This is a genomic window from Pseudarthrobacter humi (assembly GCF_024294965.1).
GTDB lineage: Bacteria > Actinomycetota > Actinomycetes > Actinomycetales > Micrococcaceae > Arthrobacter > Arthrobacter humi.
The window spans coordinates 55,455-111,687 of sequence record NZ_JANCLV010000009.1 but is presented as its reverse complement, the minus strand read 5'-3'; the positions used below and the strand labels follow the sequence as shown (position 1 = coordinate 111,687).

At 65.6% G+C, this 56,233-nt stretch carries 52 protein-coding genes, 2 tRNA genes and 1 riboswitch (1 of these 55 running past the window's edge); of the genes, 10 read left to right on the top strand and 44 right to left on the bottom strand.

The genetic code is table 11. The features are described 5' to 3' along the window. Positions 1 to 99, bottom strand: the beginning of a protein-coding gene (locus NFC73_RS14015; RefSeq protein ID WP_254751152.1) for a hypothetical protein. The gene continues 393 nt to the left of window position 1, outside the view; only the first 99 of its 492 coding nucleotides appear in the window; its start codon is at positions 97 to 99; the stop codon falls past the left edge of the window. Positions 100 to 516: 417 nt separating this feature from the next. On the opposite strand from NFC73_RS14015, the gene NFC73_RS14010 reads away from it, so the two are divergent. Genes NFC73_RS14010 through NFC73_RS14000 form a run of 3 tightly spaced genes read left to right on the top strand, consistent with a single transcriptional unit; the run spans position 517 to position 2,555 of the window. Beyond that, positions 517 to 1,209, top strand: coding sequence for an MSMEG_4193 family putative phosphomutase (locus NFC73_RS14010; RefSeq protein WP_254751150.1), 693 nt, complete (start codon positions 517 to 519; stop codon positions 1,207 to 1,209). Positions 1,210 to 1,233: 24 nt separating this feature from the next. Continuing rightward, positions 1,234 to 1,788: a DUF3090 domain-containing protein gene (locus tag NFC73_RS14005; RefSeq protein ID WP_254751148.1), complete on the top strand. Its 555-nt coding sequence runs from the start codon at positions 1,234 to 1,236 to the stop codon at positions 1,786 to 1,788. After that, positions 1,788 to 2,555, top strand: a complete 768-nt coding sequence (locus tag NFC73_RS14000) for an SCO1664 family protein (protein ID WP_254751146.1) — start codon at positions 1,788 to 1,790, stop codon at positions 2,553 to 2,555. The genes NFC73_RS14005 and NFC73_RS14000 overlap by 1 nt, the downstream gene beginning before the upstream one ends. Positions 2,556 to 2,566: 11 nt before the next feature. On the opposite strand, the gene NFC73_RS13995 is transcribed toward NFC73_RS14000, so the two are convergent. Genes NFC73_RS13995 through NFC73_RS13985 form a run of 3 tightly spaced genes read right to left on the bottom strand, consistent with a single transcriptional unit; the run spans position 2,567 to position 3,827 of the window. After that, the gene (locus tag NFC73_RS13995; protein WP_254751144.1) at positions 2,567 to 2,989 is read right to left on the bottom strand and encodes a DUF4352 domain-containing protein; all 423 of its coding nucleotides are present in this window, start codon (positions 2,987 to 2,989) and stop codon (positions 2,567 to 2,569) included. Continuing rightward, on the bottom strand, positions 2,986 to 3,270 hold the full coding sequence (locus NFC73_RS13990) for a hypothetical protein (RefSeq protein WP_254751142.1): 285 nt from the start codon (positions 3,268 to 3,270) through the stop codon (positions 2,986 to 2,988). Before NFC73_RS13990 ends, NFC73_RS13995 begins: the two co-directional genes overlap by 4 nt. Before the next feature lie 44 nt (positions 3,271 to 3,314). Further along, a complete protein-coding gene (locus NFC73_RS13985) occupies positions 3,315 to 3,827 on the bottom strand; it encodes an Rv1352/Rv1906c domain-containing protein (protein ID WP_254751140.1) in 513 nt (170 codons plus the stop codon). 234 nt (positions 3,828 to 4,061) lie between these two features. Here NFC73_RS13985 and NFC73_RS13980 point away from each other — a divergent pair, with 234 nt between their 5' ends. After that, on the top strand, positions 4,062 to 5,597 hold the full coding sequence (locus tag NFC73_RS13980) for an HNH endonuclease signature motif containing protein (protein WP_254751138.1): 1,536 nt from the start codon (positions 4,062 to 4,064) through the stop codon (positions 5,595 to 5,597). A 170-nt stretch (positions 5,598 to 5,767) separates the two neighbouring features. Here the strand turns inward: NFC73_RS13980 and nrdF are convergent, their stop codons facing one another. The 7 genes from nrdF to NFC73_RS13945 form a co-directional block, all read right to left on the bottom strand. Next, complete coding sequence (gene nrdF, locus NFC73_RS13975; protein WP_024368367.1) at positions 5,768 to 6,742, bottom strand: class 1b ribonucleoside-diphosphate reductase subunit beta; 975 nt, start codon at positions 6,740 to 6,742, stop codon at positions 5,768 to 5,770. A gap of 91 nt (positions 6,743 to 6,833) precedes the next feature. Further along, positions 6,834 to 8,954, bottom strand: coding sequence for a class 1b ribonucleoside-diphosphate reductase subunit alpha (nrdE, locus tag NFC73_RS13970; RefSeq protein WP_254751235.1), 2,121 nt, complete (start codon positions 8,952 to 8,954; stop codon positions 6,834 to 6,836). 65 nt (positions 8,955 to 9,019) lie between these two features. Further along, the gene (nrdI, locus tag NFC73_RS13965; RefSeq protein WP_200950610.1) at positions 9,020 to 9,493 is read right to left on the bottom strand and encodes a class Ib ribonucleoside-diphosphate reductase assembly flavoprotein NrdI; all 474 of its coding nucleotides are present in this window, start codon (positions 9,491 to 9,493) and stop codon (positions 9,020 to 9,022) included. Positions 9,494 to 9,550: 57 nt separating this feature from the next. Further along, a complete protein-coding gene (nrdH, locus tag NFC73_RS13960) occupies positions 9,551 to 9,796 on the bottom strand; it encodes a glutaredoxin-like protein NrdH (RefSeq protein ID WP_013601222.1) in 246 nt (81 codons plus the stop codon). A 353-nt stretch (positions 9,797 to 10,149) separates the two neighbouring features. Further along, complete coding sequence (locus NFC73_RS13955) at positions 10,150 to 11,523, bottom strand: class I SAM-dependent methyltransferase (protein ID WP_254751136.1); 1,374 nt, start codon at positions 11,521 to 11,523, stop codon at positions 10,150 to 10,152. Further along, positions 11,520 to 12,251, bottom strand: coding sequence for a DUF1365 domain-containing protein (locus tag NFC73_RS13950; RefSeq protein WP_254751134.1), 732 nt, complete (start codon positions 12,249 to 12,251; stop codon positions 11,520 to 11,522). Before NFC73_RS13950 ends, NFC73_RS13955 begins: the two co-directional genes overlap by 4 nt. Beyond that, positions 12,248 to 13,624, bottom strand: coding sequence for an NAD(P)/FAD-dependent oxidoreductase (locus NFC73_RS13945; protein ID WP_254751132.1), 1,377 nt, complete (start codon positions 13,622 to 13,624; stop codon positions 12,248 to 12,250). Before NFC73_RS13945 ends, NFC73_RS13950 begins: the two co-directional genes overlap by 4 nt. A 186-nt stretch (positions 13,625 to 13,810) precedes the next feature. Here NFC73_RS13945 and NFC73_RS13940 point away from each other — a divergent pair, with 186 nt between their 5' ends. After that, entirely contained in the window at positions 13,811 to 14,728 is a 918-nt protein-coding gene (locus NFC73_RS13940; protein ID WP_141140796.1) for a LysR family transcriptional regulator, read from the top strand. A gap of 45 nt (positions 14,729 to 14,773) precedes the next feature. Next, positions 14,774 to 15,280, top strand: coding sequence for a DUF2004 domain-containing protein (locus NFC73_RS13935; RefSeq protein WP_104060889.1), 507 nt, complete (start codon positions 14,774 to 14,776; stop codon positions 15,278 to 15,280). A 68-nt stretch (positions 15,281 to 15,348) separates the two neighbouring features. Here NFC73_RS13935 and metE read toward each other — a convergent pair whose 3' ends face one another. The 8 genes from metE to NFC73_RS13895 form a co-directional block, all read right to left on the bottom strand. Next, positions 15,349 to 17,682, bottom strand: coding sequence for a 5-methyltetrahydropteroyltriglutamate--homocysteine S-methyltransferase (gene metE / locus NFC73_RS13930; RefSeq protein ID WP_254751130.1), 2,334 nt, complete (start codon positions 17,680 to 17,682; stop codon positions 15,349 to 15,351). A gap of 56 nt (positions 17,683 to 17,738) precedes the next feature. Next, positions 17,739 to 18,704, bottom strand: a complete 966-nt coding sequence (locus tag NFC73_RS13925) for a methylenetetrahydrofolate reductase (protein ID WP_254751128.1) — start codon at positions 18,702 to 18,704, stop codon at positions 17,739 to 17,741. 375 nt (positions 18,705 to 19,079) lie between these two features. After that, complete coding sequence (locus NFC73_RS13920) at positions 19,080 to 19,907, bottom strand: hypothetical protein (protein ID WP_254751126.1); 828 nt, start codon at positions 19,905 to 19,907, stop codon at positions 19,080 to 19,082. Further along, positions 19,904 to 20,935, bottom strand: coding sequence for a VWA domain-containing protein (locus tag NFC73_RS13915; protein WP_254751124.1), 1,032 nt, complete (start codon positions 20,933 to 20,935; stop codon positions 19,904 to 19,906). The genes NFC73_RS13920 and NFC73_RS13915 overlap by 4 nt, the downstream gene beginning before the upstream one ends. Then, a complete protein-coding gene (locus tag NFC73_RS13910; protein WP_254751122.1) occupies positions 20,932 to 21,975 on the bottom strand; it encodes a vWA domain-containing protein in 1,044 nt (347 codons plus the stop codon). The genes NFC73_RS13915 and NFC73_RS13910 overlap by 4 nt, the downstream gene beginning before the upstream one ends. Then, positions 21,966 to 22,436 carry a hypothetical protein gene (locus NFC73_RS13905; RefSeq protein WP_254751120.1) on the bottom strand — a complete coding sequence of 157 codons (471 nt, stop codon included), beginning with the start codon at positions 22,434 to 22,436 and terminating at the stop codon, positions 21,966 to 21,968. Before NFC73_RS13905 ends, NFC73_RS13910 begins: the two co-directional genes overlap by 10 nt. Continuing rightward, entirely contained in the window at positions 22,426 to 23,310 is an 885-nt protein-coding gene (locus tag NFC73_RS13900; RefSeq protein WP_254751118.1) for a DUF58 domain-containing protein, read from the bottom strand. The genes NFC73_RS13905 and NFC73_RS13900 overlap by 11 nt, the downstream gene beginning before the upstream one ends. 7 nt (positions 23,311 to 23,317) lie before the next feature. Then, entirely contained in the window at positions 23,318 to 24,325 is a 1,008-nt protein-coding gene (locus NFC73_RS13895) for an AAA family ATPase (RefSeq protein WP_254751116.1), read from the bottom strand. Positions 24,326 to 24,480: 155 nt separating this feature from the next. On the opposite strand from NFC73_RS13895, the gene NFC73_RS13890 reads away from it, so the two are divergent. Then, positions 24,481 to 24,684: a hypothetical protein gene (locus NFC73_RS13890; protein ID WP_056341538.1), complete on the top strand. Its 204-nt coding sequence runs from the start codon at positions 24,481 to 24,483 to the stop codon at positions 24,682 to 24,684. 23 nt (positions 24,685 to 24,707) lie between these two features. Here the strand turns inward: NFC73_RS13890 and NFC73_RS13885 are convergent, their stop codons facing one another. The 7 genes from NFC73_RS13885 to NFC73_RS13855 all read right to left on the bottom strand — a co-directional run bounded on the left by NFC73_RS13885 (position 24,708) and on the right by NFC73_RS13855 (position 31,995). Continuing rightward, on the bottom strand, positions 24,708 to 25,592 hold the full coding sequence (locus NFC73_RS13885; RefSeq protein ID WP_254751114.1) for a carbohydrate ABC transporter permease: 885 nt from the start codon (positions 25,590 to 25,592) through the stop codon (positions 24,708 to 24,710). Continuing rightward, complete coding sequence (locus NFC73_RS13880) at positions 25,589 to 26,506, bottom strand: carbohydrate ABC transporter permease (protein ID WP_254751112.1); 918 nt, start codon at positions 26,504 to 26,506, stop codon at positions 25,589 to 25,591. The genes NFC73_RS13885 and NFC73_RS13880 overlap by 4 nt, the downstream gene beginning before the upstream one ends. Positions 26,507 to 26,509: 3 nt before the next feature. Beyond that, positions 26,510 to 27,859 (bottom strand): extracellular solute-binding protein, encoded by a 1,350-nt coding sequence (locus tag NFC73_RS13875; RefSeq protein WP_254751110.1) that lies wholly within the window; start codon positions 27,857 to 27,859, stop codon positions 26,510 to 26,512. A gap of 120 nt (positions 27,860 to 27,979) precedes the next feature. Continuing rightward, positions 27,980 to 29,182 carry an ROK family transcriptional regulator gene (locus NFC73_RS13870; RefSeq protein ID WP_254751108.1) on the bottom strand — a complete coding sequence of 401 codons (1,203 nt, stop codon included), beginning with the start codon at positions 29,180 to 29,182 and terminating at the stop codon, positions 27,980 to 27,982. 183 nt (positions 29,183 to 29,365) lie between these two features. Beyond that, on the bottom strand, positions 29,366 to 30,526 hold the full coding sequence (locus tag NFC73_RS13865) for a class I SAM-dependent methyltransferase (protein ID WP_254751106.1): 1,161 nt from the start codon (positions 30,524 to 30,526) through the stop codon (positions 29,366 to 29,368). 17 nt (positions 30,527 to 30,543) lie between these two features. Then, positions 30,544 to 31,623 carry an FAD-dependent oxidoreductase gene (locus NFC73_RS13860; RefSeq protein WP_254751104.1) on the bottom strand — a complete coding sequence of 360 codons (1,080 nt, stop codon included), beginning with the start codon at positions 31,621 to 31,623 and terminating at the stop codon, positions 30,544 to 30,546. An 18-nt stretch (positions 31,624 to 31,641) separates the two neighbouring features. Beyond that, positions 31,642 to 31,995: a zinc ribbon domain-containing protein YjdM gene (locus tag NFC73_RS13855; protein WP_254751102.1), complete on the bottom strand. Its 354-nt coding sequence runs from the start codon at positions 31,993 to 31,995 to the stop codon at positions 31,642 to 31,644. Between the two features lie 84 nt (positions 31,996 to 32,079). Between NFC73_RS13855 and NFC73_RS13850 the strand changes: the two genes are divergently transcribed. Further along, a complete protein-coding gene (locus tag NFC73_RS13850) occupies positions 32,080 to 33,396 on the top strand; it encodes an SAM-dependent methyltransferase (RefSeq protein WP_254751100.1) in 1,317 nt (438 codons plus the stop codon). A gap of 98 nt (positions 33,397 to 33,494) precedes the next feature. Here the strand turns inward: NFC73_RS13850 and NFC73_RS13845 are convergent. The 13 genes from NFC73_RS13845 to NFC73_RS13785 form a co-directional block, all read right to left on the bottom strand. After that, positions 33,495 to 33,570, bottom strand: a tRNA-Ala gene (locus tag NFC73_RS13845). Positions 33,571 to 33,712: 142 nt separating this feature from the next. Continuing rightward, a tRNA-Ala gene (locus NFC73_RS13840) sits at positions 33,713 to 33,785 on the bottom strand. 100 nt (positions 33,786 to 33,885) lie between these two features. Continuing rightward, positions 33,886 to 34,287, bottom strand: coding sequence for a ribosome silencing factor (rsfS, locus tag NFC73_RS13835; protein WP_254751098.1), 402 nt, complete (start codon positions 34,285 to 34,287; stop codon positions 33,886 to 33,888). A 47-nt stretch (positions 34,288 to 34,334) separates the two neighbouring features. Continuing rightward, positions 34,335 to 35,633: a hypothetical protein gene (locus NFC73_RS13830; RefSeq protein WP_254751096.1), complete on the bottom strand. Its 1,299-nt coding sequence runs from the start codon at positions 35,631 to 35,633 to the stop codon at positions 34,335 to 34,337. 7 nt (positions 35,634 to 35,640) lie between these two features. Beyond that, positions 35,641 to 36,372 (bottom strand): nicotinate-nucleotide adenylyltransferase, encoded by a 732-nt coding sequence (gene nadD, locus NFC73_RS13825; RefSeq protein WP_256548927.1) that lies wholly within the window; start codon positions 36,370 to 36,372, stop codon positions 35,641 to 35,643. After that, positions 36,311 to 36,541 (bottom strand): hypothetical protein, encoded by a 231-nt coding sequence (locus NFC73_RS13820; RefSeq protein WP_254751094.1) that lies wholly within the window; start codon positions 36,539 to 36,541, stop codon positions 36,311 to 36,313. Before NFC73_RS13820 ends, nadD begins: the two co-directional genes overlap by 62 nt. Before the next feature lie 75 nt (positions 36,542 to 36,616). After that, the gene (locus NFC73_RS13815; RefSeq protein WP_254751092.1) at positions 36,617 to 37,969 is read right to left on the bottom strand and encodes a glutamate-5-semialdehyde dehydrogenase; all 1,353 of its coding nucleotides are present in this window, start codon (positions 37,967 to 37,969) and stop codon (positions 36,617 to 36,619) included. 26 nt (positions 37,970 to 37,995) lie between these two features. After that, positions 37,996 to 39,144, bottom strand: a complete 1,149-nt coding sequence (proB, locus tag NFC73_RS13810) for a glutamate 5-kinase (protein ID WP_254751090.1) — start codon at positions 39,142 to 39,144, stop codon at positions 37,996 to 37,998. Positions 39,145 to 39,154: 10 nt separating this feature from the next. After that, positions 39,155 to 40,744 (bottom strand): GTPase ObgE, encoded by a 1,590-nt coding sequence (gene obgE, locus NFC73_RS13805; protein ID WP_252599523.1) that lies wholly within the window; start codon positions 40,742 to 40,744, stop codon positions 39,155 to 39,157. 118 nt (positions 40,745 to 40,862) lie between these two features. After that, entirely contained in the window at positions 40,863 to 41,126 is a 264-nt protein-coding gene (gene rpmA, locus NFC73_RS13800) for a 50S ribosomal protein L27 (RefSeq protein WP_056340543.1), read from the bottom strand. Positions 41,127 to 41,187: 61 nt separating this feature from the next. Next, positions 41,188 to 41,496 carry a 50S ribosomal protein L21 gene (gene rplU, locus NFC73_RS13795; protein ID WP_018773353.1) on the bottom strand — a complete coding sequence of 103 codons (309 nt, stop codon included), beginning with the start codon at positions 41,494 to 41,496 and terminating at the stop codon, positions 41,188 to 41,190. A gap of 272 nt (positions 41,497 to 41,768) precedes the next feature. Then, entirely contained in the window at positions 41,769 to 43,337 is a 1,569-nt protein-coding gene (thiD, locus tag NFC73_RS13790) for a bifunctional hydroxymethylpyrimidine kinase/phosphomethylpyrimidine kinase (RefSeq protein WP_254751088.1), read from the bottom strand. Beyond that, positions 43,320 to 43,417, bottom strand: a riboswitch (TPP riboswitch). Its footprint overlaps the gene before it by 18 nt. Positions 43,418 to 43,518: 101 nt before the next feature. Next, the gene (locus tag NFC73_RS13785) at positions 43,519 to 46,821 is read right to left on the bottom strand and encodes an Rne/Rng family ribonuclease (protein ID WP_254751086.1); all 3,303 of its coding nucleotides are present in this window, start codon (positions 46,819 to 46,821) and stop codon (positions 43,519 to 43,521) included. A 454-nt stretch (positions 46,822 to 47,275) separates the two neighbouring features. Between NFC73_RS13785 and NFC73_RS13780 the strand changes: the two genes are divergently transcribed. Further along, a complete protein-coding gene (locus NFC73_RS13780; protein WP_254751084.1) occupies positions 47,276 to 47,950 on the top strand; it encodes a vitamin K epoxide reductase family protein in 675 nt (224 codons plus the stop codon). Between the two features lie 110 nt (positions 47,951 to 48,060). On the opposite strand, the gene ndk is transcribed toward NFC73_RS13780, so the two are convergent. Next, positions 48,061 to 48,480, bottom strand: coding sequence for a nucleoside-diphosphate kinase (ndk, locus tag NFC73_RS13775; RefSeq protein ID WP_254751082.1), 420 nt, complete (start codon positions 48,478 to 48,480; stop codon positions 48,061 to 48,063). A 188-nt stretch (positions 48,481 to 48,668) separates the two neighbouring features. Between ndk and NFC73_RS13770 the strand changes: the two genes are divergently transcribed. After that, complete coding sequence (locus tag NFC73_RS13770) at positions 48,669 to 49,427, top strand: nuclear transport factor 2 family protein (protein WP_254751080.1); 759 nt, start codon at positions 48,669 to 48,671, stop codon at positions 49,425 to 49,427. Here the strand turns inward: NFC73_RS13770 and NFC73_RS13765 are convergent. The 4 genes from NFC73_RS13765 to NFC73_RS13750 all read right to left on the bottom strand — a co-directional run bounded on the left by NFC73_RS13765 (position 49,424) and on the right by NFC73_RS13750 (position 56,066). After that, complete coding sequence (locus NFC73_RS13765) at positions 49,424 to 49,873, bottom strand: DUF4233 domain-containing protein (RefSeq protein ID WP_254751078.1); 450 nt, start codon at positions 49,871 to 49,873, stop codon at positions 49,424 to 49,426. The two genes, NFC73_RS13770 and NFC73_RS13765, sit on opposite strands and share 4 nt — an antisense overlap. A 2-nt stretch (positions 49,874 to 49,875) precedes the next feature. Further along, positions 49,876 to 51,234 carry a bifunctional folylpolyglutamate synthase/dihydrofolate synthase gene (locus tag NFC73_RS13760; RefSeq protein WP_254751076.1) on the bottom strand — a complete coding sequence of 453 codons (1,359 nt, stop codon included), beginning with the start codon at positions 51,232 to 51,234 and terminating at the stop codon, positions 49,876 to 49,878. Between the two features lie 3 nt (positions 51,235 to 51,237). Continuing rightward, positions 51,238 to 54,612 (bottom strand): isoleucine--tRNA ligase, encoded by a 3,375-nt coding sequence (ileS, locus tag NFC73_RS13755; RefSeq protein ID WP_254751074.1) that lies wholly within the window; start codon positions 54,610 to 54,612, stop codon positions 51,238 to 51,240. Positions 54,613 to 55,013: 401 nt separating this feature from the next. Further along, complete coding sequence (locus tag NFC73_RS13750) at positions 55,014 to 56,066, bottom strand: glycerophosphodiester phosphodiesterase (RefSeq protein ID WP_254751072.1); 1,053 nt, start codon at positions 56,064 to 56,066, stop codon at positions 55,014 to 55,016. Positions 56,067 to 56,233: the final 167 nt, after the last annotated feature.

Sequence of the window (56,233 nt, the reverse complement as noted above, 5' to 3'; positions counted from 1 at the left end):
TTCCTCCGTGTATGCGTACACGGTCCTGCTCCCAAAGGCGTACCCGTAGTTCATCACTCGGGGCACGTAGGGCAGTTTGAGATCCTTGTTTTTACTCACGATGGCACTAGCCTATCGACCCCACGATGCCGACATCTCACAACGTTGTGAGATCCCGATCTAACTGAGTTATTGCTCATCAGCATGGGACAGTGAGTTTCGGCGTTCCTGGCGCATCATCATGAGGTCCTTAGAACCTGGGGAGGACTGGTTCTACCAGCACACCACGAGGAAGTTCTTCCGCGGCCCGCAACTCCCGGATCCTCAGTCCAGACCACCGGAGCAGCCGGCACCTGCGCCGGCAGACAAGGTACCGGCAGACTGGCGAGAGCGCACACACCGGTGACCGTGGATCCCGAATTAGCCGCACCGACGCTGGGATTCGGTGAAGGATGAACGGCGTGCCTGGTTCCCGGCAACAGCAAATTTCCAAAGTGTGGGTAACACTGCCGTCGAGCGGATGGCTAGGCTGGGTGGATGGCGACAGTTATTCTCGTGCGGCACGGCCGCACCACTGCCAATGCCACTGGACTGCTGGCCGGTCGGGCCGCCGGTGTCAGCCTGGACCAGATCGGGCGCGAGCAGGCGGCTTTGACCGGAGAGCGGCTCGCGGCCGTGCCCGTAGTTGGGGTGGTGTCGAGCCCTCTTGAGCGTTGTCAGCAGACCGCCCAACTCATCCTTGATCGCCAGTCTGGCACTCCGCACGCGCCGTTGGAATCCGGTCTTACCGAGTGCGATTACGGCCAGTGGCAGGGCCGCACGCTCAGTGATCTCGCAACCGAAGATCTGTGGTCGGCTGTGCAATCGCAGCCGTCCGCCGTCATCTTTCCCGGCGGTGAATCCATGGCCGCGATGCAGGCTCGGGCCGTAGCAGCAATTCGACGCCACGATGCAGCCTTCGAAGCCGAGTACGGGCCAGGAGCCGTATGGGTGGCGGTGAGTCACGGTGACGTCATCAAATCAATCGTCGCCGACGCGTTAGGCATGCACCTCGACCTGTTTCAACGCATTAACGTGGGCCCTGCCTCCGTATCGATCGTGCGCTACGGAGCCAGTCGGCCGAGCGTCTACGCGATCAACACCGACGCAGGGGATCTGTCGTGGCTGTCGAACGGCATCCACTCTGGTGACGCGCCGGTGGGCGGTGGTGCAGGGCACAGGGCGCCATGAAGCTCATATGCCTAAAATGCTCATATGCCTACACGTGTTCATGAGTTTGCCTGGCCTGATCGGGTCGTCGTTGGCACCATTGGCCTTCCGGGGGCACGCACGTTCTACCTGCAGGTGCGGGCCGGGACTCAGATCGTAAGTATCGCCATGGAGAAGCAGCAGTCGGCCCTGCTCGCCGACAAAATCGACGAAATCCTGGACCACCTTCTCACCGTCGAGGGCAACCCCCACAGCGTTCCCACCAGCACCCCCATAGAACTTGTCGACAATGACCAGCTCGAGGCCGTTCAGGAGCAGTTTCGGACCGGCGCCATGAGTTTAGGTTGGGACCCGACGACGGCGCAGGTCGTGATAGAGGCCTACCCGATCACCGATGTCGACGCTGATGACAACGACGAGTCGCTTGAGGAGGACGACGCTGACGTGCCCGAAATGCTGCTGGTGCGGATGCCGGTTGGCACCGCCCGCGCGTTCGCCAAGCGCACGCGTGAGGTTGTGGGCGCCGGGCGTCCCGCGTGCCCGCTTTGCGGTTACCCCGTAGACGCCGACGGGCACGTCTGCACTCGGCCCGAGGTCTGATGCCGGCGCCCGACCTGTTTACGGCCGAGCTGACGCTCACCGGGCGCATTACGACGGCGTCGAACGCCACCTTCCTGGGCAGCATTGGGGACACTGCTGTCGTCTATAAGCCGATAGCCGGGGAGAAACCGCTGTGGGATTTTCCCGACGGCTGCCTCGCCCACCGGGAGGTTGCCGCCTACCTGGTTTCGGAGGTCCTCGGCTGGAACGTGGTGCCGCGCACCTGGTTGCGCGATGGTCCGTTCGGCGATGGGATGGTGCAACTGTGGCAGGAGACAGACCCCGACCAGAACGCGGTGGACCTCGTTGCGTCGGACGACGTCCCGGAGATCGGCTGGAAACACGTCCTCCAGGGTCAGGATGAGAACGGACGGATGGTCGCCCTCATACACGAGGACTCTCCGGCGCTCAGACGCATGGCGGTGTTCGACGTCGTCGTGAACAACGCCGACCGTAAAGGCGATCACATCCTTGCCATCACGGACGGACACCGGCACGGCGTGGACCACGGGCTTACCTTTCACCGTGACTACAAGCTACGTACGGTGCTGTGGGGGTGGCTGGGAGACGCTCTGACCGTCGAGGAACTTGAGGGCATCGATCGTGTCACCGAAGGACTGAACGGTGAGCTGGGCCGAGACCTCGCGGACCTGCTCAGCGCCGAAGAAATTGGGTCGGTCGCCGCGCGCTGCGCCCGGTTGCGCTTGGCGGGTCGGTTCCCGGCTCCGAGGGGTGAGATGTCGGCGGTGCCCTGGCCGCTGTTCTAAGGGAATCACGGCTACGGGCTTCGCTGACGCTGTCCTTGCCTAAGGGGCCTTCCGCGAATGGCTCGTTGTCTGAATCGCTTGCGAGCGCGGCCGGCAGCTTCCTGCAGCAGCGGATCGGTGATGATCACAGTCGCCGCGCCCGGAGCGATGTCGAAAGCGATGAACCCGCGGGACTTGTCCCCCGGCAGGACGTCACCGGAGCCCAGCTGGTTATCGGCTAACATGCTGAGGTCAGCCTTCCGCCCGCTGGCATCCTTGGCCGAGAAGTAGAACGGATTCGAGCTCGACTTTCCCGCCTCGGTCTCCCACAGCACATCCAGGAGCAGGTAGGTTCCATTCTTCGGCGGCGTCGCAAAGGCAGTCGTAGTCACCGTGTCGGTCCGCACCGCGGAGACGATCGTGATCCTGGCGACGTCGCCGTTGCGCATTTTCACGCTAAACGGTGCTCCCACTGAAGGAGCGGCACGAGCCGCCGGCGCGGCGGGGCTGCCGCCGGCGGCGCCGCGGCCTCGGCCGGAGCCGCGGAGGCAGCCGCCGAAGCGATGGGGCTGGTGTCCGCCACAGACTTGCTGCCGCTGGAGCACGAGCCCATGACGATTCCGAGCAGCAGGACGCCAGCCGGAATCACAAAGCGTTTCTTCTTGTAGAACGGGCGCTTGGCCGGGGGCGCAGCAACCGGAACGGACGGGACTGAATCAAAGTTCTGGTGAGACACGGTGGTGGTGCCTTTCGAGAGTGCGTTGGGTGATGCTGCAGGTGCTATTGCTTTTCCCATTTGCCGCAGCGGCTGGATTTGAAATCTTGGCCGGCGGACAGCGCAACGGAGGGCCGGCCGCCGCCGGGGAGGTCGTTGTCGATGATGTTGCTGCCGTTGCTGCCGGTGGCGTAGATGCCCCAGTAGCGGGAGGAGCCGACGTCGGCGGATGCCCGGTACGTGCCGGGTTCGATGTCGGAGCCCACGGTCCAGGTGCCGTCGCTGATGGTGTTGGCAGCCTTGGCCTTCTCGGCCCCGGTTACCGCCTCTTCCCTGGCCTTTACCGCGGCTTCGGCGGTCTTGACTGCAGCGCCGGCCTTGCCCACTTCGGTTTCCCGTGCGGAAACCTTGGATTCTGGGGCAACGATTCCGCCCTGGAGGCTGTCGTACTTACCCTTCACGGACGCATAGCTGGACTGTGCGGCGTCGCGCTCAATCTCGACCGTTGCCTTCTCGTCCGCCAGCGCCGCGTAGGCATCGCTGGTCTTCGGATCGGGAAGTGTGGTTCCGAAGGCCACCCCACCGGCGAGAAGTACGACGGCGGCTGTCGCCTGTAGGATGCGCTTCTTCCGGCTGGACTTCGCGGACTGAGCGGGTTGCTCCTCGGCTGCCTCGGGGCAGCCTGGCCATCAGGCCTTTGGGCCTGGCCGGCGTCGTCTGTGTTCAACATGTTCTCTAATGGCCTGGGATGTTGGCCCAGCAGCGAGATTACGCCCACGCAGAATGTCAGACCCCCTTTCCATAATGAGTACATGGCAAGCGAAGCGGTGGCAAAGGCGTTTGAGGCGATAGACGCCGCCGTTGCCATGCTTCGCGACGAGGTGGCTGAATCCGCTTGCGGGTCGCCCTCGGACTCCGACCCTCTGGCTGTCGTTGCTGATGGATGTTTGGACATCCTTGCCGGGATCGCACGGGCTGAGGCGCGGATCGCGGCATTGAAGGCGGAGGCAGCCGCTACATATGCGGACTCGGCGCGGTTGGCGGCCCCGCTGTACATTTCGGTCCAGGCGCAGGAAATGGCAATAGCGGCCGAAGTGGGCTGCGTGCTGGCCATCGGCGACCGGGCGGCAGGCGCGCTGCTGGAGCAGTCCTACGCCCTGTCAACGTCTCTGCCACGCACCCTTTCAGCCCTTCAGGCGGGAACGGTTTCGTGGCAGCACGCCAGGGTGATGGTGGACGAGACCGCCACCCTTGACCGCGACGCAGCCAAGGCACTGGAAGCCCACTTCCTCGATGCTGACGCGCCCAATCCTGCCTGCGGTTGCCCAGCCGGCGAGATGCCCGCCTACAGGTTCCGGCGGAAAGCCCGGACTTGGCGAGAACGCCACCACCCGGACAGCATCGAAAAACGCCACGTTAAGGGCGTCAAGGACAGGTGCCTGGAATTTACGCCGGAGCAGGACGGTATGGCGCGGGTGTCCGCCTACCTGCCTGCGGACCAGGCGGCCGCGATCTGGAACCGCATTACTGCCATCGCGCGGGGCCTGCAGGGTCCCCAGGAGGAACGGACGCTCACGCAGCTGAGGGCAGACGTCTTCGCCACGGCAACCCTGCGAAGCGACAGCGGCTGCACCCGCTGCAGCAACAGCATCGGCAGCAGCGGGACTGGGGCTAGGGCGGGGGCACCCGGTCTTGCCGATATCCCCACGCCCCGGGCGGAGGTCCTGATCACCGTTCCCATCTTTTCCCTGCTTGGGGTGACCGAGGAGCCGGCGATGCTCGACGGGTACGGACCCATCCCAGCCTCCATGGCACGGGATCTGGTGGCCAACGGAGCTGACTCGTTCCACCGGGTGCTCGTCGATCCGCGAAATGGGGCACCGTTGGAAATCGGCCGCACGAGTTACCGGGTCACGAAGGCCATGCGGAACTGGCTACGGATGCGCGACGGCAAATGCCCGTTCCCCGGCTGCAGCAACCAGTCCCTGGACAACGAGGCAGACCACCTCCTGGCCTGGCATCACGGCGGAACCACCGGGATCAGCAATTTGGGACAGCCATGTCGCCGGCACCACAGCCTCAAACACGCCAGCGGCTGGAAACCGACGCCGGCAACAAAGAACGAGCCGCCCGGCTGGGTTTCACCATCAGGGCGCAAATACAAAAGCGAACACCAGGAATGGGAACCACCCCACTGGCCGCCTTCACTGGGGCCGCAAGCCGGTGAGGGGCACCGCTCTGGGTCCTATCCATCTACGTCCACCGCCTCGCGCGGGACCGTGGATTATGTTCAGATGCCGCCATCGGCGGGAGAACACTGCCTTCGCGCGTACCTTGGTGCAAGATGAGCTGCCGGACGAACCTGCCGGGCCTCGACCGTCCCGTGGGTTCCGCTGCGCCACCGCCTGACCCGGCGCCGGATCCACGAGACCTCCCCCAACGTACAAGGGACGCCGCACAAGCGTGCGGCGTCCCTTGTTGTCATGTCCTGGAAATTGTCACGGCGGCGGGGGGGGTCCTAGAAGTCCCAGTCGTCATCCTCGGTGTTGACAGCCTTACCGATGACATACGAAGAACCGGACCCGGAGAAGAAGTCGTGGTTTTCATCAGCATTCGGTGACAGGGCCGAGAGGATGGCCGGGTTCACGTCGGTGACGGAAGCCGGGAACATGGCCTCGTAGCCCAGGTTCATCAATGCCTTGTTGGCGTTGTAGTGCAGGAACTTCTTGACGTCCTCGGCCAGGCCAACGGAGTCATAGAGGTCGTGCGTGTACTGGACCTCGTTCTCGTAGAGCTCGAAGAGCAGTTCGAACGTGTAGTCCTTGATCTCCTGCTTGCGCTCCTCGGACAGGCCCTCAAGGCCCTTCTGGAACTTGTAGCCGATGTAGTAGCCGTGGACGGCTTCGTCGCGGATGATCAGGCGGATCAGGTCAGCCGTGTTCGTCAGCTTGGCCCGTGAGGACCAGTACATCGGCAGGTAGAAGCCCGAGTAGAACAGGAAGGACTCCAGCAGCGTGGAGGCCACCTTGCGCTTCAGCGGATCGTCGCCCTGGTAGTAGTCCATGACGATCTGGGCCTTCTTCTGAAGGTTCACGTTCTCGGTGGACCAGCGGAAGGCCTCGTCGATCTCCTTGGTGGAGGCCAGCGTGGAGAAGATCGAGGAGTAGCTCTTGGCGTGCACGGACTCCATGAACGCAATGTTCGTGTAAACGGCTTCCTCGTGCGGGGTGATCGCGTCCGGAATCAAAGAAACGGCGCCGACGGTGCCCTGGATGGTGTCCAGCAGGGTCAGGCCCGTGAACACGCGCATGGTGAGCTGCTGTTCGTCCGGAGTCAGCGTGGCCCACGACTGCACGTCGTTGGAGAGTGGGATCTTCTCGGGCAGCCAGAAGTTGTTGACCAGGCGGTTCCAGACGTCTACGTCCTTGTCGTCCTGGATGCGGTTCCAGTTGATCGCTTCGACGTGGCTAAGCAGCTTGACCTTCTCGGTCATGTCATCCCCTAAAAGTTGGGTTGTTCTTTGAAGTTAAGCGTACGACGGCGGGCGGGCGCCCGCCGTCGTACTGTCCGGTTTTAGTTGAAGATTAAAGCATGCAGCTGACGCAGCCGTCCACCTCAGTTCCCTCCAGCGCGAGCTGGCGGAGACGGATGTAGTAAATGGTCTTGATGCCCTTCTTCCAGGCGTAGATCTGGGCCCGGTTGATGTCGCGCGTTGTGGCCGTGTCCTTGAAGAACAGCGTCAGGGACAGGCCCTGGTCCACGTGCTGGGTGGCTGCGGCGTAGGTGTCGATGACCTTCTCGTAGCCGAGCTCGTACGCGTCCTGGTAATACTCCAGGTTGTCGTTCGTCAGGTACGGCGCCGGGTAGTACACGCGGCCCAGCTTGCCTTCCTTGCGGATCTCGATCTTGGACGCCACCGGGTGGATCGAAGAGGTGGAGTTGTTGATGTAGGAGATGGAGCCCGTCGGCGGGACGGCCTGCAGGTTCTGGTTGTAGATGCCGTGCTCCATGACGGAGGCCTTCAGCGCGCGCCAGTCATCCTGGGTGGGGATGTGGATGTTCTTGAACAGCTCCGCAACCTTCCCGGTCTGCGGCACCCACTCCTGCTCCGTGTACTTGTCAAAGAACTCGCCCGAGGCGTACTTGGACTTCTCAAAGCCGCCGAAGGTCTGTCCGGTCTCGATGGCCAGCAGGTTGGAAGCGCGGACCGCGTGGTACACCACCGAGTAGAAGTAGATGTTGGTGAAGTCCAGGCCCTCTTCGGAACCGTAGTGGACCCGCTCGCGGGCCAGGTAGCCGTGCAGGTTCATCTGGCCCAGGCCGATGGCGTGGGACTGGTCGTTGCCGCGGGCGATGGACGGCACCGAGGTGATGTTGGACATGTCCGAGACCGCCGAGAGGGACCGGATGGCCGTCTCAATGGTCAGGCCGAAGTCCGGGCTGTCCATGGCCTTGGCGATGTTCAGCGAGCCCAGGTTGCAGGAAATGTCCTTGCCGGTCTGGTCGTAGGACAGGTCATCGTGGTACGTGGTGGGCTGCGAAACCTGGAGGATCTCCGAGCACAGGTTGGACATGATGATCTTGCCGTCGATCGGGTTTTCCCGGTTCACGGTGTCCTCGAACATGATGTACGGGTAGCCGGATTCGAACTGGATCTCGGCGAGGGTCTGGAAGAACTCGCGCGCCTTGATCTTGGTCTTCTTGATCCGGGAATCGTCCACCATCTCGTAGTACTTCTCAGTGACCGAGACGTCGGAGAACGGCATGCCGTAGACGCGCTCGACGTCGTACGGGGAGAACAGGTACATGTCCTCGTCCTTCTTGGCCAGCTCGAACGTGATGTCCGGGATGACAACGCCCAGCGAGAGGGTCTTGATGCGGATCTTCTCATCCGCGTTCTCGCGCTTGGTGTCCAGGAAGCGGTAGATGTCCGGGTGGTGCGCGTGCAGGTACACAGCACCCGCACCCTGGCGGGCACCGAGCTGGTTGGCGTAGGAGAAGCTGTCCTCGAGGAGCTTCATCACGGGGATGACGCCGGAGGACTGGTTCTCGATCTGCTTGATCGGGGCGCCCACTTCGCGGATGTTGGTCAGCGCGAACGCCACACCGCCGCCGCGCTTGGACAGCTGCAGCGCCGAGTTGATGGACCGGCCGATCGATTCCATGTTGTCTTCGATGCGGAGCAGGAAGCAGGAGACCAGCTCGCCGCGCTGCTTCTTGCCGGCGTTCAGGAATGTGGGCGTGGCCGGCTGGAAGCGGCCTTCGATGATCTCGTCCACCATCTGCAGGGCGAGCTTCTCGTCACCACGGGCCAGGTGCAGGGCCACCATGCAGACGCGGTCCTCGTAGCGCTCCAGAAAGCGGTTGCCGTCGAACGTCTTCAGCGTGTAGGACGTGTAGAACTTGAACGCGCCCAGGAAGGTCTCGAAGCGGAACTTCTTCTTGTACGCGCGGTTGTAGAGCTCGCGGATGAAGTTCATCGTGTACTGGTCGAGTGTTTCGCGCTCGTAGTACTGGTTCTTCACCAGGTAGTCGAGCTTCTCTTCCAGGTCATGGAAAAAGACGGTGTTGTTGTTCACGTGCTGCAGGAAGTACTGGTGTGCAGCCTCGCGGTCGGCCTCGAACTGGATCTCGCCGTTCGGACCGTACAGGTTCAGCATGGCGTTGAGCTCGTGATAGCCCAGGCCCTTATAGGCGGCCGGCATCTCGGGCTTCTCGACGGCGGCACTCCGCTTTTCGGCAGCGGCGGTGCCCTGGCCTTCGGCCCTGGTTACTTCTGTGTCTGCGACAGTCGTGTCCAAAACGTGTCCAATCCATTGTGTACGCGGGCGACGTCTTCTGGCGTGCCCATTAGTTCAAATCTGTAAAGCCGGGGGACGTTGCACTTGGCGGCAATAATGTCCGCGGCCATGCAGTAGTTGTCCCCGAAGTTTGTGTTGCCTGCACCGATAACCCCACGGATCAGTTGCCTGTTCTGCGGGTCGTTCAGAAAGCGGATCACCTGCTTGGGCACGGAACCCTCTCCCCCGGTGCCCCCGTACGTCGGCACTACCAGGACGTAAGGCCGGGTGGCGAGAAGGGGTGCATCCTTTGCATGGAGCGGGATCCGGGCCAGCTCACATCCGAGCTTCGCGACAAAGCGGCTGGTGTTCTCGGAGGTGGAGGAAAAGTAGATGAGCTGGCTCTGTGTGGTGACAGGCGCCAACGGGGCCACCTGGGCCCTGGCTACTGCCAGTGCTGACACGGGAGTCACCTCATGTGTGCGGATTGAAAGTTGCCGGCTGGCGAAAAGTGTAGGGCCTTAGGCCACGGAGGAAACGGCAGACAGTGCCAGTTCCTCGATCTTGTCCGGGCGGAAGCCTGACCAGTGGTCCTGGTCCGTGACTACAACAGGTGCCTGCATGTAGCCCAGCGCCTTCAGGCGCTCGAGGGCCTCGGCGTCCTGGGAGATGTCAACGCTCTGGTACGTGATGCCCTTTTTGTCCAGCGCACGGTAGGTTGCGTTGCACTGTACACACGCAGGTTTGGTGTAAACCGTAACGGTCATTGTCCCTGTCCCCTTTATCGAAATCTTCGCTCGTCTTTGTCCTGCCCAAGCTGTACGTCGATACTACATGTAGTGCAGACTGCTCTTCGGAACCCCAAGATGATGTATTACAAGTATGTCATTTAATGCACTTTTAATCCACAGGCAAGCGCCCTCAAAATGTCCGGAATCCCGCCGTTTTTGCGGACGAAATCCACACCCTGTGGAGTACTTAGCCACAATTAACCCCCAGCGTGTCGCGTGTTGGACGGCGTGTCGCGCCTAGTGGGCGGACCACTACATCTGGTGCCGGGCACGCAGAAGGGGCCCTGAAGAAACCTTCAGGGCCCCTGCGACGTGATGAACCTAACCAGCTACAGCTGAGCCTCCCGGCGGTCCAGGACAATCTGCTGCACGTCCAGGTAGCCGGACTGGAAACCCGCCCGTGAATAGCACAGGTAGAACAGCCACATCCGCTGGAACACGGCATCGAACCCCAGCCCGCCCACCTCCTGCGAGCGCGCGATGAACTGTTCCTCCCAGAGACGGAGGGTCGCGGCGTAATGATCGCCCAGGCCCATCCGCTCCCGCACCCGGAGTGTGGTGTGCTGCTGGGTCACACTTTCGATGGCCCGCACGGACGGCAGGAAGCCGCCGGGGAAGATGTACTTGTGCACCCAGGTGTACGCGTTGCGCGTGGCCAGCATGCGCCCGTGCGGCATGGTGATGGCCTGGATGGCCACCTTCCCGCCCGGGGCCAGCACTCGGTCGATGGTCTGGAAGTAGATGGGCCAGTACTCATAGCCAACCGCCTCGACCATTTCCACTGACACCACGGCATCGAACTCGCCTTCCACGGCGCGGTAGTCCTGCAGCGCCACGGTCACCTGGTCTGCGTAGCCGGCGGCTGCAATCCGTTCCTGCGCCAGCGCCCGCTGCTCACTGGAGAGCGTCACGCTGTAGACAGTGGCACCGCGGGCTGCTGCCCGGAGGGCCAGCTCACCCCAGCCGGTGCCGATCTCCAGCAGCCGCGTGCCAGACCCGACGCCGGCCTTGTCCAGCAGCCTGTCGATCTTGGCTTGCTGGGCTTCCGCCAAGGCGTCCCACGGGACCGAATCCAGTGCACCGTCGCTCAGCGGGAAGAGCGCCGAGGAGTAGCTCATGGTGGTGTCCAGGAAGTTGGAGAAGAGCTCGTTGGAGAGGTCGTAGTGCCGCGAGATGTTGCTGCGCGTGTTGTGCTCTTCGTTGCGTTCCTGCCGCGGCGTCCGCGGCAGGTACAGGGTCCGCAGCCTCTGCAGCGGTGCGGGGATCAGCGTGTCCACGGAAGCGGCGAAGACCTCCAGCACGCCGGCGAGGTCTGATGCTTCCCAGTCCCCCGCCATAAAGGACTCGCCCAGCCCGATCAGGCCGTTGTCACCGATCCGCACTTCGAACGCTGCAGGCCTGAGCATGGTCATCACCGGTGCGTCCGGGCCACCGGTGCCCAGCACCGAACCGTCCGGGTAGGCAACGCGCAGGGGCAGCCGGCGTACGGCCGCCTTGAACAACAGGCCGGCGGCCTTGCCCGCCACCAGCGCTTTAGTGCCCGACGGCGCGTGGGCAACACCGGGCCACACTTCCGCATCGATGGTGGCCGGCGACGCCGGTACCCCGGCAGCGGTACGTTCCGGCACCGGGTGCCGTGCGGCTGACTTCGCGGCGGAGACCTCCGCAGTCGCGGCTGTTCCGTTTTCATCGGTCATGGTCATTGGACTGCCTCCTGTGAGGGGTGATGTGGTTTTTTGATGACTGGCAGGCGTCGCGCCCAGAGTTTGATGCCCTGAATCCGGATCAGCGCCGATACCAGCAGCGGCGCGGCCGGGACGGCAACGGCCGCTGCCAGGATGTTCCTGACGGTGGCCGGGCGCCGGTCCCCGTCCATGGTCGCGGCGAACGGCCGCTGCCCTTCCCGCTCCAGGACGATGGAGACGGACAGCCGCTGCTCCGGGGCGGGCAGCTTCATCCGGTACTGCCCGTCAACGTCATTGAACGGTGAAACGTAGAAGGCCTTGGGCACGCTGGCCCGGCCGGAAGGATCCGTTTCCAGCAGGTAGCAGTGGCGTTCGCCGTAGGTGTTGTGGACCTCTGCGATGACACACTGCAGCTCCCCGGACATCCGGTAGCACCAGAAGAGGGTGAGCGGGTTGAAGACGTGGCCGAAAACCCGGGCGCTGGTCAGCATCCGGATGGCCCCGCCGTCGGGCTCTATCCCCCGGGTCCGCAGGAACCGTTCCACGTTGCTGCGGATGGTGGCGTCGGGATCACCGAGGTGGTCGGCGGCCCGGAAGACAGCCAGTGGCCGCATGAGCCGGGGCAGAACCGGGAGCCGGTCCACGTCCACAAACCAGCTGTAGCTCCGGTAGGTGAACGCATTCTTTAGCGGCGTCTGGCGCACGTGGGAAATGGACGTGCGGTAGATGGCTGCGGTTGCGCTCATGCGCCCTCCGAGGCAGAGAGCAATTCGGGCTCGGGTGCCTGAGCAGCGGGCGTATCCCAAGTTCGTCCCAGGCTCGCGGCGGCACGGACACCGGCCAGGGCGCCGTCCTCATGGAACCCCCAGCCCAGGTACGCGCCGGCGTAGGCGATGCGGTCATCACTCAGGGCTGCAATGCGCTGCTGTGCCCGCACAGATTCGGGGGTGTACTGGGGGTGTTCGTAGACCAAGTGTTCCAGGACCCGGCCCTCTGCGATGAGCTCGGACTCCCCCAGGCTCACCAGGTACGGCAGGCCATCGGCCGGCTCCAGTCGCTGGAGCCGGGTGAGGTCGTAACTGACCAGGACCTTGTCCGGGCGGGCTTCGCAGTCCGGGAGCCGGTAGTTCCAGGACGCCCTGGCATTGTCCGCGGCGGGCAGGACGGCCGGGTCCCGGTGGAAAACGGTGTGGTTGACGGAGTACGGCATCTGGCCCAGTGCTTCCTTTTCGGCCGGCGTGGCGTCCGCGAGGATGTTCAGGGCCTGGGCCGGGTGCGTGGCAATGACCACGGCTTCGAAATCCTCCACTCCGTGGTCGGTGTCCACTTCCACGCCGAGGGCGTGGCGCCGGATAGCGGTGACCGGACTGCCAAGCCTGATGTCCGGGAGCGTGGCGGCCAACTTCTCCACGTACTGCCCCGAACCGCCGGTGACCGTCCGCCACTGCGGCGAACCCTTGACGCCCAGCATGCCGTGGTGGCCCAAAAACGTGAAGAGGTAGCGCGCCGGATAGGACAGCGCCGTGGTGGGATCGCACGACCACACCGCGCTGACCACAGGCGTCATGAAATGGGAGATGAAGTACTTGCTGAAGCGTTCCTTGGCCAGGAAGTCACCGAGGGTCAGCTGCGCGCCGCCCGCACCAGGGCCGGCGTCGGACGCGGGAGCCGACTCAATCAGAGCACGGGCCCTGCGGTAGAAGCGCATGACCTCCAGCAGCATCAGCAGGTATCGTCCGCGCAGCAGGCTGGACGGGCGGGCGATGATGCCGCGGCCGCCCCCACGGGCCCCGGCGTATTCCAGGCCGCAGCCGTCACAGCGGACGGACATACTCATCTCGGAGTCCTGCGTCTCCACGCCCAGCTCGGCGAACAGCCGCAGCAGGGTGGGATAGGTCCGCTCGTTGTGGACGATGAAGCCGGTGTCGATGCCGAGGACGGATCCATCGGGCTGCGCGACATTGTGGGTGTGGGCGTGGCCGCCCAGCCTGCTGTCCGCCTCGAAAAGGGTGACGTTGTCTTGCCGGTTCAGGACATACGCGGCCGTCAGGCCGGCCACTCCGCTGCCCACGACCGCGATGCGCCGTCCCTGCGGCTTGAAGGTCGAGTTCCCTGCCAAAGACACTGTTTTGCTCCCCTGCTCGGACTGCCTGTGCGCTTGCTCGGTGCAAACTCTCTAGGGGCAGTTCGACGCTGCGGGGCCGGTGGATGACTGATTTTGCCGTAAATCTTTGTGCCAGAATGAAGCGGGCGTTCGAGACCCTGCAGACCGCAGTGCCCAGGCGGCCCTGACCGAAGGACAGCGTTGGTAAATCCCGTACATCTGAAGACCCTCCTGGAAGTTACCCGGCTGGGCTCGTTCGCGGCCGCAGCGGCACGCCTGGGCTACACGGCGTCGGCTGTCTCGCAACAGATGTCCGCCCTGGAACGCGAAACGGGCGTGGTCCTGTTCCAGCGTTCAGCCCGCAGCGTGGTCCCCACGGAAGCGGCGGAAGTGATGACCCGGCACGCCGCGAAGGTGCTGACGGACATCGAAGCCCTCATGGCGGCGGCCTCCAAGACACACAGCAGCACCAGCCAGGAGCTCCGGCTGGGAATCTTCCCCAGCCTGGCAACCTACGTCCTCCCGCGCATCCTGAAGAATCCGGCGTGGAAGGACCTGGCCATCGACCTCAAAGTGTCCGTGGCCGAGCCGGCCCAGACCATCCAGGGACTGCGCACCGGCGGAGAGCTGGACGTGGCGCTCGTTTTCCAGGTGGGCCAGTCCGGGCTCGCCTGGCCGCACACCATTAACCGGCAGTGGATCGGCGATGACAACTTCCGCGTAGTGCTCCCCGCGGGCTGGGGTTTCCGCACGGACGCCAAGGTGGCGGCGGACCATCTGTCCGAGCTGCCCTGGATCATGCACCACCCCGGGAGCCCGGACGCCGTGGTGATCGAGCGGCTCTTTGCCAGCTGCAACCTGCATCCGCGCGTGGTGGCCCACAGCGACGACTTCCATGCCAGCCTCGAAATGGCGGCCGCCGGACTGGGCGCTGCGCTGGTGCCTGAGCTCGCTTTGCGGAACCGGCCTGCCGGCGTTGTCGTGCTGGACGTTCCCGAGATCCGGCTGGCCCGGAACGTGTTTGCCCTGCTCATCAACGAGAAGAAGACCGCCCGGGTGCAGCTCTTTGTGGACCTGCTCGCCGAGACGATGGCTGCTGCGGGGTCCTCAGGCAATTAGCCCGGAATGCTGGAAAGCGCGGCACTTGGGGTCTATGTTGAAGGTATGAACAGGGTAGCGAGCCAGCACTTTGGAGAAATCGAGCTCAACCACGGCAGGGATCACAACATCGCCGCCAAACATGAGCTGGGTGGCCAGGTACTGGAACTTGACCTGAACATCAACGCGCACGACCACTTTGACGAAGCGGCCATGCACAAGGTGGACTACCGGCTGCGGTTCCTCCCCGAGCTGGTGGATGAGGTGCGGCAGATGATCGCCGACGAGCTGGAGCAGGAAGGCACCAGCCCCCAGGAATACCTCCACTTCCACTGCAGCGCCCTCAAGGACGAGCACCTGCAGAAGGTCTTTGGCGTGGAGGAACGCAGCCAGCTCACCAACGATGTCTTCCTCAAGGCCCTCAAGCTCGGCCACGTGGGAATTTTCCCCGGCCAGCCCGAACGCTACTTCGTGATGGACTTCACCCTGGGCTCACACTTCACGGACGAGGTCCTGGTGGTAGCCGCCGACGAAGACGGCGTGGTGGACGACGAAATCCTCTGGGAGTCCTGAACCCTTAACGCACGACGGCGGCCGGTCACCTTTCGGTGAACGGCCGCCGTTGTTTGTGGTGCTTGGGCTTACTTCGCGGATTGCAGCAGGCTGGCGCGGACCGTCTTGGTGGCCTTGACCAGGTTGCGCAGGGACTCTTCGGTCTCGGCGTAGCCGCGGGTCTTCAGGCCGCAGTCCGGGTTGACCCAGAGCTGGCGTGACGGGACGTGCTTGACGGCGGTGGCCAGGAGTTCGGTGACTTCCGCTTCGCCCGGAACACGCGGCGAGTGGATGTCGTAGACGCCCGGGCCAACGCCGCGGCCGAAGCCGTGGGATTCGAGGTCGTGGACAACCTCCATGCGGGACCGTGCCGCTTCGATGGAGGTGACGTCGGCGTCGAGGCCGTCAATGGCGTCGATGATCACGCCGAACTCCGAGTAGCAGAGGTGGGTGTGGATCTGCGTGGCGTCGGCCGCACCGGCGGTGGCCAGGCGGAAGGAATCCACTGACCACTTCAGGTAGGCGGCGTGGTCGGCCTTGCGCAGCGGCAGGAGTTCGCGCAGCGCGGGCTCGTCCACCTGGATGACCTTGATGCCGGCAGCCTCGAGGTCCGCGATTTCGTCGCGGAGGGCCAGGCCAACCTGGTTGGCGGTCTCGCCCAGCGGCTGGTCGTCGCGGACGAAGGACCAGGCCAGGATGGTGACCGGACCGGTGAGCATGCCCTTCATGGGCTTGCTGGTCAGCGACTGGGCGTACTCTGCCCAGGCCACCGTGATGGGGGCGCTGCGGGTGACGTCGCCCCAGAGGATGGACGGGCGGGTGCAGCGTGAGCCGTAGGACTGGACCCAGCCGTGGACCGTGACGTCGAAGCCTTCGAGGTTCTCGGCGAAGTACTGGACCATGTCGTTGCGCTCAGGCTCGCCATGCACCAGGACGTCGTAGCCGAGCTCTTCCTGCAGCTCAACGACGCGCTTGATCTCGTCCTTCATGAGCTGCTCGTACTGCTCGTTGGTGAGGTCGCCCTTGTTGTTGCGGGCACGCGCCGAGCGGATCTCCGACGTCTGCGGGAAGGAGCCGATGGTCGTGGTGGGCAGCGGCGGGAGGTGCAGTGCCTCTTCCTGGGCGGCTTCGCGGACCGTGTAGGCGGAGCGGCTGAAGTCCGCTGCGGTCAGGGCCTCGGTGCGGGCCCGGACGTCGTTGCGGCGGACGCCTTCGGCGATGGCGCGGGCTGCGATGATGGCGGATGCCTCGTCGATGGCTGCCTTCGCGGAGGCCGGGTCGGCCAGGTAGGACGCGAGGGTCTTGACTTCCACGGCCTTCTGGTCCGCGAACGCGAGCCAGCTGCGCAGCTCGTCGGAGAGCTGGCTTTCTTCGGTGACGTCGTGCGGGACGTGCTGGGTGGAGGTGGAGGTGCTGACGACGATCCGGCCGGCGGCAGCCTTCAGTTCGTCCAGCTTGGCGGCGGCGACGGCGAGGTCGTTGCGCCAGATGTTGTGGCCGTCAACGACGCCGGCAACCAGGGTCTTGTTGCCAAGGCCGGCCAGGGCCGCTGCGGACGGGACCGCGCCCTTGAAGGCGTCGATGTGCAGGGCGTCGATGTTGGTGGCGGCAAGTGTGCCCAGCTGGCCATCGAGGGCGCCGTACGGGGTGGAGACAAGGATCTGCGGGCGCGTGGCCGCACCGGAGAGGACCTCGTAAGCGCGGGCAACGGCTGCTTCGATTTCGGCGGCCGGGGTGTCCTGGTCAACAACCAGGGCGGGCTCGTCCAGCTGGATCCAGCTGGCGCCTGCGGCGGCGAGCTTCTCGAGCAGCTGCACGTAGACCGGCAGGACGTCTTCGAGGCGGGACAGCGGAGCGAAGCCTGCGGGGGCTTCATCCGAAGCCTTGGAGAGCAGCAGGTAGGTGACCGGGCCAACGATGTACGGGCGGGTCTCGATGCCGTTGGCCAGGGCGAACTCGAATTCCTCAACGATGCGGTTGGAGGCGAGGGTGAACTCGGTCTCCGGGCCAATCTCCGGAACGAGGTAGTGGTAGTTGGTGTCGAACCATTTGGTCATTTCCAGCGGCTGCTGGTCCTTGGTGCCCCGGGCCAGGGTGAAGTAGCCGTCGATGTCGAGCTGGCCTTCGGCGTTGAGGAGCTTGCCGAAGCGGGCCGGGACAGCGCCGAGGTGGGCGGTGGCGTCCAGGACCTGGTCGTAGTAGGAGAACGTTCCCGGAACGGCGGCCGCTTCGGTGAGGCCCAGTTCCTGCAGTCGCTTGGCGATGGTCAGCTGGATGCCCTTGGCGGCAGCGTCCAATGCAGCGGCGTCGATCTTGCCGGCCCAGTAGCCTTCGATGGCCTTCTTGAGCTCGCGACGGCGGCCGATGCGCGGGTAGCCGAGGAGTGACGCGGCCGGGAACGGGGTGGTGTTCTGTTCAGTCATGGGAGATTCCTTGGGTGTTATTGGAAACTGTGAATGGTCTGGCGAATGCTGGAAGGTCAGCTGGCGAGCTGGCGCCGGAGGGTGGCGCTGCGGCGGCCAGCTGAACGGGACTGGCGCGGAAGTGCCAGTTTGTCCAGCACCTCCAGCGCGCTCTGGTGTTCGTTGAAGGTGTAGATGTGGATGCCGGGCGCTCCGGCCTCGAGGGCCGCGTTGGCCAGGTCCACCGTGGCCCGGACACCGATCCGGAGTCGTTCGCCGTCGCTGTCCGCGGCGGCCAGGCGGGCCAGGAGTTCCGGTGCCGGTTCAACGCCGGTCAGTTCGCCGAGCCGGGTGACCCGGCGCAGGCTGGTGAGCGGCATAACGCCCGGGATGATGGGGATGGTGACCCCGGCCCGGCGTGCGCGGCTGATGAGGTTCGCGTACTGCTCGGTGTGGAAGAAAACCTGGGTGATGGCAAAGTCGGCGCCGGAACGCTGTTTGGCGAGCAGCACCTCGACGTCGTGGGCTTCATTGGGTGATTCCGGGTGCCGGGTGGGGTACGCGGCGACACCCACTGCGATCTTGCCTGCACACAGCAGGGCCGACCGCCGCTGTTCAACCCGCCGGATAAGTTCGATCAGGTCCTGTGCATACCGCAGTGACCCTGCGGCGAGCGGTGCACCGTCCTTGGGCTGGTCGCCCCGGAGGGCCAGGATGCCGCGGACCCCGGTGTCCAGGAGGTCGCCGATGATCTCCGCCAGTTCCTCCGGCGTGTTGCCCACGCAGGTGAGGTGGGCCAGCGGGCGCAGTGTGGTTTCCAGCAGGAGCCGGTTGATGAGTTCGACGGCGGTGTCCCGGTTCGAGCCACTGGCACCGTATGTGACGGAGACATAGTCCGGCTCGGTGGTTTCCAGTTCCCGGATGGTGGTCCAGAGCGACTCGGCCGCGGCCGGCGAGCGGGGCGGGAAGAGCTCGTACGAGAGCGCCACGGGGGCAGTCTCGGTGAGGTTCGGATGCGTTTCAATTAGGCTTGGCGGTGACATTTGCGTCCTTGGCTTTGGGCCATTGCCGGCTACCGGTCAGCAAATGTGACGGTGAAGCCGGGAATGAATTTGAGTTTGGGAACACGGAAAACTCCACAGGAACGCAGCCGCGACTGTTACGCCTGTAATGAAGTTGTCCGTGAGCAAATGTCAGGCCCACATGGGGGCACCCACACCCTCCACAATCGGAGGATCGCTGACACGTTACCTCGGTAACTTGTATAGAACTCTAGGAGCCCGCGGGGCACCCTTCAAGTCCGCTCCCGAATTAAGACGCAGCTTTACGGCGTGTTTCGCAGTGGTGCAGAATTTTCTTCGCCATATTGGTCTACGAATTCATCGGGCGTACTGCAGACCCGCCGCTGCTTTGGCTTGTTACCAGGGCCGGTCAACACCCGGCCCGAAGTCATCGTCCCGGAGGTACTCGTCCCGCTCCTGCCCGGAATTCCGCTCGCTTTGGGCTTCCCTGGCGTTGTTCCTGAGCTGCTCAAGCTGGCTCTGCTGGCCCGGATCCGCCGGAGGCCTGTCCTGCCCGGGCCCTTCCGGCGGTTGCGGGGTGGTGTTGTCCGCAGCCGCTGCATCGGCCTTTTGCTGCAGCCGCTCCGCCGCCTGTTTCAGTTGTTCCCCCGCGCCGGATTCGGCGCCGGCAGCCGCGCCGGAGGCAAAGCAGCCCTCCGGAGCAGCCTCCACTACCGCAACGCCTTCGGCGAACAGCCGGGCCGCCGCCGTCGGATCTTCTGTTTTGGCCGCGGCGTCACCGAGGCGTTCGATGGTGAGGGCCAGGTTGACCCGGACGACGCACTCGTCGACCGTGCCCGCCAGGGACAGTGCTTCCTCGAAGCGTTGGCGGGCGGCAGCAAAGTCCCCGGCAAGGAACAGGCCGTCACCCTCGGCGAACGGCGCCTTGTGCGGTTCGATGAAATTGGCGGTCCTCAGTCCGCCCGCAGCATCGGCCACGCCGCCGGAGTCCCCGGCCGAGAAGGACCGGGCAGCGGTGTCGGCGAGGATGCCCACGCTGAGCAGCTTGGCGGCCAGGCACAGGACCAGGAGTGCGGGCAGTGCAGACCACCACAACAGCCGACGGCGTCGCTCCCGTCGCTCTCGCCGGTCCCGTGAGGTCACCGGCGGTGCCGGTTTCTGCGGTGCCTGTTCCTCGGGTGCCGGCGATTCCTGGGATGCCTGCGTGGGCGTTGGCCGCTTCATGTTCGAACTCCCGCTCCGGGCCGGAGCTGCCGCCATTGGCGCAACACCAGGAAGGCTTCGCGGAGAGCCAGCAGGAACACAACTGCGGCCAGGAGCCAGTACAGCTCGGTCCGGCCGGCAACGCCGCCATCCGCCGGTACCCGTTCAAAGTCCCCGGGATCAGCGGCCTGCATCATCGGGGCCACCGGGTCTCCGGCCGAACGGTGGACATAGGGCACCCCCAGCTGACCGGCAATCCCCTGCAGGCGGCCTTCGTCGATGACCGATAAGGCATCCTTGCCGGTTCCGGACGACCGGTCCTGGATGTAGCCGGCACCGGCGTCCTGCCCGGAATCCTGCCCCGTATTTTCCTTCATCCGGCCACCGTCCGCGGTGCCGTAGCCGAGCACCGCGCCGCCGTCCACCAGGCCGCCGTCGAGCCTGATCGCCGCCGGTGCTTTGGCGCTGGTCTGTTCACCGTCGCCCAGGTAGTAGACCAGGCGCGGCCGTTCTGGATGGCTGTCCCGCGCGGCGCGCAGCCGCTCCGCCAGCAAGGTCCCGGCAGCGGTGACGCTGCTGCCCTTCGAAAATGCCGTGACCTGCGGCTGCAGGACGGACACGCTGGTGTCCAGGGCGGTGGTGTCGGTGGTGAGGGGCATCCGGACAATGGCGTTGCTGTCGAACGTCAGTAGCGAAAAGCGGGCCCCGGCCAGTTCATCCGCGATGGCCATGATGTCCTGCCGCACCCCGTCCAGCCGGGGCGCGCCGTCGCCGTAGTCTTCGGCAGCGATGCTGCTGCTGGTATCCACCACGAAGAAAACGTTGACATCCGCCGCCGCGGCCTGCGAGCTTCCGCCGGGAACACCCGGCCGGAGCGCCGCGGCCAGAAGCAGCAGCACCAGGGCGCTCCTGAACAGCCAGTCGCGAAGCTGGCTGCTGCCGGCAGGGCGCTCCCGTGCTGCCTTGACCAGACGCCAGACCAGAAACAGCACGGTCGCGGCGATGAGCGGGACCATAACCCACCAGGGCAGGATCGGTTGCAGTGTCATGGCCGGAGCCTCCACGACGCGCCCGCCAGTACCAGGCCGGACAGGAGCGCCATCGTGAGAGGCAGCTCAGGCCGGTCCGAGACAACCGCCCGGGATGCTCCCTTCATGGCCGTGGCTTCGGTTTCCTGCACGGATCGGACGATGTCCACCACGGCATCCGGACTGTCCAGCTGGTGGTACGCCCCACCGCTGGCTTCGGCAGCTGTACGCAGCCTGGCTCCGGGCTGGCCGGGACCGGGTCCGTAGTCAAAGTCGCCGGGGTTCAGGGCGTAAACGCGCACAGCGCGCTCCTTGGCCAGGGCGGCCGCCTGTTCCAGGGTGAAGATGGGATCGCCGGACAGGTAGTTGTCCGTTGCCAGAACGATGGACCGCGAGCGCCGCTGACCGGCGTCTGAGTTGCCGTTGTCACTCGTGCCGGTCTCCGCCCTGCGGGCATCCGTGGCGCCGGTGTCCGGGAACCCGTTGACGCAGGATGCCAGGCCGTCGCCGATCAGTGAGGATCCGCGACCGTTCCACGTGCCGTCCAGGAACCCCGCACTGCCGGGGCTTCCCTCGAACGCGTCCTGGGCCAGCTGGAGTTGTTCCTGGACATACGCGTAGTCGTCGGTGAGGGGGAAGACCTGGACGGCGCTGCTGTCGAAGACGGTAAGGCCGATCCGTTCGCCGTCGAACTCCTTCGCCAGTTCGGCAAACACCTGCACCACAGCCGCATCGGCGCCGCTCATGGAGCCCGACGTGTCCAGGCACAGCATGATGTCCCGGTTGCGCTGCTCGGGCTGGATGGTGGTCATTTCCACCGGGCGCGCCGCCGCGGCCACCGCAGAGACCAGCAGGGTTGTGGCCGCGAGCGCGGCCACCGCCAGCCAGCGGCGGTGCCGGCGGAGGGCCGCCTGGTATTCGGGCAGCGCGGTGAGGCGGTCCGCATTGGCCACCGGCCGCCGTCGGGCGTTTGTGTGGCGGTCCGGGCGGTAGGCGCGCCATCCTGCCAGGGCCGCGATGACCAGCGCCGGAGGGATCAGCCACCAGAACATCAGTTCCATTGCCGCACCGTCTGGCGGGCAGTCGCGGCCGATTGTGTGACCGGCGGCAGCGGTTCCAGGCCGAACTCGCCCGGGTAGATCTTGCGGACGGCCTCGGCCACTGGAGGCAGCGGGTGCCCGTGCAGCTCCGCAAGGGTCATCCTGGGGGCGTCGATGCCGGTGACGTCGCGGGCGAACCGGCGGACCAGCAGGCTCAGTTCCTGGTGCGACTCCCGTGCGGTCAGCACCCCGGCGGCGGCGTCTGCCGTGACGGCGTCGATCCTTTGTAGGTAGGCCTCCTTGAGGCCCGCAAGGTCCGACGGCGGAGTGAACCGGGGCGCCTGCTCCGTCACCTTCGGTTTGCGCGTGCTCAGGAAAACGAACGCGTACCAGCCCAGGACCGCCGCCATTAGGGCGAGTCCGGTCCACAGCCACGCCTGGCTGTACTGGAGGGGTCCGTAGATGCCCGGGTCAGCCTGCACGCCGGTGCCTTTCCAGCAGGGCGAAGAGTTCCGTCATGACCGCACTGCTGCCGGTCACGTGGCCTTGGGTAATGCCGGCGCGGCGGAGCATGGCGTGCCGGGCCGCGTCCCGTTCCCCTGTTGCCTTGGCATAGGCCGCCGCGATTGCCGGGGATGCTGCCAGGTGCGCTGGCAGCATCGAGGAGTCTCCCACGCTGAAGGCGTCCTGGCCGGTGTTTCCTTCCCCGGCCAAGTCAGCGTCCCGGATGGTGAGCCAAAGGACCTCGTGCTGGGCACGCAGCCGGCGGAGCAGCTGTTCGGTGTCGGGGCCGGCGGCATGTTCGTCGGACACCACAAACAGCAGGAACCTGCCCTTGACGTTGCGGGCCACGTATTCCAGCTGGTCCTCGATCCTGCTGGGGCCAGAGTCCAGGGAGGTGGATGAGTCAACCTCGCGCAGGAGCCGTTCCAGGTGCGGCTCACCGGCTTTGGCCGGGATGGAGCGTGTCCCGTTGCGGTCGCCGCAGACCAAACCCACAACGTCGCCGTGCCGGTGCGCCAGATAGCCCACCACGCCGAGCGCCATCACGGCGATGTCCTTCTTGGTTTCGCCGTCGCGGGACTCGGCAGCCATGCCCCGTCCAGTATCGGCAATGAGCAGGACGGTCTGGCGCCGTACGGCGACATACCGCTTGATGAGCGGCGATCCGAACCGGGCGGAAGCCTTCCAGTCGATGTCGCGGACATCGTCCCCGGGAATGTAGGCGCGCAGGTCATCAAAGTCGAGGCTGCGGCCGCGGAAGACGGAACCGTATTCGCCGTCGAGCATGCCGCGGGCTTTCCGGTGGGCGAAGATGGCCATCTTCGCCTTCACGCGCTGCAGGAGACTGGTCACTGCTGGCTCAGGGAGTCTGGACGGAGGCGACGACCGCGTCGATGATCGTCTCCACCGGCACCTGCTCCGCAACGGCGTCGAACCCCAGGATGAGGCGGTGCCGGAGCACACGGTGGGCGAGGGACTTCACGTCCTCCGGGATCACGTGGTCCCTGCCGTTGAGCAGTGCCACTGCCCGGGCGGCCTGGCTGAAGGCAATGCTGGCGCGCGGGCTGGCGCCGAATTCGATGAAGCCGGCGAGCCGCTGGTCGATGTACTGCCCGGCATTCCGCGTGACGAACACCAGGCCCACGATGTAGTTGATGACGGCCGGGTCGATATAGATCCGCTTCACGAGAGCCTGGACGCCGATGACGGCGTCCAGTGAGGCGGCGGCCGCCGGCTTCTGCTCGGCGCTGAAGACTCCGGCGTCGATCCGCCGGATGATTTCCGTTTCCTCGGCCGGCGTGGGGTAGTCCAGTACGTCCTTGAGCATAAAGCGGTCCATCTGAGCCTCCGGCAGCTGGTACGTGCCTTCCTGCTCGATCGGGTTCTGCGTGGCCAGCACCATAAACGGGGACGGCAGCCGGTACTCCTCTCCCCCGATGGAGGTCTGCCGCTCCTGCATGGCCTCCAGCATGGCGCTCTGCGTCTTGGCGCTGGAGCGGTTGATCTCATCAAGCAGGACGATGTTGGCGTGCACCGGCCCCAGCTGGGTGATGAAGGTGCCCTTGGCGGCGTCGTAGATCTGGGTACCCACGATGTCGCTGGGGAGCAGGTCCGGCGTGCACTGGATCCGGCGGAACTCTGCGCTGACTGCTTCGGCCACCGTCTGCGCGGCGGTGGTCTTCGCCAGGCCCGGAACGCTTTCCAGCAGGATGTGCCCACTGGTCATCAGGCCCACCAGCAGGGATTCACGCAGCCGGGCCTGGCCCACCACTTTGGCATCGAAGCTGCGGGAAATGTTCGCCACCACCTGCTGCGCACGGGCCAGTTCCGCCGGTTCGATTCGTGCGGGCGCACTGGTCTGAAGCAATGGATTTCCCCCTGATGGCTGGTGGTCTGCGGATGTTAGCCCGGGTGTGCTGCCGTGCGGCTGCACTCCGTCCGCCATCCTATCCAAGACACCCCCCGGTCCGGCCGCAATGGGGACCCCTCCCCATCGCGGCTCTGCAGGTCTATTCTTTTGCCATGAGTGAGCTTCCAGCCAGTTACAAAGAGTTTCTCGCGGACAAGAGCGAGCGGTTCATCCTTGCCGTCAAGCCTGTTCTGCAACAGTCCGCTGCCGACAAATCCCATGGTGTCCGGGTTACCTACAACGCGGGTCCCACCGGCCACCAGGCCCACCTCGATGACAGCATCCCCTTCGGCGTAGTGGTGGAGGACATCGACTGAGGTTCCGGCCGAGCCGCGCGTCACTAACCTTTCACGGCACCCGAGAGGGCGAAGGAATTCCCCGCGCCCTTGGCCACAATGACGTACAGGGCCAGCACCGGGACTGAATACAGGATGGAGAAGGCGGCCAGCTGTCCGTACGCCACTGCGCCGTGCTGTCCGAAGAAGCTGAAGATCGACACCGCCGCTGGCTGCCGGGCCTCGGACAGGAGCAGGACGAACGGGACGAAGAAGTTCCCCCAGGCCTGGATGAATACAAAAATGAACACCACGCCCAGCCCCTGCCGCATCAGGGGCAGGACGATGGTCCGCAGAGCCGTTAATCCTGACGCACCGTCCACCCAGGCCGCTTCCTCCAGCGACACCGGGACTGCGTCCATAAAGTTCTTCGTCATCCAGATGGCCATGGGCAACGTCGTGGTGGCCATAAAAAAGATCGTGGCGGGCATCGAATCCAGCAGTTGAAGCTGCACAAACAACCCGTACACCGGCACCATGATGGCCGTGATGGGCAGGCAGGTTCCAAATAGGACGGTGTACATAAACGGCTTGTTGAACCTGGACTGGTAGCGGGACAGCGGGTAGGCAGCCAGGACTGCTGCCACGAGGTTCACGGCGGCCGTGCCGGCGGACAGCACCACGCTGTTCCACAGCGGCTGGAACAGCAGCCCAGGTGTCATGATGGCGGCAAAGTTATCCAGGGAGACCCTGCCCGGGAGCCTTGCCTCGTGTCCGGCGGAGGCATCAACGGACGCAAACACGAGCCAGAGCAACGGCAGGACAAAGCAGGCGCCGATCAGGATCAGGGACACGTCCGCCGGTATCCGGGCACGCTGCCGGGCACGGGACACCGCGCCCGTCCCGGACCGCAGCTGCCCCCGTGCGGAGGTCCCCGCCGTCGTCGTCATGGTTTGCCCTCCCGCAGGAGCCGGACGTAGGCGGCACCGAACACCACGCCAATGAGGATCAGCACCGACGCCACCGCCGTGCCGTAGCCGATGTCGCCGAACTTGAAGGCCTCCACGTACGCCAGCACCGGCAGCGTGGTGCTGGCGTTGGCGGGACCGCCCGCCGTCATCACCCAGATGAGGGTGAACACCGCCAGCGTCTGCAGGGTGATGAGCATGAGGTTGGTGGCGATGCTGCCGCGGATCATGGGGATGGTGATGTAGGCCAGCCGCTGCCAGCCGCCGGCACCGTCCATCAGCGCGGCCTCCGTGACCTCACCGGGGATGTCATTGAGCGCGGCGCGGTAAACGAGCATGGAGAACGCCGTGCCACGCCAGATGTTGGCAAGCAGGATGGCGAGCATCGGGAACGAATACAGCCAGTCGGTCTGCCCGAGCCCCAGCCCGCCCAGCAGCTGGTTCAGGGTCCCGTCCCGGCTGAAGTAGGCGTAGGCGGCGAAGGCGGCCACGATCTCGGGGAGTACCCACGCAGCCACCACCGCAGTACCGACCACGGCGGCCACCGTCCGGCGGGCCCGCCGCATCAGCACCGCGAGGGTGAGCCCCAGCAGGTTCTGGCCCAGGATGGCGGAGCCGCCCACGAACAGGACAGTCAGGCCCAGCGAGAGCGGCAGCATGGGGTCCGACAGGAGCCTGGCGTAGTTGTCGAACCCGATCCAACCCGGACTGCGGGCATTGCGGCCGGTCAGGGCTGCATTGGTGAATGACGCGTGGAAGGCCCACAGCACGGGGCCGGCCAAAAACACCAGCAGGAGAACCACTGCCGGGAGTACGGGGAGCAGCCGTGCCTGGCGCCGGAGTCCGGAGTGACGCCGCCCGTGGCCGGACCGGTCACGCCTGAGGGAAACCGCCACAGGCTACTGGGCGACGGTCTTGGCCTCACCCACGATGCCCTTCACCGCCGTGTCATAGTCGGCGGCCGCCTGCTCCGGGGATTTCGCCCCCGTGATCACCGCTTCCGTGGCCTCCTGGACGGCCGCGGAGATCCGCGGGTAGTCGGCAGTTGCGGGACGGTAATGCGTGACGGACACCAGCTCGGACACGTCCTTCACAAACGGGTTGGCCGCCTGGTAGCCGGCGTCGGCGGCGACGTCCTTCCGCACGGCGATCTGGGAGCTGGCGACGTTGAAGGCCAGGGAGTTCTTCCGGTTCAGGGCCGTGGCGAGGAACTCAAAGGCGAGGTCGGGGTTTTTGGTTTCCGCCCCTACCGCCAGGGTCCAGCCGCCTGACATGCTGACGCCGCCTGGTGCCTGGCCGTTCTGGGTGGGGAATGCTGCGACGCCCATGTCCTGCCCGTACTCGGCCCATTCGTAGCTGCCGCCCTTCTGCCAGAAGGACGGCGTATAGGAACCCTCAACAGTGGCGCCCATCTTGCCCTGCGGCAGCCATTCGCCGAAGACCTTCTTCCACACATTTGCGTCGAGGGCCTCCGCCGGGGAGACGGCCAGTTTTTCGTCGTAGAGGGTCTTGAGGAATGCCAACGAGTCGATGAACCCCGGGGCACCGACAACCCACTTCTTGGCATCGGCGTCGTAGAGTTCGGATTCCGTTCCGTAGAGCAGTTCGTAGAAGCTCTGCATGACGGTGCCTTCGCCGGTGGCCTTGCCGGCGTACATGTTGAACGGCACCACGGAGGCGTCGCTGGCCTTGATTTTCCGTGCGGTGTCCAGGATGTCCTGCCAGGTGCGGGGCTCCCACGGGACGCTGACGCCCGCGGCGGTGAGCACCTTTTTGTTGTACCAGATAGCTCGCGTGTCGGTGCCCAGCGGGACCGCGTACGTGCCGCCGTCGTCCCCCAGTCCGGCGGCCTTGGCGCCGGCATCGAAGGTATCCCAGTCCTTCCACCCCTCAAGGTGGCTGTCCAGCTTCAGGAGGTACCCTGCGTCGACGTCGGAACGCACCTTGAAGGTGTCCTCATAGAAGACGTCCGGGGCGGTGGAGGGCGAACGGAGAGCGAGGGCAAGCTTGGTGCCGTAGTCGTCGTCGTTCGCCTGGATGGGCTCCAGGGCAACCGTGACGCCCTGGTTGGCGGCCTCAAACTCCTGCTTGGCCGACTGGAAGAGTGTGTCCAGGGCAGTGAAGGAATCGGTCTTTTGATAGACCACCTTCAGCGTTTTGGTCTCCGCTTCGGGAGCGGCGGGGGAACATGCCGTCAGCACAAAGCCCGCTGCAGCGATGAGTGAGGTGATTTTGAGGGCCCGGCGCATTGGTGCTCCATTCAGTCAATGGCTGCCGTCCCCTGTACCTGCGGGCCCCAGCCGCGGCGATATCCACATGCTAGACGCGGCTCCCTCCAGTGGCAAGGAGACCCCGTTCAGACGTCCGGTTCAGACTTCCAGGAGAAGCCGTTGCGCCCGGGGCGCCAGCGTATGCTCCAGGACCAGGCAGGCAGCCCCAACGGCGCCGACGTCCTCCCCGACTCCCGTGCCGACAACCTCGATGGTGTGGATCAGGCGGGCCGCACTGTTGGCGTCCACCAGCGCCGGGATCTTCTCCAGGTAGCGGTCGGCGATCCGGCTCCAGAAGGGTCCGCCGAACACAACGCGCTCCACATCCAGCGTGTTCGTGACCACGGAGACGGCCCGGGCCACCAGCACTGCTGACTTGTCGATGATCGCCAGGGCCTTGGCGTCGCCGGCGTCGGCAAGGTCGCACAGCTGGGAGAAGCCCTGCTGAACTTCGGCTCCGCTGGTGTGCTTTCCGGAGCCGTCCAGGATGCCGGCGGCAACGGCCTCCGCCACGAGCACCTGCGGGATGGCTGAGGACTTAACGCAGCCGCGCAGTCCGCAGTCGCAGACCGGGCCATCGGGGTCCACCACGATGTGGCCGATCTCGCCGGCGTTTCCTGACGTGCCACGGACCACCTCATCGTTGAGGACGATGCCGCAGCCTATACCGGTGCCCATGTACATAAAGATGAAGCTGCCCGAGCCGCTGGGCCCGCCGGCCCATGTCTCGGCGACGGCGGCGCTGGTGACGTCCTTATCCACCAGGACGGAATAGCCGGTGGCTTTGGCCAGGGCGTCCCGAAGTTCCACGCGGTCCCAGCCCGGCAGCAGCGGCGGGTCCACCACGGTGCCGTTGTCCAGGTCGATGGGTCCCGGAGCGGCCAGGCCCAGGCCGGCGATCCGGCTGGCGTCCACGCCGGACTCGGCAACGAGGTGCTCGATCTCGGTGGCCATGGTGGATATGACGGCGGCAGGATCATTCCCGCCGGGTGTCCTAATCCGTGAATGCTGTACAACGGCGCCCACAAGATCGAGGACCACGAACGTGGTGACGGCGGGGTCCAGGTGGACGCCGATGGCATACATGCCGCCCGGGTTGAGGCGAAGCATGGTGCGCGGCTTGCCGGGGCCGCTGCCTTCTTTGCCGGCTTCGACGATCAGGTGCTGGTCCAGCAGGCGGCGGGAGATGTTGGAGATGGTCTGCGGCGAGAGGCCCACAATCTGGGCGAGCTCCACGCGGCTGAGCCCCCCGGATGACCGGCGGATGGCATCCAGGATGACCGTGAGGTTGAAGTCCCCCATGCGCGGAAGATTAGTCCCGCGCCGTGGCGCCGAGGACTGGCGGATTTCTGTCACGGTCTCCCCTAGGTTTTCGGCCGCGTATTCATGATGATGTCTGAATGGTACGTTACCTCCTGATCAACGCCCAGAGCCGGAGGTGGGGCCGCGCCGCGGCCGGGGCGCCGCCTTGCCGTGCTGGCGCGCCTATGGCCGCCGGGTGCTGACCGCCACCGTGAACTTCGGATTGCCGCCCCTCACAGCAGTGGGACCCACCAGCCGCTCCAGCGCTGGGAGGTACTGCAGGTGCCGGTTGAACACCGTCCACAGCTCACCGCCCGGCGCCAGGACCCTGGCCGCCGCCTCGAACAGTTTGATGCCCGCCCCGGAATGCACACTGGCGCCCAGGTGGAAGGGCGGATTCAGGAGGACCAGGTCGGCGCTTCCGGCCGGGAGGGTGCTCATGGCGTCATCCTGGAGGGCGGTAATCCGTTCCTCGAGGCCGTTGGCCTGAGCCGTGGCCCGGGCGGACGCGACGGCGGCGGCGGACCGGTCCGTGGCCGTGACCCTTGAGGCCGGGTTCTGGCGGGCGTACATGGCGGCGAGGATGCCGGTGCCACAGCCCAGATCGATGGCGTGCCCGGCTTCAGGCATCTCCGGCAGGAAGGTCAGGAGGAACCTGGTCCCGATGTCCAGTTTCGCCCCAGCAAAGACGGCACCGTGCGCAGCAACGTCCAGGTCCAGCTCGGCAAGGCGTTCGACGGCGGGACTCCACTCGTGCGTCTCAGTTTGACGGGCGCCGCTGGCCAGGATGATCCGGGACTTCTGCCGCGCCAGCTGCGGCTGGACCGTCTCGAAGTGGCGTTCCAGGACCGCGTTCATGCCCAGGGACATGTGTTTGATCCGCCCGCCGGCGAGCAGCACCACGTCAGGGGCGGCATAACGCGCCACGGCGGCTGCGATTTCCTCAAGCTCCGCCAGCGTCCGCGGCAGTTGAAGCAGCACCAGCTCCGCGCCGGACAGCAGCTCCTCCCCCAGCGGCAATTGTTCGAACCCGGTGGGGTCGATGGCTCCGGGATCCGCCGCTGCAAGCCCCACAGCCGCAGCGTTGTTCCGCAGGGCGCGCTCCCCCGTGATGAGATCCTCATGCACACGGACCCGGCGGACCCCCAAAGTGCCAAGCGCACCCAGGGTGAGGGCACCGTAGCGGTCGCCGATCACTGCCAGCCGGGTGTCCGGATCCGTGCGCGCTGCGGCGGCTTCGAGCAGCAGCCGGTCCGTGGCGTCCCAGGCCTGGAGGTTCGGGGCTTCGACATCCGGGTGGCGCCGGAGCGTGCCGAAGATGTCCTCAAGAGTGTTCTGTGCCACTGGTTCCTGCCGTCTGGTCATGTACTGGTTGTTGATGCGGTTGGTGCAAGCGCGGGCAGTTTGAGGATGGCGGTGACGGCCGCCCGGCCCGCCCTGTTGGCGCCGATGGTGGACGACGACGGCCCGTACCCCACCAGATGGACGCGCGGTTCAGCTGCCACCTGGGTCCCTTCCATGGCGATGCCGCCGCCGGGTCCCCGCAGATGCAGCGGCGCCAGGTGTTCGAGCTCGGCACGGAATCCGGTGGCCCACAGAATGACGTCGGCACGGAGCAGGCTCCCGTCGGTGAGCCGGACGCCGTCGGGCTCTATGGCGGTGAACATGGGGCGACGGTCCAGCGCGCCCCGTTGTGCTGCCGCCCTCAGCGCCGGGGTCCAGATGAGGCCGGTCACGGCCACCACGCTTTGCGGCGGCAGGCCCTGCCGCACGCGCTCCTCCACGAGGGCGACGGCGTTGTGGCCGGCCTGGGCGTCGAACACGGCGTCACGCCAGTCCGGTTCCCGCCGGGTGAACCAGCTGGTGCTGGTCACCTGCGAGACCTCGTCCAGCAGCCCGACGGCGGAAATTCCGCCTCCCACCACGATGACGTGCAGGCCGCGGAACTCCTCGGCGGAGACGTAATCGGCCACGTGCAGTTGCCGGCCCCGGAACGTGGCCCGGCCCGGGTAGATGGGCCAGAACGGCCGGGTCCACGTACCGGTTGCGTTGATGACCGCCTTCGCTGACCAGTCGCCGCTGTTTGTGCTGATCCGCAGGCGCCCCGCCGGATCGGCGTCCTCCCTGGCGACCGAGGTGACCTTGACCGGGCGCAGGACCTCAATCCCGAGGTCCTGCTCGTAGCCGGCGAAGTACCGGCTGAGGAACTCCGAGCTGGGTTCCGTGGGATCCACGTCAGGCTTCGCGATGCCGGGAAGGTCACTGATGCCGTTGACCGTCGCCATGACCAGGCTTTTCCAGCGGTGGCGCCAGGCGCCGCCGGGGCCTTCCTCGGCGTCGAGGACCCTGTATTCAACCCCCCGGCGCTGCAGGTGGTAGGCCGCGGAGAGTCCCGCCTGGCCCGCGCCGATGACCACCACGTCGGTGCTTCCGTTGTCCATGCTCGTGGCCGGTTTCTGCTAGACCTTCTTCACCACGGAGGATTTGAGCTGCATCGGCCCCACACCGTCCACTTTGCAGTCGATGTCGTGATCGCCCACGCCGTCCATCAGCCGGATCCCGCGGACCTTGGTGCCAACCTTGATGACTCCGGAGCTGCCCTTGATTTTCAGGTCCTTGATCACCGTGACCGTGTCGCCGTCGGCGAGGATGTTGCCCACTGCGTCCTTGATGACCCTCGGCCCGGCCTCTGCCGCGGCCTCCGCTGCCTGGGCGGACCACTCGTGGCCGCATTCCGGGCAGACCAGGAGCGCACCCATCTCGTAGGTGTAGGCGCTGGAGCATTCGGGGCACGGTGGCAACGTCTCATTCACTCCCCCATGATAATCGCGCCACTGCGCTGACAGGCGCGCGCCGGCGTCGTACTGTTGGGCCTAGGCGGACGAAAGGCGAGGACCATGAAAACAGAAAAAGGGGCAGCGTCGCTGCTGGCGAACGCACTGGGCATCGTTCTGGGGACGGCGGAGATACCGCTGAGGCTGCGGGCGTGGGACGGGTCCGAGGCGGGGCCGCCCGAGGCCCCGGTCCTCGAATTCAGGTCCCGCCGTGCCCTGCGCCGGATCCTGTGGTCGCCGGGGCAGCTCGGGCTCAGCCGCGCCTACGTCGCCGGGGACATTGATGCCCCCGGCGACATCTTTGCAGCCTTCGCGGCGCTCAGCTCGGTGGGCAAGTTTTCCGAGCCCGGCCCCTTCCGGCCCCTGACTCCGCGTGAACTGGCCACGCTGGTCAGCACGGCGGTCCGGCTGGGCGCGCTGGGCCCCAACCCTGCTCCGCCGCCTGAGGAGGCCAAGGTCACCCGGAAGGGCCGGCTCCACACCCGGAAGCGCGACGCTGCGGCCATCTCGCACCATTACGACGTCGGAAACGACTTTTACGCCCTTGTGCTGGGACCCTCAATGGTTTACTCGTGCGCTGTGTGGGCGGATGGACCCGGCGGCGGCACCCCTGCCGAACGGGGCCTTCCGGCAGGACTGGATGACGCGCAGAAGGCAAAGCTGGATCTCGTCTGCCGGAAGCTTGGGCTGAAGCCCGGGATGAGGGTACTGGACGTGGGGTGCGGCTGGGGCAGCTTCGCGTTGCACGCGGCGGAGCATTACGGCGTCTCGGTGGTGGGCGTGACGCTCTCCACCGAACAGGCCATGCTGGCGCGGAAACGTGCGGCCGACGCCGGCCTGACCGAAAACATCGACATCCGGGTCCAGGATTACCGCGATATCGCCGACGGGTCGTTCGACGCCATCAGCTCCATCGGCATGTCCGAACACGTGGGCCGGGAACAGACACCCCGCTATGTCGACGTGCTGCACGGCCTGCTCCGTCCCGGCGGCCGGCTGCTCAACCACGCCATCTCCTGGAACGCCGGCCCCATCAAACCCGACCCGGACTCCTTCATTCCGCGGTATGTCTTTCCGGACGGCGAGATGATCAGCCTGGGCGAGATGGTCAGCGCACTGGAGACCGGCGGGTTCGAGGTGCTGGACGTGGAGGCCCTACGCCAGCACTACGCCCTGACCCTGCGGGCGTGGGTGCGCAGGCTCGAAGAGAACTGGGACGAAGCCGTCAGGCTCACCAGCCTGGGCCGGGCGCGGGTGTGGCGGCTCTACATGGCCTCAAGTGCCCTGGGCTTTGAAACCGGGATCACGGGCGTCAACCAGGTCCTGGTCCAGCGTGCCGGCGGGGACGGGCCGCCGCTGCGCCGGAGTGATTGGATCTAGGCGCCCACTGGGCGCACACTTCTCCGGCTCCCTGTTCGGGAGACAAAAAATGAGCCACCCGACCGGGTGGCTCATTTTTTAAGGACCTGCGTCCTGTTTGGTGGAGCTGAGGGGACTCGAACCCCTGACCCCCTGCATGCCATGCAGGTGCGCTACCAGCTGCGCCACAGCCCCAAACCTGTGCTCCTCCGCGGTTCAGACCGCCCGAAGCAACCTGATCAGCTTAATAGAAATCTGCGCGCTGCGCCAATCGGGAGGGCATTTTCCGGCAATAAAAAAATCCGCCGGAATCTTTCGATTCCGGCGGATTATCCGGTGGAGCTGAGGGGACTCGAACCCCTGACCCCCTGCATGCCATGCAGGTGCGCTACCAGCTGCGCCACAGCCCCGGACCTTCGTTGCCCCGCAGTCTCGCCGGAGCAACTCAAATATCTTAGACCAGCTTTTCCGAAAATTCCAAATCGGGCATATTCGGGCCGGCAAGGCCTGCTATTCGGCGTCGGAGGCCGCCGTCGCCTTGGCTGACGTGTCTTCGCCCAGCTGCAGGTCAACTACCGGGCAGTCCTTCCACAGTCGCTCCAGAGCGTAGAAGACGCGGTCCTCTTCATGCTGGACGTGGATGACGATGTCCGAGTAATCCAGCAGTACCCAGCGCCCGCCGGAGCGGCCTTCGCGGCGTACCGGACGGAGATCCTGCTTGGAAAGTTCTTCTTCGATGCCGTCAACGATGGCGTTGACCTGGCGCTCGCTCGGCGCGGATGCGATGAGGAAGACGTCTGCCAGTGCCAGCCGTTCGCTGACATCGAGGGCCACAATGTCGTGGGCAATCTTGTCCGCGGCTGCCTTGGCGGCTTGGCGGGCAATGGCGATGGATGAATCTGTTGCAGTCATGGGACTCCTTGTAGTTTTCTGAAGCTTCGTAAAAGGGCGTTGCCTGGTCAGCTGGAGATGCCGCTGACGATGAGGATGACGCCGGAAATAAGGGCCACAATCCCAAAGGCCAGGACGAGGACCTGCATAAGCCTGAGCCGCTTCGCACGGGCCAGGCCGGCCGTTGCCGCATCCAACGGCTCCAGCCCATGCGCTGACCGTGCCGGAATGCGCGGCAGGTCATCGAACAGATCGTCCGGCTCCCCCACTGGCGTAGAGGCCACGATGGGCTGGACGGGGACGACGCGCTTCGGCGCCGCGGCGGCCCTGGCAGCAGCTTCCGCACGGGCGATCACCCGGGAACGGCCGGAGCCGGACGCCTGCGCAGAACCCGCGGCCGGCTCTTTGGACGCAGTGGACGGCCGGCGGCCCTTGCCGCCAGGCCGGACCTTGGGTCCGGTCTGGGTCGCCAGCGGCACGTAGGAGGTCGCCGGGGGTTTCATCACAGGACGGTCGACGCCGGGTACCTGCACGAATTCCAGCGGCGTGACCATGGCCAGGTTATCGGCGGTTGCCGGGCCCGTCTGGGGAACGGATTGAGTGGCCGCAGCCCGCGGATTGGCAGGCTGCGTGGATGCTGAGCCTGGCTGTGCAGGGGCGGCCTGCTCGGCCAGCTTCCGCTTGGCCATCGCCCTGCGATTAAGCACCGCCGCGCGTTCGGCCAAGGCGATCTGTTCCGCAAGGATGTCCGGATCCACCGCTTCGGGGTCCAGCGAGGCGATGTGTTCCATCTTGGCCAGCTGGTTCTTGGCCTGCTCGGCAATAAGCGTGCGGGCTGCGAGTGCCTGCTCCACGCTCATCCCCGCCGGAACACCTGCACCGTTCGCCCGTGCGGCGGGCCCGGCCATATCGGCGGATACAGCAGTGTCGTGCCCTGCCTTCGTTGGGGCTGGCTTCGCTTGGCCCGGTTTGGCTTGGCCCGGCTGCGCTTGGCTCGCCGCAGGTTGGCTTGGCAGGGGCTGCCCCATGGGAGCGGGAATGATGGGAGTGGCCGAGGTGACGGCCTGTTCCTTCAGTTGCTGGAGCCGCAACTGCCTGCGCGTGGGAGGGCCCCCGGCGGAAAGCTGGCCCTCTTTCTCCTCGAGTTCCTTGATGGCACGCAGCGCCGCGCGGTCGCGGGCCCGGATCTGCGAAGACCGCTGCGCCTGGGTCTGCTCGGGGACGGAATCCACCGGGGCATCAGCCGCGCGCCGTTGTTTTGAGGCAGGCGAAACCTGGCCCGGGCCGTTGGACCCGGGAGCCGTGTTCTCATCTCTGGCCTGACGCAGTTCGCGGCGGCTGCGGACGGGGGGCTTTTCCTGACTCATTGAGGACTCATTCAGTACTGGCTGGCTCGTCTGTTTCGGTAGTTCGGACGTCCTCGGGATCTGATCCCTCGGCGTACAGACCATATTTGGCGATGTATTGGACCACTCCGTCCGGCACGAGGTACCAGACGGGGTTGTTCCCGGCTACACGGACCCGGCAGTCCGTGGACGAGATGGCCATGGCCGGCACCTCGAGGAGGCTGACGTCCTTGCGGCCCATGCCGTCAAGCACATGTCCCGGCCGTGTCACACCGACAAAATGGGCCAGTGACCACAGCTCGTCGATGTCCTTCCAGGACAGAATCTGCGCCAGCGCATCCGCACCGGTGATGAAGAACAGATCAGCGTCCGGGCGTTGAGTCCGGAGATCCCGCAAGGTATCAATGGTATACGTGCGACCGGGCCGGTCAATATCCACCCTGCTGACGGTGAAGCGGGGGTTCGATGCCGTGGCGATCACCGTCATGAGGTAGCGGTGCTCAGGCTCGCTGACCTGCTTGTGCGACTTTTGCCACGGCTGCCCGGTGGGGACAAAGACCACTTCATCCAGGCCGAACTTGGCGGCCACTTCGCTGGCTGCAACAAGGTGGCCGTGGTGGATGGGATCAAACGTCCCGCCCATCACGCCCAGCCGCAGCCGCCCTTGCGCACCGTCACGGTGCAGAACACGGGAAATTTCAGTGGCCTTGGCCGTGGTCGTGCTTGTTGGGGTGCTGGCGGTGCGGATCGGCGTGCTCATCCGTTACGGTGTGCCGGTTGCCCAGGTTCGAGTAGGAGAGCGTAACGAACATAAGCACCAGCAGGATGGCGAAAATGGATACGCCGAACACCCACGGCTCAGCCCAGATCGGAGCGGGTGCGTGTTCTCCGCCTTCGGCAACGGTCATGGCGATCTGCTGGAGCAGCATTTTCTCCCCTAAGGTTCAAGGATGTGGCAGCGGATTGTCCCGCCGTTCCGGACTTCTGTCTATATTACCGCGTTGCTACCCGCGGACCTGGCCCTCGCCCTGCACGATCCACTTAGTGGTGGTGAGCTCTGTCAGTCCCATCGGGCCGCGGGCGTGCAGCTTCTGCGTCGAGATGCCAACCTCGGCACCGAGGCCCAGCTCGCCGCCGTCGGTAAACCGCGTGGACGCGTTGACGATGACCGCGGCAGAGTCAACCTCGGCGATGAACCGCTCCGCGTTGGCCAGGTCGTTGGTGAGGATCGCTTCGGTGTGGCCGGTGGTCCACGTCCGGATGTGCTTGACGGCGTCATCCAGGCTGTCCACCATGGCCACGGCCAGGTCCAGGTCCATGTACTCGGTGCCCCAGTCCTCGTCCGTCGCCGGCTCCGTCTCAATAGAGGACGGCAGTGCAGCACGGATGCGCTCGTCGGCATGGAGCGTGACGCCGGCGCCGCGCAGCGCGGCGGCGACGGCGGGCAGCACTGTGGACCGCGAATGGACCAGCAGCGTCTCCACGGTGTTGCAGACACTCGGCCGCTGGGTCTTGGCGTTCAGCAGGATCTCCACCGCCATGTCCTCGCTGGCAGATTCGTCGATGAAAATATGCACGTTGCCCTCGCCGGTCTCGATGACCGGCACGGCAGCGTTCAGCACCACGGACTGGATCAGGTCCCGGCCGCCGCGCGGAATCAGGACATCAACGCGCCCGCGCGCACGCATCAGCGCGTTCGCACCTTCACGGCCGTACTGGTCCACTGTCTGCACGGCATCGGCCGGCAGCCCGACGGAGTCAAGGGCTTCGCGGAGGATCTGCACCAGTGCTTCGTTGGTGAAGGCGGCAGCGGTACCACCGCGGAGGATGACGGCGTTCCCGCTCTTGAGGCCAAGACCGGCAATGTCCACGGTGACGTTGGGACGGGCCTCGTAAATGGCAGCCACAACTCCCATGGGCACATTGATCTGGCGCAGGCGCAGCCCATTGGGAAGGGTCTGGCCACGGACCACGTTTCCTACCGGATCCGGCAGGCTGGCCAGGTTTTCCAGGGACGCCACGAGCCCATCGATCCGGCTTTCGGTCAGGGTGAGGCGGTCCAACAGGGCCGCAGACGTGCCGTTGGCTTTGCCGGCCGCAACATCCTTGGCGTTTGCGGACAGGATGAAGTCCTTCCGCGTCAGCAATGCGGCACCGATGGCCCGGAGGCCACTGTCCTTCCGGGCCCGGTTGGCCGCGGCCATCTGGCGGGCTGCCTGCCGCGAGCGGTCAGCGATGGCGTGGACGGCCGCCTCGACCTCCGCCGGAGTGGGGGTACTCCCCTGTTCCTGCCCGGGAGGAACCACGGTTGAATCGTCGGACGTGCCAGTGGCTTGGGAAATCAGTGCCTCAGTCATCCTTCAAGTCTAGGCGAGCGGACCGCTCAGACCAGAACCAGGTCGTCGATATGGACAACTTCACGGTCGAATCCGCGGCCCAGGGACTCGCCCAGTTCCACGGTGGAGCGGCCCAGCATCTGCGGAAGCTCGTCGGAAGAGTAATTCACCAAACCGCGCGCGATGACGGTACCGTCGCCGGCCACCATCTCGACGGCGTCGCCCGCTTCGAAGGTGCCGTCCACCGATGAAATTCCTGCGGGGAGCAGCGAGTAGCGATTGTCCCGCACAGCGTGCACGGCGCCGTCGTCAAGGAAGAGCCTGCCCTGGACGTGCGCCAGATGGGCCAGCCACATCATCCGCACGGACTTCCGGCCGCTGTTGACGGTGAACCAGGTCCCCACGTCCTCACCGGCCAGGGCGGCTGCGGCGTTGGCTGTGGACGTGACCAGCGCCGGGATGCCGGAATCGGCGGCCATGATCGCAGCCTCGACCTTTGTCTGCATGCCGCCGGTGCCTACGCCTGCCTTGCCCGGCTTCCCGATGGTAATTGCCTCAAGATCTCCGGGGCCGTCCACCTGGGAAATGCGCTTGGCGCCCTTGGCGGGCGGGCCGTCGTATATCGAGTCGACGTCGGACAGCAGGATCAGGGCGTCAGCACGGACCAGATGGGCCACGAGCGCTGAGAGCCTGTCGTTGTCGCCGAAACGGATCTTGTGCGTGGCGACCGTGTCGTTTTCATTGACCACCGGCACAACGCCGAGGTTAAGGAGGCGGTTCAGTGCACGGAACGCGTTCGCGTGGTGGCTGCGACGCATAAGGTCATCTGCGGTCAGCAGCACCTGGCTGACCGTGACGCCGTGGGCGCCGAACGCGTGCGTGTAGCGCGCCATGAGCAGGCCCTGGCCCACGCTGGCGGCGGCCTGCTGGGTCGCGAGGTCACGCGGACGCTTCACCAGGCCGAGGGGCGCAAGCCCTGCGGAAATGGCTCCCGAGGAAACCAGGATAATTTCCGCGCCGGCGTTATGTTTGGCGGCCAAGACATCTGAGAGGGCGGTCAGGGACTCTTCCGAGATGCCGCCCTTGATGCTGGTCAGCGACGACGACCCTACTTTGACAACGATCCGGCGGGCCCGGGCGAGCACACTGCGGTCGTCTTTGGGTTCTTCGATGATTACTGCGGACTTTTCAGTCATTTCGGCGGCCTCACTCGTCATCTTCAACGCCCAGTCCACTCTCAGTGACCGGCTTGGCAGCACGGCGGCCGCTGACCGATTCGGTCCAGATCCCGGCCTTGCGCTCCGCCTCAAGCTCGGCGCGGGCGGCGGCCTTGGCCTCACGGCGTTCCACCTGCTCGTCGCGCTTCTGCCCGCGGGTGGGCCGGTCGCCGATGTCGGCGAAGCGGACGTCGGTGCCACGCGGTGCCGCCAGCAGTTCTGCGCCGGCCATCATGGTGGGCTCCCAGTCGAAGACAACGCCGTCGTCCTCGCCGATCACCACGGTGTCACCTGGCACGGCGCCCTGCTTGAACAGTTCGTTTTCGACGCCGAGCTTCGCCAGGCGGTCGGCGAGGTAGCCGATGGCTTCCTCGTTGGTGAAGTCGGTCTGCTTGACCCAGCGGACGGGCTTGTCGCCCAGGACGCGGAAGAGCGGCTCGAGGTTCTTTTCCTCGCGGCGGATCTTGAAGCCGGATTCGTTGACGGCGCGGGGCCGCAGAACGGGAGGCTGGACCTTGGGCGGGGCGGCCGCGAGGGCGGCACGGGCAGCCTGGACGATTTCCGCCATGGCGAAGCCGAGCTGGCGGAGACCCTCGTGGCTGGTAGCCGAGATTTCGAAGACCCGGTAGCCGCGTGACTCCAGTTCCGGGCGGACAAATTCAGCCATGTCCTTGCCGTCCGGGAGGTCCACCTTGTTCAGGGCCACCAGGCGCGGACGGTGGTTCAGCGGAACCACTTCGCCGTCGGCACCGGCGTAGCTCATGTCCACGGAGTATTTTTCCAGCTCGGCCTCGATGATGGCCAGGTCCGCCAAAGGGTCACGGTCCGATTCGAGCGTGCCGCAGTCCAGCACGTGCACCAGGGCGGCGCAGCGCTCCACGTGGCGCAGGAAGTGGTGGCCAAGGCCCTTGCCTTCGCTGGCGCCTTCGATGAGGCCCGGGACGTCGGCAATGGTGAAGCGGACATCTCCGGACTGGACAACACCCAGGTTCGGGATCAGCGTGGTAAAGGGGTAATCGGCGATCTTGGGCCGCGCGGCGGACATGGCCGCGATCAGGCTGGATTTGCCGGCAGAGGGGAAACCGACCAGCGCGATGTCGGCGATGGACTTCAGTTCCAGCACGATGTCACGGGCGTCACCCTCGATGCCCAGCAGGGCGAAGCCCGGGGCACGGCGCTTCTGCGAGGACAGCGAGGCGTTGCCCAGGCCGCCCAGGCCGCCGGCGGCCGCCACATACTCGGCGCCTTCGCCGACCAGGTCCGCCAGGACGGTGCCGTCCTTGGACTTGACCACGGTGCCGTCCGGCACGGGCAGGATGAGTGTCTCGCCGCTCTTGCCACCGCGCCAGTCACCCATGCCGGGTCCACCGTTGGTGGCATGGCGGTGGGGGGCGTGGTGGTAGTCAAGCAGCGTGGTGGTCTGGTGATCAACGCGCAGGATGACGTCGCCGCCGTCGCCGCCGTTGCCGCCGTCGGGACCGCCCAGGGGCTTGAACTTCTCCCGGTGGACAGAGACACACCCGTGGCCGCCGGTACCGCCGGATACGTGCAGTACTACCCGGTCTACAAAGCTCGCCACGTGGATCTCCTCAGTGCTGTTTTCCTGTACGCCCAAAGGCGACAAGACGATTGTAATGCGGTTAAAAGAACAGTGGAGCGGACCAAAATGGCCCGCTCCACCGCTTCAGAACTATTTGTTACTCTGCAGCTGCAGCAGCAACGATGTTAACAACGCGGCGACCGCGGCGGGTGCCGAACTGGACGGCTCCCGGGGCCAGTGCGAACAGTGTGTCGTCGCCGCCACGTCCAACGCCGGCGCCCGGGTGGAAGTGGGTGCCACGCTGGCGGACGATGATCTCGCCTGCGGAAACTACCTGGCCGCCGAAGCGCTTGACGCCGAGGTACTGGGCGTTGGAGTCACGACCGTTGCGAGTGGAACTCGCGCCTTTTTTATGTGCCATTTGAAATGCCTGCCTTTAAATTCTGGGGAATCTGCTGAAGAACCTGAACAGTAACGAAGAGTTACTTGATACCCGTGATCTTGACCTTGGTCAATTCCTGACGGTGACCCTGGCGCTTCTTGTAACCGGTCTTGTTCTTGAACTTCTGGATGACGATCTTCGGACCACGGAGGTCTTCGAGGATCTCAGCCGTAACCGTTACCTTGGCCAGGTCCGCAGCAGCAGAGGTGACTTTGTCACCGTCTACCAGGAGCAGTGCGGGCAACTCAAAGGTGCTGCCGGCTCCACCGGGGACGCGGTTCAGGGTAACGAAGTCTCCAACGGAAACCTTCTCTTGGCGGCCGCCTGCGCGGACAATCGCGTACACCACTTGGGAACTCACTTCTCTCGACGTTTATTACTAAATTTGCGTGCTGAACCCTGTTCCGTATTTGGCTGGGTTCTCGCTGTGCCTCAACGCCGTGGGGTCGTAACCCAAGTGTTGGCGTAAGCACCGAAGATCTAGAATACGCTAATTTTGCCTTCGGCCGCAAATGAGGCTGGTTACGGCAGGTTGTCTGTGATAGTACCCACAAGCAGGTACTGCACTGACAATCCAAAACCGTGCCTGACTATCGTACAGGCCGCACAGGCCGCAGCCTGTCAGGAATGAATTCGCGGCGCGTCGAAGAATTCCGCCTCGAACCGGCACGACTGCCTGAAGGCCACCAGCATCGCCGCCCGTTCATCCGCGGAAGCACTCCGGCCGGCGTCGTCAGCCAAGGCGATGGCGTCGCGCGTGGCCTGGGCGAAATCCTCGTCAGCATAGGCCCGCAGCCAGTCGGCATAGGGATGCGCCGGCGAAGCACCGGCGGCCAGGAACTCCGCGTGGAGGGTCTGTCCCACTTCGGCGTACAGCCAGAAGCACGGCAGCACCGCCGCCACGAGGACCGCATAGCTGCCGGAGGCCGAGGCCGCCACCAGGTGGTCCACGTAGGACTTGGTGACAGGCCCAAGGACGGAGTCCACGGTCCTGGTGCTCAGCCACGTGCGGTGCAGTTCGGATTCGACCTCAAGGCATTGCCGGGCCGACTTCGCCCAGAACAGCTGCGCGGCTTCCGTGGGCGCCAGCGCACTGGCTCGGGCGAGGACCCGTGAATACCCGTTGAGGTAGATGGCGTCCTGGGCGAGGTAATAGGCGAATTGTTCCTCAGCCAATGTTCCGGCCGCCAGGTCGCGGATGAAGTCCAGCCCGTAGATGGCCGCGAGATCCGGCGCCGACGCCCGGCGCAGCGTCTCCGCGAATTCGCCGGCCGCCGGAATCTGTTGCATGTGGTGAAAGTGGTTGATGGGGCCGTTGCCCGCGCCCACCTTCAGTTGGTCAGCGGCCCGCAGCGCGCCCACCAGCCAGGGCTTCACTTGCCGCAACGCGGCTTCCCAGTCACCCAGCCGGGCCTGGGCCGTGGCCATGGCCGATGACAGCGAGCAGCCGGTGCCGTGGCTGTTGCGGGTGGGGATCCTGTCCCCGCTCACTTCCACTACCTCTTGGGCGAGCAGCCCGCCGGCGTTGACCAGGGCATCAGGGCACGCACCGCCGTCGAGATGGCCGCCCTTGACCAGGACGGTGGCGCCGGTCGCGGCGGACAACCGCTGCCCCTGCCCGAGCGCGTCGTGCCATTCCCTCGCCTGCGGCTCCGCCACCAGGATGGCCAGTTCCGCCAGGTTGGGGGTGATCAGGTCCGCGAGCGGGAGCAGCTCCCGCAGGGCCGCCTCGGCAGACTCCTGCAGCAGCCGGTCGCCGCTTGTGGCCACCATCACCGGATCAAGAACGACGACGGCGGGACGTACCTTTTCCAGCCAGTCGCGGACCACGCCTATCACCGCAGCGTCGCCCAGCATGCCGATCTTGACCGCGTCGATGGTGATGTCATCGCTGATGGCAGCGAGCTGCTGGCCCAGGAAGGACGCCGGCGGGACGTGAACCGCCTGGACCCCCTGGGTGTTTTGGACCGTCAGCGCGGTGATCGCCGCCATGCCGTAGCCGCCAAGGGCTGCAATGCTTTTGAGGTCGGCCTGGACGCCCGCGCCCCCTGAAGGGTCCGATCCGGCAATGGACAGCACCCGCGGGACGTCACGCAGCACCCGGACCTCAGCCCGGGTTGCTGGGGTTTTCGGCAGAGCCGCCGCGGGCGTTGCAGGAGGAAGAACAGAAGTTGAAGCCAAAGGAGACATCCCTTCGCCGGTGCTAACCGGACAGGTTCAACGGGTGTGGATCTCAGCCGGCTCTCTGCGCGGCACCCCGTGTCAGTCACCAGCCTAGCGTTCCTCGCGACTTAACGCCGGACGCCCGGACGCAGCCTGTGATTCACAGGCACGTCCGGGCGCCGTTGTATTGGCTTGCCCTACTGTTTGGTCAGAGCTCCGAGGCCGGAACGCCTACGCCCAGGATGATGGGCGCGTTGGCGGCAACCGGTTTGTCGGCCACAGGAGCCTTGAGGGGTTCCGGGGCCTTGGCGGCGTGGGTGTGTCCGGCAGCAGCCGCCGCAGCAGCTTCGTGATGTTCTACGGACGTGGCGTTGGCTGCGCCCTGGGCACGGCTGGCACTCCGGTTCCGCCGGGGACGGCGGGCACGGGGCTCTTCAGTGTGGTCGGAGTAATCCTTCTCCGCCGCTGGCTGCTGCTGGCGGGCAGGTTCGGCCGCCCGGCGTTCAGCTGCCTGGACTGCCGGCGGCGTGCTTTCCGCTACAGGAGCCGGCTCACCAAGGTGGGCGAAGGCCTCCGCGAGGCGGTCAAGCGTCAGGGCAGGTGCGTGCGGCTGGTCCTCGTGGTGCGCCACGAACGGCAGCACTACCTGCTCGCCGCCGAAGGTCAGCACAGCGGCCGGGCGGCCGTTGGAGTCCGTTTCGGACTGCCCAGCCGGAGCCGGCACCGGAGCCGCAGGCTGCCGGCCCGCGGCAGCTGATGCCTGAGCCACCTCGTCGTCGTGCAGGTGCGCAGCGTGGGCTGCGGCCGCAATGTTCGCAAGCGCTGCCCGAGTGGCCTCCGCCTTCGCATGGCGCTCGGCATCGCTGGCTTCCGGATGGACCGTGTGGATCTGCACCGGAGCTGCCGGCGCCGTTTCCAACGGCTGGCCGCCCCGTCCGCGGCGGCGCTTCCGGTCAGTGCGGCCACCCGGCTGGCTGTCCGGGCGCTGGCTGTCAGTCCGCACGCTGTCGGTGCGCTGGGCTTCCGGACGGCTGTCAACCCGCTGCACGTGGTGCTCCGCGGCTACCGTGTTGGCGCGGCGGTGCTCCACGGGGTCGTCGTGGGTGACGATTCCGCGGCCTGCACAGGTTTCACACTGCTCGCCGAAGACTTCCAGGAGCCCGGTGCCCATGCGCTTACGCGTCATCTGCACGAGGCCCAGCGAGGTCACTTCGGCCACCTGGTGCTTGGTCCGGTCGCGGCCCAGGCATTCCACCATGCGGCGCAGGACCAGGTCGCGGTTGGATTCGAGGACCATATCGATGAAGTCGATGACGATGATGCCGCCGATGTCGCGGAGCCGGAGCTGCCGGACCACTTCTTCAGCTGCCTCGAGGTTGTTCTTGGTGACGGTTTCCTCGAGGTTGCCGCCGCTGCCGGTGAACTTGCCGGTATTGACGTCCACCACTGTCATGGCTTCGGTGCGGTCAATGACCAGCGAGCCGCCCGAAGGCAGGAAGACCTTGCGTTCCAGGGCCTTGTGGATCTGCTCATCGATCCGCCACGCAGCGAAGATGTCCTGGTCCTTGGTCCACTTTTCCAGGCGGCCCACGAGGTCCGGGGCCACGTAGGTGACGTACGCCTCGATAGTGTCCCAGGCCTCTTCACCGGAGACGATCAGCTTGGAGAAGTCCTCGTTGAAGACATCACGGACCACCTTGATGGTGAGGTCAGGTTCGCCGTAGAGCAGCTCCGGCGCGAGGATCTTGGTGGACGTGGACTGGCTTTCGATGCCTTCCCACTGCGCGCGCAGCCGGTTGATGTCGTGCGTGAGCTCCTCTTCGGAGGCGCCTTCGGCAGCGGTGCGGACGATGACGCCGGCGTGCTCCGGGAGGCGGTCCTTGAGGATGCGCTTGAGGCGGTTGCGCTCGACGTCGGGCAGTTTGCGGGAGATGCCGGTCATGGAGCCGCCGGGCACGTAGACCAGGTAGCGGCCGGGCAGGGAGATCTGGCTGGTCAGGCGTGCGCCCTTGTGGCCCACGGGGTCCTTGGTGACCTGGACCAGGACGGTGTCGCCGGACTTGAGCGCGTTTTCGATCCGGCGCTGCTTGCCTTCGAGGTTGACGGCTTCCCAGTTCACCTCACCGGCGTACAGCACGGCGTTGCGGCCGCGTCCGATGTCAACGAACGCCGCTTCCATGGACGGCAGGACGTTCTGGACCTTGCCCAGGTAGACGTTGCCGATCAAGGAATCCTGCTGCGTCTTGGACACAAAGTGCTCGGCCAGGACGCCGTCTTCCAGGACGGCGATCTGGATTCTGTCGTCGCGCTGCCGGACGATCATCTGGCGGTCAACTGATTCGCGGCGGGCCAGGAACTCGGCCTCGGTGATGACGGTACGGCGGCGGCCGGTGTCGCGGGATTCGCGTCGGCGCTGCTTCTTGGCTTCGAGGCGGGTGGAACCCTTGACAGACGTGACGCGGTTGTTGACCGGCGCTTCGGCCGCGGCGCGCGGCGCGCGGACACGGGTCACCGTGTTGGGCGGGTCGTCGCCTTCGCCTCCGGTCAGTTCCAGATCCTGGTCGCCACGGCGGCGGCGCCGACGACGGCGGGACGTCACGCCCTCATCGGTCTGTCCGGCGGAATCCTCATCGGTTTCTTCGGCTGCGCCTTCGTCGCCTTCGTTGTCAACGTCAGCATCGCTTTCGCCGGTACGGCTGCGTCCACGGCGACCACGGCTGCGGCGCCTGCGGCGGCCGTTGGCGTCGTCCGCTTCGCCGTCTTCGGCGTCGTCCTCTTCCGGCTCTTCAACGACGGCAGCAACCGGCGCGGGGCGGACCACGGTGCTGAGGTCGGGGGCCTGGAAAAGCACCGATGTGGTGGACGCCGGCTCAAGGAACAGCGAACTGAACGGGCTGGCAGTCCCAGCAGCAGCCGGCTCTTTCGCCGGCGCGGCAGCAGCGTTGACCTGGGCAGCGTTGACGGGGGCAACGGCGTCGGCTGCTGCGGGCGCGGCGGCTGCTGCGGGCGCGGCGGCCTCCGCAGCCGCGACTTCCTCTGCTTCCAGGGCCGGCGTCGCTGCAGTTTTAGGGGCTGCCTGCTCTGCACTTGCCTGTTCCACGGCCGCGGGAGCGACGTCGGGGGCAGAGGTTTTGCGCGTGGCCACGCGGCGGCGGCGGACAGGCTTGGTCTCCGCTGCAGCCTCGGGGGCTGCAGCTCCGGCCTCGGTTTCGACGGCGGCGGGCTCTACGACAGTCTCGGTAACAACGGCGGCAGGTGCCTCCAGAACCTCAGCAGCGAACGCCGGCAACGGTTCGGCGGTCTCCACCTTCTTGCGTGCGCGGGTGCGGCGGACCGGCGCCTTAGGCTCCGGTGCGGCGTCCGTCGCAGGCTCAGCCTCGGCGGCCTCCACCGGTGCGGCCTCTGCGGTCTTCGGCACTGCCTTCCGGCGTGTCCGGGTGGCCTTCTTGGGCGCTTCCGTGGCCTCGGCGACGGCTTCATCGTTAACGGCTGATGCTTGTTCGTTTTCCATATGTGGCAACACTCCTGCCCCTGACGTACCGCCACATCCGGCACCCATTGGGGCACATATTGTCAAAACCCGCAGGCGTTGACAGAAGTCAAGTGGATACTCCCAGGTTCGCACCGGCAGAGGGGTGCGGCAGCCCGTGGGAGCCGTCGGCTGTGTCCTGAAACCCGTTGTTCTACACGCCACAACCAGGTGCCGACCAATGGAATTGCGGGAAGCCGGATCAGAGAATCCGAAGCCTGCCCTGCTCATCATTGGCGGTCTTGAAACAAGCCACCGGACCGGAGTCCGAATGTGGGTCGGCCTCCAGCCATGTTCATTCTCTCACACCCGGGCTGAAAGGCGGCGGAACCACGGGCAACGGATCGGTGGCTGAGTGCGCTGGCTGAATGCTGCTTCCAGTCACCGGCGTTACAATCGGGGCAAGGAGCACCCGACGCAAAGGACGCCACACACCATGCCCAGCATTTCCTCCCACGGCACCGACACGCCGGCTGCCTCCCCTCCGACGGGGCCGTTAGCCGCCACGCCCGGGAGCGTGCCGCCGATGGCACGCAACCGGCCCTTCGGGTGGCTACTGGTCGTCACCGGCGCCATCGGCTGGCTGGCCTCCGGAACGCTGGTCCTGGAAAAGCTCGCCGTCCTCGAGGATCCGAATCACGTAACGGCCTGCGACGTTAATCCGTGGATCTCCTGCGGCCAGGTCATGCAGACGTGGCAGAGCTCGGCGTTCGGGTTCCCCAACATGTTTATTGGCATCGTGGCGTTCGCCGTCATCATCACAGTGGGCATGGCCCTGCTCTCCGGCGCCACGTTCGCCCGCTGGTACTGGGCAGGACTCCAGGCCGGCGTGACGCTCGGCTTCGCGTTTGTGGTGTGGCTCTGGTCCCAGGCGCTCTACGACATCCATATCCTCTGCCCGTTCTGCATGATTGTCTGGGCCGCGATGATCCCGCTTTTCGTCTGGGTGACCATCCGCAACGTCGTCCATGGCATCATCCCCGTACCGTCCGGTGCAGCACGCGTGCTGGGCGAATCAGGCTGGATCATCACGGCGTTGCTGTACGTGGCGGTCATCGCCAGCATCTTCTTCGCGTTCATCCAGGTGTTTGCCGGAACCTCGGGTTTCTAACGCGCCCCCCGCACAATCGCACAAAAGGCGCGAACCGGCACGAAATACGCTCAAATCTTGGAATTGAGGGTATTACGTGCCAGTTCGCGCCTGTGTTTCGCGGGTGGACGTTAGTCCTGGAACCAGATCTTGATTTCGCGCTCGGCCGAGTCCACGGAGTCGGAGCCGTGGACCAGGTTCTGCTGGACCTTCAGGCCCCAGTCGCGGCCGAAGTCGCCACGGATGGTGCCCGGAGCCGCAGTGGTGGGATCCGTAGTGCCGGCCAGTGACCGGAAGCCTTCAATGACGCGGTGTCCTTCAAAGATCGCGGCCACTACCGGTCCGCTGAGCATGAATTCAACGAGGGGCTCGTAGAACGGCTTGCCCAGGTGTTCTTCGTAGTGCTGCTCCAGCAGTTCCCGGCTGGCGTCAACCTTCTTCAGTTCGGCGAGGGCGTAGCCTTTGGCCTCAATGCGGCCCAGGATGGCGCCGCTGAGGTTGCGGGCAACGCCGTCGGGCTTGATCAGTACCAGGGTGCGCTCAATGCTCATAGCTGCTCCAATGCGTAATGGTGGTTTCCCACCAGTTTACGGCGTTTGAAAAGCACCATGGGACGGGTTGCGACCGTTGACGGTCCCATCCGGATGCCCCCTTGTCTTCCCGCACGCAACTAGACACACTGAAAGGTGGCCGCGCCAACAGCCGCCTACGGCCGGATGCAACAGAGAGGACGCCGACAATGGACAACAAGCAGCTTGTCATGAAAGCGGGGAGCGAGCTTTTCATTGACCGCGATTTGGGGGCGGTGGATCGATGGTGGGCAGCGGACTACCGCCAACACAGCGCCATGGCCGCCGACGGACCGGAGGCGTTGCGCGGTCTGGTGGCCGGCCTGCCCGAAGGGTTCCGCTTTGAGCCGGCCAGGATGCTTGCCGACGGTGATCTGGTGGCAGTGCACTGTGTCTACCACGGCTTCGGGCCGGATCCGCTTGTGGCGTTCGACCTGTTCCGTGTCGCGGACGGCCGGATCGCCGAGCACTGGGACGCGCTCCAGCCGGCGGTGGCCAGCACCGCCAGCGGCCGGAGCCAGATCGACGGTCCGGCCGAAGTCACCGCACCGGAACAGACTGAGGCGAGCCGCGCCGTCGTCGTGGGTTTCGTCGAAACGGTCCTTAAAGGCGGGCAAGTCGACCGGATCACGGAGTTCATCAGCACGGAGCAGTACGACCAGCACAACCCCGGCGTCGCTGACGGCCTGGACGGGCTGCGTGCGGCGTTGAAGTCGTGGGGTGAACAGGGCATCACGATGCAGTACGACACCTTGCACCGTTCAGTCGCCGAGGGCGAGTTCGTGCTGACCCAGTCCGAGGGGCGGCTGGGCGGCAAACCCACCGCGTTCTACGATCTGTTCCGGGTCGACGGAGGCAAGATCGTCGAGCACTGGGATGTCGTGGCGGACATTCCGGAGTCATTGCCCCACGGCAACGGCCTCTTCTAGTCCGTTTGGCCACCCTCCGCCCCGTGCGACGCGTTCCACGCGGCCTGGTCGCGTTCGCGCTTTGCGGCCTCGGAATCGATCCGGATGCCGGTGCGGATTCCATACCACCAGGCCAGGCCGAACAGCGCGCCAACCAGGAACATCATGGGCTCAACGATGCCGGTCAGGATCAGCACAATCTGCAGGATCCAGCCCAGTCCCACGCCCCAGGGCTTGGACACCACCGCGCAGGCCAGGATCATCACGACGCTCAGCGCGATGCCGATGCCGAGGATCAGCGCCGGCGGAAACTCGCCGCGCCTGAGGCCAAAGACGGCCAGCGTTGCGAAAAAGACCACAAACGCTTCAAGCAGCAGGACGGTGGAGGCAAACATCACCTTGGTGGACCGGCGCTTCTTGGGCATTCCCGGGCGCCATTCGCGCTGCGCTTTGGTCAGCTTCGCCACGGCTAGGCCTCCGTCTTTCCGAGCAGGATCCGGGCTTCCGCCACCAGCGTAATGGACCCCGTCACCAGCACGCCGCCGGAGAGGTCGTCGCTGGCTTCGGCGCGTTCCACGGCCCATTCGAGGGCGTCGTCGAGCTTCTCAGCAACGTGGATGTTGTCTTCGCCGAAGCCCATTTCCACCGCCAGTTCAGCCAGTTCCGCCGCGGGTACCGCCCGTGGAGAGTTGGACTGGGTGAAGCAGTATTCCTGGGCGATCTCGCCCAGGGATTCCTTGAGCTGGCGCAGGATCTCTTCGGCGTCCTTCTCCTTCAGGACTCCCACTACCGGCACCAGCCGGGTGAAGCTGAAGGCCTCCTGGATAGCCTCGGCCGAGACCCTGATGCCGTCCGGGTTGTGGGCCGCGTCAACAATGATGGTGGGCGCCGTGCGGACAACCTCAAGGCGGCCCGGGGACGTGACGGATGCGAACGCCTCCTGGAGCACCTCGGCGTCAAGTTCCTTCTCGCCGCCGAAGAAGGCCTCGAGGGCTGCCACGGCCACGGCCGCGTTCTGGGCCTGGTGCGCGCCGTGCAGCGGCAGCAGCAGTTCCGGGTACCGTCCGGCGATGCCCTGGATGCTCACCACCTGGCCGCCCACGGCAACCGTCCGGGATTCGACGCCGAACTCCACGCCTTCAAACCGGAACGGGACTCCCACGTCCTTGGCTTTTTCGAGCAGCACCTGCGCGGCATCAACCGGCTGCGAGGCACTGATGAGGTAACCACCGGGCTTGATGATGCCGGCCTTCTCGTACGCAATCTCCTCGGTGGTATCGCCCAGCAGGTCGGTGTGGTCCAGGGAAATGGGGGTGACCACAGAAACCAGGCCGTCGCCCACGTTGGTGGCATCGGTGATGCCGCCCAGGCCCACCTCGATCACGGCCACGTTGACCGGCTGGTCCGCGAAGATCGCGAAGCCCAGGATGGTCAGGCACTCGAAGTACGTGAGCCGGGGCTCCCCCGCAGCGGTAAGTTCGTCGTCGACGATCTGCAGGTACGGGCGGATCTCGTCCCAGATACGGACAAACGTTTCGTCAGAGACAGGGTGGCCGTCGATGCTGATCCGCTCGGTGACCTTGGACAGGTGCGGGCTGGTGTAGCGGCCGGTACTCAGGCCGTGCGCGCGCAGCCCGGCCTCGATCATCCGCGCCGTCGAGGTCTTCCCGTTGGTGCCCGTCACGTGGATGATCGGGAACGCCTTGTTGGGCTCCCCCAGCACGTCCATGGCCCGGAACAGCGGCGCAAGACGCGGCTCCATCTTGTTTTCCGGCGCACGCCCCAGCAGCTCGGCGTAGACACTTTCCACGGAGAATTCGTCAGTCATTGCTCAGGCCTCTGCTTTTTCGACGAACACACTGTCCACACCTGCGGCGACCAGCACCACCTGCGAGTTGTTTAGAGACGTAATCTCGGATTTGAACACCAAGCTCACTGAGAGGGTCTCCTTAGAAATCAAGTCACGATGCATTTCTAGTTGTGCCGTTGCTTCGGGTGTTGAGCGAACGACGGTCTTAATGCGATCGCTCACATTCAACTTCTCTTCCTTCCGTGCCTGCTGGATGGCACGAATGACGTCACGTGCAAGCCCTTCTGCCTCAAGTTCGGGCGTGACCTCGGTGTTGAGCACCACAAAGCCGCCTCCGGGCAATACTGCGACAGCAGACGATGCAGCAGCAGTACCGCCCTCTGCCCCTGCCACTACAGTCTCCAGCGTGTACTCCTGGGATTCCAGCTCCAGGCCTCCGGCGATGACCACTCCGGCGTCGGAAACCGACCAGTCGCCGGACTTGGCGCCCTTGATGGCCTGCTGGACGTTCTTGCCCAGGCGCGGTCCCGCGGCGCGTGCGTTGACCACAAGCTTCTGCTCGATGCCAAACTCCTCCGGGGAGGCGCTCTCGGCGTCCAGCAGGCGCACGGAGCGCAGGTTCAGTTCATCGGCGACGACGGCGGCGAAGCCTCCCAGCGCATCCGCGCCGGGTGCCACAACCGTCAGTTCCTGCAGCGGCAGCCGCACGCGCAGGTTGGCGGCCTTGCGCAGCGAGGATCCGGTGGAGCAGATCTGCTGCACGCGGTCCATCGCTTCCACCAGCGACGCGTCGGCCGGGAACAGGTCCGCGTCCGGCCAGTCGGCCAGGTGCACGGAGCGTCCGCCGGTGAGGCCCCGCCAGATCTCCTCGGAGACCAGCGGCAGCAGCGAGGCGGCCACGCGGGACACGGTCTCCAGCGCGGTGTACAGCGCGTCGAAGGCGTCAGCGCTCTCGTCAAAGAAGCGCTGGCGGCTGCGGCGGACGTACCAGTTGGTGAGCATGTCGAGGTAGCTGCGCAGTTCATCGCACGCGCCGGAGATGTCGTAGCTGTCCAGCTGGGCGGTCATGTTGCGGACCAGATCGCCGGTGTTGGCCAGCAGGTACTGGTCCAGGGTGTCGGCATACCCGTCGTAGCGGAGCTTCGCGTCGTAACCACGCCCAGCGTTCGCGGCGTTCGTGTACAGGGTGAAGAAGCTGTAAACGTTCCACAGCGGCAGGATGACCTGGCGGACGCCGTCGCGGATTCCCTGTTCGGTGACCACCAGGTTGCCGCCGCGCAGAATGGGGCTGGACATCAGGAACCAGCGCATGGCGTCGGAGCCGTCACGGTCCAGGACCTCGGAGACATCCGGGTAGTTGCGCAGGCTCTTGGACATCTTCTGCCCGTCCGAGCCCAGCACGATGCCGTGGCTGATGACGTTCCGGAAGGCGGGCCGGTCGAACAGCGCCGTGGACAGGATGTGCAGCATGTAGAACCAGCCACGGGTCTGGCCGATGTACTCCACAATGAAGTCCGCGGGGTTGTGAGTGTCGAACCAGGCTTCGTTCTGGAACGGGTAATGGACCTGGCCGTAGGGCATGGAGCCGGAGTCGAACCAGACGTCCAGGACGTCCTCGACGCGGCGCATCACGGACTGGCCCTCTGCGGGGGTCCGGGGATCGTCCGGGTTGGGGCGGGTCAGTTCGTCGATGAACGGCCGGTGCAGGTCAACCTGGCCGGCCTTGTTCAGCGGCAGGCGGCCGAAATCGGCCTCGATCTCGGCCAGGGAGCCGTAGACGTCGGTGCGCGGGTACTCCGGGTCGCTGGACTGCCACACGGGGATGGGGCTGCCCCAGTAGCGGTTGCGGCTGATGGACCAGTCGCGGGCGTTGGCGAGCCACTTGCCGAACTGGCCGTCCTTGACGTTGCCGGGGATCCAGTTGATGTCCTGGTTCAGCTCGGACATGCGGTCCTTGAACTTGGTGACCTCGACGTACCAGGAGGACACCGCGCGGTAGATCAGGGGGTTGCGGCAGCGCCAGCAGTGCGGGTAGCTGTGCTCGTAGCTGGCCTGGCGGACCAGCCGGCCCTGGGCGCGCAGCACCTGGGTGATGGGCTTGTTCGCCTCGAAGACCTGGAGGCCCGCGATGTCATGCAGGTCGCCATGCTTGAACAGGGGAAGGAATTTGGCACCTTCGTCCACGGACAGGACCACCGGAATGCCGGCCTCTTCACAGACCTTCTGGTCGTCTTCACCGTAGGCGGGCGCCTGGTGGACGATGCCAGTGCCGTCGGTGGTGGTGACGTAGTCGGCCACGAGGAAGCGCCAGGCGTTCTGCGTCCCGTACTTTTCGTCGTCGCTGAAGTCGTTCCACAGCGGCTGGTACGCCAGGCCCTCAAGGTCGGCGCCGGTGTGGGTTGACGTCACGGCGGCCTCGGCGGAGTCCGCGTCCTCATAGCCCAGGTCCTTGGCGTACGCGGCCAGCAGGTCCGCGGCCAGGAGAAAACTGCCGGAGACGGGCGCGTCCGGCGAAGCGGCCTTGACGCCGTTAGGTCCGGCGGGGAGCACTGCGTAGGTGATGGAAGGCCCGACGGCGAGCGCCAGGTTGGTGGGCAGCGTCCAGGGCGTGGTGGTCCAGGCGAGCGCCTGGACGCCGGCGAGCTGCTTCGACAGCGCCGATTCCCCTGCCGTGATGGGGAACGTCACCGTGACAGTCTGGTCCTGGCGGTTCTTGTAGACGTCGTCGTCCATGCGGAGCTCATGGTTGGACAGCGGCGTCTCGTCCTTCCAGCAATACGGCAGCACACGGTAGCCGTTGTACGTCAGGCCTTTTTCGTGCAGCTGCTTGAACGCCCACAGGACCGATTCCATGTATTCGACGTTGAGCGTCTTGTAATCGTTGTCGAAGTCCACCCAGCGGGCCTGGCGGGTGACGTAGCTCTTCCACTCGTCGGCGTACTTCATCACGGAGGCACGGCAGGCGTCGTTGAACTTATCGATGCCCATGGCCTCGATCTGGGTCTTGTCCGTCATGCCCAGCTGCTTCATGGCTTCCAGTTCAGCCGGCAGTCCGTGGGTGTCCCAGCCGAAGCGGCGTTCAACGCGGCGGCCGCGCTGTGTCTGGTAGCGGCCCACGAGGTCCTTGGCGTACCCGGTCAGGAGGTGGCCGTAGTGCGGCAGGCCGTTGGCGAAGGGAGGGCCGTCGTAGAAGACGAATTCGTTGCTGCCGGGCTGTCCGCCGGGGGCGTCGGCGCTTCGCTGGTCGATGCTGGCCTGGAAAGTGCCGTCCTGGTCCCAGTACTTCAGGATGCGCTCTTCAATCTCCGGGAACTTCACGGAGGCGGAGACACCGGCGGCAGCGCCGCTCGAAACTGCAGCCGAAGCGGAAGCTGAGGCTTTGGGGTAATACGTCATTCTCGACATCCTGGGTTGAGCTGGTGAACCACTCAGCCGTTGCTGGATGGTTCCGTTCAGGATGCGAGGACGGCTTGTGTGCTGTCCTGGGACTGCACAGTTACCGCGGTACCACCTCACTTACCGGCACTCCACCATGCTCCCGGGGGGGGCTTGTTGGTGCGCCGGCCGCTCATTACTGCTGTGACGGGCTTACCCGTCCGGTTCTACCGGCCCTGTCGCGTGCTGATCCTTGCGCCGGGGCGTTCTTCCGGAAGCTCACCGGTGATGGCCGGGTCAAAGCTGATACGACGATGTTACCGGAGAAGTCACTGCGTTTCACTGCACACTGCTTTGAAAGCACAGCGCGGTCCGCCGGGCAGCGAAACGCAGTGACGGCGGCCGGGCCGCCCGGGCCGGTACTAGAAGCCGCGGGGCAGTTTCATCCCGGCAGCAGCCATGACATCACGGAGCCGGTCCGGGTAGTCGGTGATGATCCCGTCAACGCCGGTGTCGATCAGCGCCCGCATGGTGGGCTGGTCATCGACGGTCCACGGGATGACCTGCATCCCGGCAGCGTGCGCACGTTCCACCATGTCCGTGGTGACGTAGGGGACGTAGCCCGGATCGGTCACTTTGCCGTTCTGCGGGGTGCCGTGCACGGGAGAGACGGCGTCGAAGCCGAGGGAGGACGCTGCAGCGATGAGGTCGCCGCCAAAGTCGTCGGCGTCAATCCCGCCAAGCCACGGCGAGCCGCCCGGCTGCCCGGCCTGGAGGAAGTCCTTGTTGGTCAGGGCCACGGTGCGGATCTGCGGGTCGCGCTGCTGGACGAGGCGCAGGGAGCCCCAGTCGAAGCTCTGGATGGAGACGCGGCTCTGCATCTGGGCGTCGTTGATTTCCCGGAGGGCGACGTCGATGAACTGCTCGCGCGGGGCGGTTTCCGCCGGAGCGCCGGCCTCGACCTTCGTTTCAATGTTGAACTTCACCTGGCTGGCGCGGTGGGCGTCGGCGAGCTCAAAAACCTCGGCCAGAGTCGGCATCTTGGCGCCGGGAGACGCAGTCTGGCCCGGGAACTGCGGCTGGGTGAGCGAACCGCAGTCCAGGCTTCGGACCTGTTCGAAGGTCAGGTCCTTGACGTACTTGCCCACATAGGGGAACTGCGGATCGTTCGGCGTGACCGGCGCGGTATCCAGGCACTTCTTGTTGCTGATCTTGCGGTCGTGCGTGATGACTTCGCGGCCGTCCTTGGTGATCTGGAGGTCAAGTTCCAGGGTGGACACGCCGGTCTCGAGGCCCTTGGCGAACGACGCCAGAGTGGATTCGACAGTCAGGCCGAGTCCGCCCCGGTGGGCCTGTAGATCAAAATGGTTGTCCGTGCCGTTGGGGTTCGTGTCAGCGGCTTGGGCCTGGACCGAAGTAGTGAGGAGCAGGGCTGCGCTGAGTACGGCAGCGCCAAGCTTCATCGGGGTGCGCATAGGAAGGAATCTCCACTCTGGTGGTGTGCAGTTTGCGCCTGCTACAGTGCCGTCCTGCGGACAACGCCGAGCCACAGCGGGCTGGCCGGAGTGCGTCCGGACGGTAAACGTTGGGCTTCATGGCACAGCCGATCCAATCAACGGGAGACGCCAGGGCGGCGACTCTT

What these genes read in the sequence shown, in the direction of transcription:
- NFC73_RS13935 (WP_104060889.1), top strand. Translation starts at nt 14,774, where the DNA reads ATGAACAGGGTAGCGAGCCAGCACTTTGGAGAAATCGAGCTCAACCAC.
- NFC73_RS13860 (WP_254751104.1), bottom strand. Translation starts at nt 31,623, where the DNA reads ATGGACAACGGAAGCACCGACGTGGTGGTCATCGGCGCGGGCCAGGCG.
- NFC73_RS14010 (WP_254751150.1), top strand. Translation starts at nt 517, where the DNA reads ATGGCGACAGTTATTCTCGTGCGGCACGGCCGCACCACTGCCAATGCC.
- NFC73_RS13780 (WP_254751084.1), top strand. Translation starts at nt 47,276, where the DNA reads ATGCCCAGCATTTCCTCCCACGGCACCGACACGCCGGCTGCCTCCCCT.
- NFC73_RS13870 (WP_254751108.1), bottom strand. Translation starts at nt 29,182, where the DNA reads ATGGGGGACTTCAACCTCACGGTCATCCTGGATGCCATCCGCCGGTCA.
- NFC73_RS13770 (WP_254751080.1), top strand. Translation starts at nt 48,669, where the DNA reads ATGGACAACAAGCAGCTTGTCATGAAAGCGGGGAGCGAGCTTTTCATT.
- NFC73_RS13830 (WP_254751096.1), bottom strand. Translation starts at nt 35,633, where the DNA reads ATGAGTCAGGAAAAGCCCCCCGTCCGCAGCCGCCGCGAACTGCGTCAG.
- NFC73_RS13875 (WP_254751110.1), bottom strand. Translation starts at nt 27,859, where the DNA reads ATGCGCCGGGCCCTCAAAATCACCTCACTCATCGCTGCAGCGGGCTTT.
- NFC73_RS13915 (WP_254751124.1), bottom strand. Translation starts at nt 20,935, where the DNA reads ATGACACTGCAACCGATCCTGCCCTGGTGGGTTATGGTCCCGCTCATC.
- NFC73_RS13950 (WP_254751134.1), bottom strand. Translation starts at nt 12,251, where the DNA reads ATGAGCGCAACCGCAGCCATCTACCGCACGTCCATTTCCCACGTGCGC.
- nrdF (WP_024368367.1), bottom strand. Translation starts at nt 6,742, where the DNA reads ATGACCGAGAAGGTCAAGCTGCTTAGCCACGTCGAAGCGATCAACTGG.
- nrdH (WP_013601222.1), bottom strand. Translation starts at nt 9,796, where the DNA reads ATGACCGTTACGGTTTACACCAAACCTGCGTGTGTACAGTGCAACGCA.
- proB (WP_254751090.1), bottom strand. Translation starts at nt 39,144, where the DNA reads ATGACTGAAAAGTCCGCAGTAATCATCGAAGAACCCAAAGACGACCGC.
- rpmA (WP_056340543.1), bottom strand. Translation starts at nt 41,126, where the DNA reads ATGGCACATAAAAAAGGCGCGAGTTCCACTCGCAACGGTCGTGACTCC.
- NFC73_RS14000 (WP_254751146.1), top strand. Translation starts at nt 1,788, where the DNA reads ATGCCGGCGCCCGACCTGTTTACGGCCGAGCTGACGCTCACCGGGCGC.
- NFC73_RS13890 (WP_056341538.1), top strand. Translation starts at nt 24,481, where the DNA reads ATGAGTGAGCTTCCAGCCAGTTACAAAGAGTTTCTCGCGGACAAGAGC.
- NFC73_RS13815 (WP_254751092.1), bottom strand. Translation starts at nt 37,969, where the DNA reads ATGACTGAGGCACTGATTTCCCAAGCCACTGGCACGTCCGACGATTCA.
- NFC73_RS13980 (WP_254751138.1), top strand. Translation starts at nt 4,062, where the DNA reads ATGGCAAGCGAAGCGGTGGCAAAGGCGTTTGAGGCGATAGACGCCGCC.
- NFC73_RS14005 (WP_254751148.1), top strand. Translation starts at nt 1,234, where the DNA reads ATGCCTACACGTGTTCATGAGTTTGCCTGGCCTGATCGGGTCGTCGTT.
- rsfS (WP_254751098.1), bottom strand. Translation starts at nt 34,287, where the DNA reads ATGACTGCAACAGATTCATCCATCGCCATTGCCCGCCAAGCCGCCAAG.
- NFC73_RS13910 (WP_254751122.1), bottom strand. Translation starts at nt 21,975, where the DNA reads ATGGAACTGATGTTCTGGTGGCTGATCCCTCCGGCGCTGGTCATCGCG.
- NFC73_RS13785 (WP_254751086.1), bottom strand. Translation starts at nt 46,821, where the DNA reads ATGGAAAACGAACAAGCATCAGCCGTTAACGATGAAGCCGTCGCCGAG.
- NFC73_RS13920 (WP_254751126.1), bottom strand. Translation starts at nt 19,907, where the DNA reads ATGAAGCGGCCAACGCCCACGCAGGCATCCCAGGAATCGCCGGCACCC.
- NFC73_RS13955 (WP_254751136.1), bottom strand. Translation starts at nt 11,523, where the DNA reads ATGACCATGACCGATGAAAACGGAACAGCCGCGACTGCGGAGGTCTCC.
- NFC73_RS13750 (WP_254751072.1), bottom strand. Translation starts at nt 56,066, where the DNA reads ATGCGCACCCCGATGAAGCTTGGCGCTGCCGTACTCAGCGCAGCCCTG.
- NFC73_RS13925 (WP_254751128.1), bottom strand. Translation starts at nt 18,704, where the DNA reads ATGTCACCGCCAAGCCTAATTGAAACGCATCCGAACCTCACCGAGACT.
- nadD (WP_256548927.1), bottom strand. Translation starts at nt 36,372, where the DNA reads ATGAGCACGCCGATCCGCACCGCCAGCACCCCAACAAGCACGACCACG.
- NFC73_RS13850 (WP_254751100.1), top strand. Translation starts at nt 32,080, where the DNA reads ATGAAAACAGAAAAAGGGGCAGCGTCGCTGCTGGCGAACGCACTGGGC.
- NFC73_RS13760 (WP_254751076.1), bottom strand. Translation starts at nt 51,234, where the DNA reads ATGACTGACGAATTCTCCGTGGAAAGTGTCTACGCCGAGCTGCTGGGG.
- nrdE (WP_254751235.1), bottom strand. Translation starts at nt 8,954, where the DNA reads ATGCCGGCCGCCTATAAGGGCCTGGGCTATCACGAGCTCAACGCCATG.
- NFC73_RS13885 (WP_254751114.1), bottom strand. Translation starts at nt 25,592, where the DNA reads ATGACGACGACGGCGGGGACCTCCGCACGGGGGCAGCTGCGGTCCGGG.
- ndk (WP_254751082.1), bottom strand. Translation starts at nt 48,480, where the DNA reads ATGAGCATTGAGCGCACCCTGGTACTGATCAAGCCCGACGGCGTTGCC.
- ileS (WP_254751074.1), bottom strand. Translation starts at nt 54,612, where the DNA reads ATGACGTATTACCCCAAAGCCTCAGCTTCCGCTTCGGCTGCAGTTTCG.
- NFC73_RS13820 (WP_254751094.1), bottom strand. Translation starts at nt 36,541, where the DNA reads ATGCTGCTCCAGCAGATCGCCATGACCGTTGCCGAAGGCGGAGAACAC.
- metE (WP_254751130.1), bottom strand. Translation starts at nt 17,682, where the DNA reads ATGACTGAACAGAACACCACCCCGTTCCCGGCCGCGTCACTCCTCGGC.
- thiD (WP_254751088.1), bottom strand. Translation starts at nt 43,337, where the DNA reads ATGTCTCCTTTGGCTTCAACTTCTGTTCTTCCTCCTGCAACGCCCGCG.